General features: G+C 73.5%; 52 protein-coding genes. 25 read left to right on the top strand and 27 right to left on the bottom strand.

Going from position 1 to position 56,546, the window contains the following annotated elements:
- Nucleotides 1–106 precede the first annotated feature (106 nt).
- Entirely contained in the window at nucleotides 107–784 is a 678-nt protein-coding gene (locus ACYVID_RS04310) for a DedA family protein (protein WP_460734763.1), read from the top strand.
- A 43-nt stretch (nucleotides 785–827) separates the two neighbouring features.
- On the opposite strand, the gene ACYVID_RS04305 is transcribed toward ACYVID_RS04310, so the two are convergent.
- Both ACYVID_RS04305 and pyrE read right to left on the bottom strand, forming a co-directional pair.
- Nucleotides 828–1,496: a DedA family protein gene (locus tag ACYVID_RS04305; RefSeq protein ID WP_460734761.1), complete on the bottom strand. Its 669-nt coding sequence runs from the start codon at nucleotides 1,494–1,496 to the stop codon at nucleotides 828–830.
- Entirely contained in the window at nucleotides 1,493–2,050 is a 558-nt protein-coding gene (pyrE, locus tag ACYVID_RS04300; protein WP_460734759.1) for an orotate phosphoribosyltransferase, read from the bottom strand. Before pyrE ends, ACYVID_RS04305 begins: the two co-directional genes overlap by 4 nt.
- A gap of 24 nt (nucleotides 2,051–2,074) precedes the next feature.
- Here pyrE and ACYVID_RS04295 point away from each other — a divergent pair, with 24 nt between their 5' ends.
- Nucleotides 2,075–3,259, top strand: coding sequence for a pyridoxal phosphate-dependent aminotransferase (locus tag ACYVID_RS04295; RefSeq protein WP_460734756.1), 1,185 nt, complete (start codon nucleotides 2,075–2,077; stop codon nucleotides 3,257–3,259).
- A gap of 173 nt (nucleotides 3,260–3,432) precedes the next feature.
- Here ACYVID_RS04295 and ACYVID_RS04290 read toward each other — a convergent pair whose 3' ends face one another.
- Together ACYVID_RS04290 and clpB are read right to left on the bottom strand one after the other, a co-directional pair.
- Nucleotides 3,433–4,647, bottom strand: coding sequence for a hypothetical protein (locus ACYVID_RS04290; protein ID WP_460734754.1), 1,215 nt, complete (start codon nucleotides 4,645–4,647; stop codon nucleotides 3,433–3,435).
- Between the two features lie 186 nt (nucleotides 4,648–4,833).
- Nucleotides 4,834–7,431, bottom strand: coding sequence for an ATP-dependent chaperone ClpB (clpB, locus tag ACYVID_RS04285; protein ID WP_460734752.1), 2,598 nt, complete (start codon nucleotides 7,429–7,431; stop codon nucleotides 4,834–4,836).
- 283 nt (nucleotides 7,432–7,714) lie between these two features.
- On the opposite strand from clpB, the gene ACYVID_RS04280 reads away from it, so the two are divergent.
- From ACYVID_RS04280 to ACYVID_RS04270, 3 genes are all read left to right on the top strand, one after another.
- Nucleotides 7,715–8,410 carry a hypothetical protein gene (locus tag ACYVID_RS04280; protein ID WP_460734750.1) on the top strand — a complete coding sequence of 232 codons (696 nt, stop codon included), beginning with the start codon at nucleotides 7,715–7,717 and terminating at the stop codon, nucleotides 8,408–8,410.
- Between the two features lie 82 nt (nucleotides 8,411–8,492).
- Complete coding sequence (locus ACYVID_RS04275) at nucleotides 8,493–9,215, top strand: hypothetical protein (protein ID WP_460734749.1); 723 nt, start codon at nucleotides 8,493–8,495, stop codon at nucleotides 9,213–9,215.
- A gap of 2 nt (nucleotides 9,216–9,217) precedes the next feature.
- Nucleotides 9,218–10,870 carry an ATP-binding response regulator gene (locus tag ACYVID_RS04270; protein WP_460734747.1) on the top strand — a complete coding sequence of 551 codons (1,653 nt, stop codon included), beginning with the start codon at nucleotides 9,218–9,220 and terminating at the stop codon, nucleotides 10,868–10,870.
- Between the two features lie 103 nt (nucleotides 10,871–10,973).
- Here the strand turns inward: ACYVID_RS04270 and ACYVID_RS04265 are convergent, their stop codons facing one another.
- On the bottom strand, nucleotides 10,974–11,984 hold the full coding sequence (locus ACYVID_RS04265) for an Abi-alpha family protein (protein ID WP_460734745.1): 1,011 nt from the start codon (nucleotides 11,982–11,984) through the stop codon (nucleotides 10,974–10,976).
- Nucleotides 11,981–13,294, bottom strand: coding sequence for a hypothetical protein (locus tag ACYVID_RS04260; protein ID WP_460734743.1), 1,314 nt, complete (start codon nucleotides 13,292–13,294; stop codon nucleotides 11,981–11,983). Before ACYVID_RS04260 ends, ACYVID_RS04265 begins: the two co-directional genes overlap by 4 nt.
- A 228-nt stretch (nucleotides 13,295–13,522) precedes the next feature.
- Between ACYVID_RS04260 and ACYVID_RS04255 the strand changes: the two genes are divergently transcribed.
- Nucleotides 13,523–15,349 (top strand): alpha-amylase family protein, encoded by a 1,827-nt coding sequence (locus tag ACYVID_RS04255; RefSeq protein WP_460735082.1) that lies wholly within the window; start codon nucleotides 13,523–13,525, stop codon nucleotides 15,347–15,349.
- A gap of 132 nt (nucleotides 15,350–15,481) precedes the next feature.
- Here the strand turns inward: ACYVID_RS04255 and ACYVID_RS04250 are convergent, their stop codons facing one another.
- The 4 genes from ACYVID_RS04250 to dnaK form a co-directional block, all read right to left on the bottom strand.
- Nucleotides 15,482–15,925 carry a heat shock protein transcriptional repressor HspR gene (locus ACYVID_RS04250; protein WP_460734741.1) on the bottom strand — a complete coding sequence of 148 codons (444 nt, stop codon included), beginning with the start codon at nucleotides 15,923–15,925 and terminating at the stop codon, nucleotides 15,482–15,484.
- Between the two features lie 16 nt (nucleotides 15,926–15,941).
- Complete coding sequence (locus ACYVID_RS04245) at nucleotides 15,942–17,123, bottom strand: DnaJ C-terminal domain-containing protein (RefSeq protein ID WP_460735080.1); 1,182 nt, start codon at nucleotides 17,121–17,123, stop codon at nucleotides 15,942–15,944.
- Between the two features lie 79 nt (nucleotides 17,124–17,202).
- Nucleotides 17,203–17,886 (bottom strand): nucleotide exchange factor GrpE, encoded by a 684-nt coding sequence (gene grpE, locus ACYVID_RS04240; RefSeq protein ID WP_460734739.1) that lies wholly within the window; start codon nucleotides 17,884–17,886, stop codon nucleotides 17,203–17,205.
- Nucleotides 17,883–19,754, bottom strand: a complete 1,872-nt coding sequence (dnaK, locus tag ACYVID_RS04235; RefSeq protein WP_460734737.1) for a molecular chaperone DnaK — start codon at nucleotides 19,752–19,754, stop codon at nucleotides 17,883–17,885. The genes grpE and dnaK overlap by 4 nt, the downstream gene beginning before the upstream one ends.
- Nucleotides 19,755–19,911: 157 nt before the next feature.
- Between dnaK and ACYVID_RS04230 the strand changes: the two genes are divergently transcribed.
- Nucleotides 19,912–20,445: a GNAT family N-acetyltransferase gene (locus tag ACYVID_RS04230; RefSeq protein ID WP_460734735.1), complete on the top strand. Its 534-nt coding sequence runs from the start codon at nucleotides 19,912–19,914 to the stop codon at nucleotides 20,443–20,445.
- A 146-nt stretch (nucleotides 20,446–20,591) separates the two neighbouring features.
- On the opposite strand, the gene ACYVID_RS04225 is transcribed toward ACYVID_RS04230, so the two are convergent.
- The gene (locus ACYVID_RS04225) at nucleotides 20,592–21,029 is read right to left on the bottom strand and encodes an NUDIX hydrolase (RefSeq protein ID WP_460734733.1); all 438 of its coding nucleotides are present in this window, start codon (nucleotides 21,027–21,029) and stop codon (nucleotides 20,592–20,594) included.
- Nucleotides 21,030–21,108: 79 nt separating this feature from the next.
- On the opposite strand from ACYVID_RS04225, the gene ACYVID_RS04220 reads away from it, so the two are divergent.
- Entirely contained in the window at nucleotides 21,109–21,948 is an 840-nt protein-coding gene (locus tag ACYVID_RS04220; protein WP_460734731.1) for an aldo/keto reductase, read from the top strand.
- Between the two features lie 25 nt (nucleotides 21,949–21,973).
- On the opposite strand, the gene ACYVID_RS04215 is transcribed toward ACYVID_RS04220, so the two are convergent.
- Genes ACYVID_RS04215 through ACYVID_RS04200 form a run of 4 tightly spaced genes read right to left on the bottom strand, consistent with a single transcriptional unit; the run spans nucleotide 21,974 to nucleotide 24,081 of the window.
- Nucleotides 21,974–22,522, bottom strand: coding sequence for a SecDF P1 head subdomain-containing protein (locus tag ACYVID_RS04215; protein ID WP_460734729.1), 549 nt, complete (start codon nucleotides 22,520–22,522; stop codon nucleotides 21,974–21,976).
- A complete protein-coding gene (locus tag ACYVID_RS04210; protein ID WP_460734727.1) occupies nucleotides 22,519–23,094 on the bottom strand; it encodes a hypothetical protein in 576 nt (191 codons plus the stop codon). The genes ACYVID_RS04215 and ACYVID_RS04210 overlap by 4 nt, the downstream gene beginning before the upstream one ends.
- Nucleotides 23,095–23,152: 58 nt before the next feature.
- Nucleotides 23,153–23,650, bottom strand: coding sequence for a nitroreductase/quinone reductase family protein (locus ACYVID_RS04205; RefSeq protein WP_460734725.1), 498 nt, complete (start codon nucleotides 23,648–23,650; stop codon nucleotides 23,153–23,155).
- Nucleotides 23,650–24,081 (bottom strand): nuclear transport factor 2 family protein, encoded by a 432-nt coding sequence (locus tag ACYVID_RS04200; protein ID WP_460734723.1) that lies wholly within the window; start codon nucleotides 24,079–24,081, stop codon nucleotides 23,650–23,652. The genes ACYVID_RS04205 and ACYVID_RS04200 overlap by 1 nt, the downstream gene beginning before the upstream one ends.
- A gap of 47 nt (nucleotides 24,082–24,128) precedes the next feature.
- Here ACYVID_RS04200 and ACYVID_RS04195 point away from each other — a divergent pair, with 47 nt between their 5' ends.
- The 5 genes from ACYVID_RS04195 (at nucleotide 24,129) to ACYVID_RS04175 (ending at nucleotide 28,580) form a co-directional block, all read left to right on the top strand.
- Nucleotides 24,129–25,007 carry a TIGR03619 family F420-dependent LLM class oxidoreductase gene (locus tag ACYVID_RS04195; RefSeq protein WP_460734722.1) on the top strand — a complete coding sequence of 293 codons (879 nt, stop codon included), beginning with the start codon at nucleotides 24,129–24,131 and terminating at the stop codon, nucleotides 25,005–25,007.
- Nucleotides 25,008–25,023: 16 nt separating this feature from the next.
- Nucleotides 25,024–26,244, top strand: a complete 1,221-nt coding sequence (locus tag ACYVID_RS04190) for a hypothetical protein (protein WP_460734720.1) — start codon at nucleotides 25,024–25,026, stop codon at nucleotides 26,242–26,244.
- 66 nt (nucleotides 26,245–26,310) lie between these two features.
- Nucleotides 26,311–26,454, top strand: coding sequence for a hypothetical protein (locus ACYVID_RS04185; RefSeq protein WP_300644581.1), 144 nt, complete (start codon nucleotides 26,311–26,313; stop codon nucleotides 26,452–26,454).
- Between the two features lie 124 nt (nucleotides 26,455–26,578).
- Nucleotides 26,579–27,421, top strand: coding sequence for an SDR family oxidoreductase (locus tag ACYVID_RS04180; protein WP_460734717.1), 843 nt, complete (start codon nucleotides 26,579–26,581; stop codon nucleotides 27,419–27,421).
- A 1-nt stretch (nucleotide 27,422) separates the two neighbouring features.
- Nucleotides 27,423–28,580 (top strand): sulfotransferase family protein, encoded by a 1,158-nt coding sequence (locus tag ACYVID_RS04175; RefSeq protein WP_460734715.1) that lies wholly within the window; start codon nucleotides 27,423–27,425, stop codon nucleotides 28,578–28,580.
- A 41-nt stretch (nucleotides 28,581–28,621) separates the two neighbouring features.
- On the opposite strand, the gene ACYVID_RS04170 is transcribed toward ACYVID_RS04175, so the two are convergent.
- Nucleotides 28,622–29,911 carry an MFS transporter gene (locus ACYVID_RS04170; RefSeq protein WP_460734713.1) on the bottom strand — a complete coding sequence of 430 codons (1,290 nt, stop codon included), beginning with the start codon at nucleotides 29,909–29,911 and terminating at the stop codon, nucleotides 28,622–28,624.
- Nucleotides 29,912–29,988: 77 nt separating this feature from the next.
- Here ACYVID_RS04170 and ACYVID_RS04165 point away from each other — a divergent pair, with 77 nt between their 5' ends.
- Complete coding sequence (locus tag ACYVID_RS04165; protein ID WP_460734711.1) at nucleotides 29,989–31,374, top strand: M1 family metallopeptidase; 1,386 nt, start codon at nucleotides 29,989–29,991, stop codon at nucleotides 31,372–31,374.
- An 82-nt stretch (nucleotides 31,375–31,456) separates the two neighbouring features.
- Here ACYVID_RS04165 and ACYVID_RS04160 read toward each other — a convergent pair whose 3' ends face one another.
- From ACYVID_RS04160 to ACYVID_RS04135, 6 genes are all read right to left on the bottom strand, one after another.
- Nucleotides 31,457–34,429 (bottom strand): ATP-binding protein, encoded by a 2,973-nt coding sequence (locus ACYVID_RS04160; protein WP_460734709.1) that lies wholly within the window; start codon nucleotides 34,427–34,429, stop codon nucleotides 31,457–31,459.
- Nucleotides 34,430–34,440: 11 nt separating this feature from the next.
- Complete coding sequence (locus ACYVID_RS04155; protein WP_460734707.1) at nucleotides 34,441–34,578, bottom strand: hypothetical protein; 138 nt, start codon at nucleotides 34,576–34,578, stop codon at nucleotides 34,441–34,443.
- 158 nt (nucleotides 34,579–34,736) lie between these two features.
- Nucleotides 34,737–35,264 (bottom strand): hypothetical protein, encoded by a 528-nt coding sequence (locus ACYVID_RS04150; protein WP_460734705.1) that lies wholly within the window; start codon nucleotides 35,262–35,264, stop codon nucleotides 34,737–34,739.
- Between the two features lie 100 nt (nucleotides 35,265–35,364).
- Nucleotides 35,365–36,540 carry an imidazolonepropionase gene (gene hutI, locus ACYVID_RS04145; protein WP_460734704.1) on the bottom strand — a complete coding sequence of 392 codons (1,176 nt, stop codon included), beginning with the start codon at nucleotides 36,538–36,540 and terminating at the stop codon, nucleotides 35,365–35,367.
- A gap of 133 nt (nucleotides 36,541–36,673) precedes the next feature.
- Complete coding sequence (locus ACYVID_RS04140; protein WP_460734702.1) at nucleotides 36,674–37,963, bottom strand: formimidoylglutamate deiminase; 1,290 nt, start codon at nucleotides 37,961–37,963, stop codon at nucleotides 36,674–36,676.
- Nucleotides 37,960–39,174, bottom strand: a complete 1,215-nt coding sequence (locus ACYVID_RS04135) for an allantoate amidohydrolase (RefSeq protein ID WP_460734700.1) — start codon at nucleotides 39,172–39,174, stop codon at nucleotides 37,960–37,962. Before ACYVID_RS04135 ends, ACYVID_RS04140 begins: the two co-directional genes overlap by 4 nt.
- 25 nt (nucleotides 39,175–39,199) lie before the next feature.
- Between ACYVID_RS04135 and ACYVID_RS04130 the strand changes: the two genes are divergently transcribed.
- The 9 genes from ACYVID_RS04130 (at nucleotide 39,200) to ACYVID_RS04090 (ending at nucleotide 48,509) form a co-directional block, all read left to right on the top strand.
- On the top strand, nucleotides 39,200–39,868 hold the full coding sequence (locus ACYVID_RS04130; RefSeq protein WP_460734698.1) for a nitroreductase family protein: 669 nt from the start codon (nucleotides 39,200–39,202) through the stop codon (nucleotides 39,866–39,868).
- An 83-nt stretch (nucleotides 39,869–39,951) separates the two neighbouring features.
- Nucleotides 39,952–41,352: a M20/M25/M40 family metallo-hydrolase gene (locus tag ACYVID_RS04125; protein WP_460734696.1), complete on the top strand. Its 1,401-nt coding sequence runs from the start codon at nucleotides 39,952–39,954 to the stop codon at nucleotides 41,350–41,352.
- Complete coding sequence (locus ACYVID_RS04120) at nucleotides 41,349–42,869, top strand: MFS transporter (RefSeq protein WP_460734694.1); 1,521 nt, start codon at nucleotides 41,349–41,351, stop codon at nucleotides 42,867–42,869. Before ACYVID_RS04125 ends, ACYVID_RS04120 begins: the two co-directional genes overlap by 4 nt.
- 88 nt (nucleotides 42,870–42,957) lie before the next feature.
- The gene (locus tag ACYVID_RS04115; protein ID WP_460734692.1) at nucleotides 42,958–43,407 is read left to right on the top strand and encodes a hypothetical protein; all 450 of its coding nucleotides are present in this window, start codon (nucleotides 42,958–42,960) and stop codon (nucleotides 43,405–43,407) included.
- A complete protein-coding gene (locus ACYVID_RS04110) occupies nucleotides 43,404–43,703 on the top strand; it encodes a hypothetical protein (protein ID WP_460734690.1) in 300 nt (99 codons plus the stop codon). Before ACYVID_RS04115 ends, ACYVID_RS04110 begins: the two co-directional genes overlap by 4 nt.
- Before the next feature lie 153 nt (nucleotides 43,704–43,856).
- On the top strand, nucleotides 43,857–44,450 hold the full coding sequence (locus ACYVID_RS04105) for a DnaJ family domain-containing protein (protein ID WP_460734688.1): 594 nt from the start codon (nucleotides 43,857–43,859) through the stop codon (nucleotides 44,448–44,450).
- A gap of 157 nt (nucleotides 44,451–44,607) precedes the next feature.
- Entirely contained in the window at nucleotides 44,608–45,693 is a 1,086-nt protein-coding gene (locus ACYVID_RS04100; protein WP_460734686.1) for an HpcH/HpaI aldolase/citrate lyase family protein, read from the top strand.
- A gap of 1 nt (nucleotide 45,694) precedes the next feature.
- Nucleotides 45,695–46,549, top strand: a complete 855-nt coding sequence (locus tag ACYVID_RS04095) for an HpcH/HpaI aldolase/citrate lyase family protein (RefSeq protein ID WP_460734684.1) — start codon at nucleotides 45,695–45,697, stop codon at nucleotides 46,547–46,549.
- Between the two features lie 331 nt (nucleotides 46,550–46,880).
- Complete coding sequence (locus ACYVID_RS04090) at nucleotides 46,881–48,509, top strand: Ig-like domain repeat protein (RefSeq protein WP_460734682.1); 1,629 nt, start codon at nucleotides 46,881–46,883, stop codon at nucleotides 48,507–48,509.
- Between the two features lie 107 nt (nucleotides 48,510–48,616).
- Here ACYVID_RS04090 and ACYVID_RS04085 read toward each other — a convergent pair whose 3' ends face one another.
- Together ACYVID_RS04085 and ACYVID_RS04080 are read right to left on the bottom strand one after the other, a co-directional pair.
- On the bottom strand, nucleotides 48,617–50,944 hold the full coding sequence (locus ACYVID_RS04085; protein ID WP_460734680.1) for a sodium-translocating pyrophosphatase: 2,328 nt from the start codon (nucleotides 50,942–50,944) through the stop codon (nucleotides 48,617–48,619).
- A 246-nt stretch (nucleotides 50,945–51,190) separates the two neighbouring features.
- Entirely contained in the window at nucleotides 51,191–51,529 is a 339-nt protein-coding gene (locus ACYVID_RS04080) for an STAS domain-containing protein (RefSeq protein ID WP_300643828.1), read from the bottom strand.
- A 264-nt stretch (nucleotides 51,530–51,793) separates the two neighbouring features.
- On the opposite strand from ACYVID_RS04080, the gene ACYVID_RS04075 reads away from it, so the two are divergent.
- Both ACYVID_RS04075 and ACYVID_RS04070 read left to right on the top strand, forming a co-directional pair.
- Complete coding sequence (locus ACYVID_RS04075) at nucleotides 51,794–54,163, top strand: DEAD/DEAH box helicase (protein WP_460734677.1); 2,370 nt, start codon at nucleotides 51,794–51,796, stop codon at nucleotides 54,161–54,163.
- Nucleotides 54,164–54,328: 165 nt separating this feature from the next.
- On the top strand, nucleotides 54,329–54,634 hold the full coding sequence (locus ACYVID_RS04070) for a hypothetical protein (protein WP_460734675.1): 306 nt from the start codon (nucleotides 54,329–54,331) through the stop codon (nucleotides 54,632–54,634).
- 41 nt (nucleotides 54,635–54,675) lie between these two features.
- On the opposite strand, the gene ACYVID_RS04065 is transcribed toward ACYVID_RS04070, so the two are convergent.
- The 3 genes from ACYVID_RS04065 to ACYVID_RS04055 form a co-directional block, all read right to left on the bottom strand.
- Nucleotides 54,676–55,074, bottom strand: coding sequence for an Rv3654c family TadE-like protein (locus tag ACYVID_RS04065; protein ID WP_460734673.1), 399 nt, complete (start codon nucleotides 55,072–55,074; stop codon nucleotides 54,676–54,678).
- 86 nt (nucleotides 55,075–55,160) lie between these two features.
- Nucleotides 55,161–55,538 carry a TadE family type IV pilus minor pilin gene (locus ACYVID_RS04060; protein ID WP_460734671.1) on the bottom strand — a complete coding sequence of 126 codons (378 nt, stop codon included), beginning with the start codon at nucleotides 55,536–55,538 and terminating at the stop codon, nucleotides 55,161–55,163.
- Between the two features lie 7 nt (nucleotides 55,539–55,545).
- Nucleotides 55,546–55,866: a DUF4244 domain-containing protein gene (locus tag ACYVID_RS04055; protein WP_460734669.1), complete on the bottom strand. Its 321-nt coding sequence runs from the start codon at nucleotides 55,864–55,866 to the stop codon at nucleotides 55,546–55,548.
- Between the last annotated feature and the right edge of the window lie 680 nt (nucleotides 55,867–56,546).

The raw sequence follows: 56,546 nt of genomic DNA, 5'->3' as shown, positions 1-56,546 counted from the left end.
GGTCGTACGGCGCTCGCCGGTCCTCGCCGGACGCGCCCGCAGCGTTCGCCTGATCGACACCTGTCACATCCGCACCGTAGTAGGGACCAGTGACTAGGCTGTCGCCGTGTTGGGGATCGAGCCGCTGCTATTCGGCATCGAGTTCCTCGACCTCGAGTGGTGGCTGGGCCACCTCGGGCAGACCCTGTTCTGGGTGGCGCTGGCCGTCGTCTTCGTCGAGTGCGGGCTGCTCTTCCCGTTCCTGCCGGGCGACACGCTGCTCTTCAGCCTCGGGCTCTTCATCGCCACCGGCGAGATCGACCTCTTCCCCGGCAGCGCGGCGGTGGAGCTGGCGATCGCCATGACCCTGCTGGTCGCCGCGGCGTTCCTCGGCAACGTCGCGGGCTACGAGATCGGCCGCAAGGTCGGCCCGCCGCTCTACGAGCGCGACGGCCGGTTCCTGCGGCGCAAGCACTTCGACCGCACGCACGAGTTCTTCGACCAGCACGGTGCGCTGGCGCTCATCCTGGGCCGCTTCGTCGCCTTCGTGCGCACCTTCGTCACCGTGGTCGCCGGCGCCACCCGGATGGACCGCCACGTCTTCCTCGTCTGGAGCTTCGTCGGCGCGGTGCTCTGGGTCCTGTCCATCACGATGCTGGGCTACTTCCTCGGCAACATCGAGTGGCTCGGGGACAACCTCGACTTCGCGCTGCTGGCGATCCTCGCCGTCTTCGCCGTCCCGCTGGTCGTCGAGTGGCGCCGCGAGGTCGCCCGCGACCGGGCCCGCGGCGCCGAGAGCGCCTGACGCGACCCGCGCGGGCGGCCCTCCAGCTGGGACCGGGCCGGGCTCAGGCCTCCGGCGGGACCCGCAGGCTGCGGATCCGGACGAGCACCCACACGCACAGCGCCAGGCCGACCAGCCCCACGACGACGTACTTGTAGGTGCCGATGACGTCCTCGACCCGGAACCACTGCTCGCCCAGCTGGTAGCCCGCGAGCACGAAGGCGGTGTTCCAGATCAGCGAGCCGGCCAGCGTGAGGCCGAGGAACTGCAGCACCGGCATCCGCTCCACCCCGGCCGGCACGGAGATGAGGCTGCGGAAGATCGGCACCATCCGGCCGAAGAAGACCGCCTTGCGGCCGTGCCGGCCGAACCACGCCTCGGTGCGCTCGAGGTCGGAGGTCTTGGTCAGCGGCAGCAGGTCCCAGATGCGGTACATCCGGTCGCGGCCCAGCAGCACGCCCAGCCAGTACAGGACGATCGCACCGACGACCGAACCGGCCGTGGTCCACACGATCGCCTCGGCCAGGCTGAAGGTGCCGCGGCTGGCGGTGAAGCCGGCGAGCGGGAGGATGATCTCGCTGGGCAGCGGCGGGAAGAGGTTCTCCAGCGCGATGGCGATGCCGGCCCCGGGCGGGCCCAGCCGCTCCATCAGGTCGACCGCCCAGCCGGCGACGCCGTCGAGCTCGGCGGGGTCGCCGCTCGTCGACGCGGCCAGGACCGCGGAGGCGATCACGCGTCGGCGCCCTGGCGCGCCGCGGCCGCCGCGTCGAGCTCGGCGCGGGTGAGCACCGGGCGGACCTCCAGCTCGACATCGGCCAACGGGTTCTCCTCAGCTGGGCTCCGGTCGATGGCGCAGACCACCGTGGTGACGACCGCACCGGCCGCGCGCAGCTCGCGCGTGGCGTCGCGCACCGCACCGCCGGTGGTGACGACGTCCTCGATCAGCGTGACCCGACGGCCCGCGACGTCGGGACCCTCGGCCAGCTTGCAGGTGCCGTACTCCTTGGCCTTCTTGCGCACGAAGAGTGCGGGCAGCCCGGTCAGCTGCGCGACCATCGTGGCGATCGGCACGCCGCCGAGCTCCAGGCCGCCGAGCAGCTCGGTGTCCTCGGGCAGCAGCTCGACCATCTGCGTGGCGACCCGGTGCAGCAGCGCGGGGTCGGACTCGAAGAGGTACTTGTCGAAGTAGGTGTCGGCCACCTGGCCCGAGCGCAGCGTGAAGGAGCCGGTCAGCCGGCAGCGGGCGTCGATGTCGGCAGCGAGGGTCTCGTCGTTCACGGCTGCCATTCAACCCTGTCTACGGTGGGAGGCATGGGCACCCCTCCCCCGCTCGCGTCCCGGCTGGACGGGATCGCGCCGACGGTCTTCTCGGAGTTCTCGGCGCTCGCGGTGCGCACCGGGGCGGTCAACCTCGGGCAGGGCTTCCCCGACGTCGACGGCCCGTCCTCCGTGGTCGAGCGTGCGGTCGAGGCGCTGCGCTCGGGTGCCAACCAGTACGCCCCCGGCACCGGCGTCCCCGCGCTGCGGCGAGCGGTCGCCGCGCACCAGCTGCGCCACCACGGCATCGAGCTGGACCCCGACACCGAGGTCTGCGTGACCACCGGCGCCACCGAGGGCATCGCGGCCGCGCTGCTGGCCCTGGTCGAGCCCGGCGACGAGGTGCTCGTGCTGGAGCCGTCGTACGACTCCTACGACGCGATGATCGCGATGGCCGGCGGCGTACGCCGGGCCGTGACCCTGCGCGCACCGGCGTACCGCCTCGACGCCGACGCCCTGCGCGCCGCCGTCGGGCCGCGCACCCGGCTGCTGCTGCTCAACTCCCCCCACAACCCGACCGGCACGGTGCTGACCCGCGCCGAGCTCGCCGCCGTCGCCGCGGTCGCGGTCGAGCACGACCTGCTCGTGGTGACCGACGAGGTCTACGAGCACCTGGTCTTCGACGAGGCGGGCGACGGGCACGTGCCGCTGGCGACGCTGCCGGGGATGCGCGAGCGCGTGCTCAGCCTCTCCAGCGTGGGCAAGTCGTGGTCGTTCACGGGCTGGAAGGTGGGCTGGGCGACCGGCCCGGCGCCGCTGGTCGCCGCGGTGCTGGCCGCCAAGCAGTGGTTGACGTTCACCTCGGGTGCCCCGCTGCAGCCGGCGGTCGCCCACGCCCTGGAGCACGAGGACGCGTGGCCGCTGGAGCTCGCCCGCGACCTCCAGCGCCGCCGCGACCTGCTGCTCGCCGGCCTCCGCGGCCTCGGGCTGGAGCCGCGGACCAGCGAGGGGACCTACTTCACCGTCACCGACGTCGAGCAGCTCGGCTGGGCCGACGGCCGGGCCTTCTGCCTCGGCGTCGCCGAGCGGGCCGGCGTGGTCGCGATCCCGCTCCAGGGCTTCCACGGCCCCGAGTCCCAGGACGCCGGGCGGCACCTGGTGCGCTGGGCGTTCTGCAAGACCCCCGAGGTGATCGAGGAGGGGCTGGACCGGCTGGCCCGGGCGGCGCTCACCCGCTGACCCGGCCGATCCCGCTGGTCGAGCATCGAGCGCCTACCCACCGTTGGTCGAGCAGCGAGCGCCAGCGAGCGTCGTCGAGACCGCGTGAGACGCCCGTGGACGCCGACCACACACAGGTGCGGCGGTCTCGACGACGCCCTCGCCCAGCGGCTCTGGCGGCTCGACCAACAGGCTCAGCGAGCGGCGTACCAGGCCCGCACCTCGGGCCGCAGCAGCAGCGCGAGGGCCCCGGAGGCCATGGCGAGCGGGATGAGCGCGATGAACGCCCCGAGCAGGGAGAGCAGCAGGAACAGCCCCGCAGACAGCCCCGCCGAGACGCAGAGCAGCACCCACGCCCAGGTCCGGCCGGTCCAGGCGAAGGAGGCGACCAGCGCAGCGGCCAGCGCCCACGCCACGAACCCGGCCAGGAACGCGTACACCGCGACCCGCACCTGGTCGACGGTGATCTCGCCGGCGGTGGTGGGGTTCTGGGCGATGGCGCGCTCGATCTCCTCGTCGACCAGCGCCGGGTCGAGGGCGATCGCGACCACGACCAGCACGAGGCCGACCACCACGAGCGCGCAGGTGATCCAGGTGAGGACCAGGCCGGCGCGCAGGGGGTTCGGCTTCGGGCCGCGCTGCGCGGGGACAGGCGGGCCCCAGGCACCGGGCTGACCCGACGGGACCGGCCAGGCACCGGGCTGGCCGGGCTGCTCCGACGTACCGACCGGCTGGTCGACGCCGGCGGGCCGCTGCCCGAACCCGGGGTACGCCGCCGGGCCGGTCGACGCGGGCGCCGGACCGTCGCCGACCGGGCTGCCCGTCGGGGGCGGCCAGGAGGGGGCCTGGCCGCGGTCCTCGGTCGGGGCCGCGGGCGGCGTGGGTGCGAAGGGGTCGGGCCGACCGCCGTCCCTGCCGCGCGCGGCGTCCTGCTCCCGACGCGCGTCACCGGGCGGTCGGAGGAACCGCTCGGGGACGGGGTCGCCGTTGAGCCAGGCGCGCGCGGGCTGGAGCCACAGGATGACCGCGGCGGCGGCCACGAGCGAGGTGGTGAAGCCGCCGGCGACCAGGCCGGCGAGGAACATCGGCACCGCGAGGATGCTCAGTGCCAGCCGGGCCGAGCGGCTGCGCTGCATGACCTGCCAGCCGAGGATGGCGGTCGCCGCAGCGCATGCGCCGGTGACCATCGCCAGGACCCGGATCGCCTCGAGGACCTCGCTGACCTGGAGGTCGAGACCGTCGAGCGGTGGCTGGGCGAGGGTCTCCTCGACACCCCGTCGGGTGTCGAGGGAGTCCAGGGCGCCGATCTGGGCGAAGACCGAGGCGATGACCAGCGCCGATCCGATGATCGTCACCCACCCGGCCATCGTGACCTGGCGGGGACGGGCGTGGGGGTCGGGGGCGGGCACGCCCCCCATTCCAGCAGACCCCCGGTCGGTCCGGGCACGGCCGCCCGGCAGCGACTCCGGTGGCCGAGGTGCGAGCGCAGCCAGCCACGAGACCCTCGCCAGTCACGACAGGGGTCTCGCGGCTCGTCGCTGACGCTCCTCGCACCTCGACCAGCGGGAGCAGCCCTCGACCGGCGAGGGGCCGGCTCAGGCGGGGGTCAGCACCAGCCCCGAGCCGGACTCGTCCACGTCGACGAAGACCGAGCCGCCGTCGGTGACCTCGCCCCCGATCAGCATCCGCGCGAGCGGGTCGCCGATGGCCGACTGGATCAGCCGCCGCAGCGGGCGGGCGCCGTACGCCGGGTCGTACCCGACGTCGGCCAGCCAGGTCTGCGCAGCCTCGCTGACCCGGATGCCGATGCGGCGCACGGCCAGCCGCTTCTCCAGCAGCGCCAGCTGCAGGTCGACGATGTGGGTCAGGTCGTCCTTGGACAGCGCGTCGAAGGTGACGATCTCGTCGAGCCGGTTGAGGAACTCCGGCTTGAAGGACGCGCGCACCGCACCCATCACCTGCTCGCGCCGCAGCCCGGGGTCGAGCAGCGGGTCGACGAGGTACTGCGAGCCCAGGTTGCTGGTGAGGATGAGCAGCGTGTTGCGGAAGTCGACGGTGCGGCCCTGCCCGTCGGTGAGCCGGCCGTCGTCGAGCACCTGCAGCAGGATGTCGAAGACCTCGGGGTGCGCCTTCTCGACCTCGTCGAGCAGGACCACGGAGTACGGCCGGCGACGGACCGCCTCGGTGAGCTGGCCGCCCTCGTCGTACCCGACGTAGCCCGGAGGGGCACCGACGAGCCGCGAGACCGCGTGCTTCTCGGAGTACTCGCTCATGTCGATGCGGACGATCGCCCGCTCGTCGTCGAAGAGGAAGTCCGCGAGGGCCTTGGCCAGCTCGGTCTTGCCCACACCGGTCGGGCCGAGGAAGAGGAACGAGCCGGTCGGGCGGTTCGGGTCGGCGATCCCGGCCCGCGAGCGGCGTACGGCGTCGCTCACCGCGGTGACCGCCTCGCGCTGGCCGATGAGGCGGCCGCCGATGACCGACTCCATCTCCAGCAGCTTGGTCGACTCGCCCTCGAGCAGGCGCCCCGTGGGGATGCCGGTCCAGGCCTCGACGACGTCGGCGATCTGCTCGGGGCCCACCTCCTCGCCGACCAGCGGCTCCAGCTCCTCGTCGCCGGGCGTGGAGGCCGCAGCCTCGATCTGCTTCTCCAGCGCGGGGATCCGGCCGTAGAGGATCTCGCTGGCCTGTCCGAGGTCGCCCTCGCGCTGCAGCCGCTCCGCCTCGATCCGCAGGGCGTCCAGCTGGCGGCGCAGCTCGCCCTCGCCCTCCAGCGAGGACTTCTCCCGCTCCCAGCGGGCCTCGAGACCGCGCAGCTCCTCCTCCTTGTCGGCGAGGTCCTGGCGCAGGGCGGCGAGCCGCTCGACCGAGGCGTCGTCGGACTCCTTGGCCAGCGCGAACTCCTCCATCTTCAGTCGGTCGACCTGACGGCGGAGCTGGTCGACCTCCTCCGGGGAGGACTCGATCTCCATCCGCAGCCGGGAGGCGGCCTCGTCGATCAGGTCGATGGCCTTGTCGGGCAGCTGGCGCCCGGAGATGTAGCGGTCCGACAGGGTCGCGGCCGCGACCAGGGCGGCGTCGGTGATGCGGACACCGTGGTGCGCCTCGTACTTCTCCTGGATGCCACGCAGGATCTGGATGGTGTCCTCGACCGAGGGCTCGCCGACGAAGACCTGCTGGAAGCGGCGCTCCAGCGCCGGGTCCTTCTCGATCCGCTCGCGGTACTCGTCCAGCGTGGTGGCGCCGATCATGTGCAGCTCGCCGCGCGCCAGCATCGGCTTGAGCATGTTGCCGGCGTCCATGGCCGAGTCGCCGCCCGCGCCCGCCCCGACGACGGTGTGCAGCTCGTCGATGAAGGTGATGACGCGCCCCTCGGCGGCCTTGATCTCCTCCAGCACGGCCTTGAGCCGCTCCTCGAACTCGCCGCGGTACTTCGCGCCGGCCACCATCGCGGCCAGGTCGAGCGACAGCACGCGCCGGCCCTTGAGGGAGTCGGGGACGTCGCCGGCGACCACGCGCTGGGCCAGCCCCTCGACGACCGCGGTCTTGCCGACGCCCGGCTCGCCGATGAGCACGGGGTTGTTCTTCGTGCGCCGGCTCAGCACCTGCACGACGCGTCGGATCTCCGCGTCGCGGCCGATGACCGGGTCCAGGCGCCCCTCCTCCGCGGCGGCGGTCAGGTCGACGGAGTACTTCTCCAACGCCTCGTAGGTCGACTCGGCGTCCTGGCTCGTGACCCGGCGCGACCCGCGGACGGCGGTGAGCGACTCGCGCAGCCCGGCCTCGGTGAGGCCGACGTCGGTGAGCACCTTCTGGGCGCTGGACTCGGTGCCGGCCATCGCGATGAGCAGGTGCTCGGTGGCGACGTAGTCGTCCTTGAGCGAGGCGGCGAGGTCGAGGGCTCCGGCCAGCACGCGGGTCAGGGCGGCCGAGGCGGCCGGCTGCTGCACCGTCGCGCCGGTGGCGCGCGGGAGCACCTCGAGCGCGGCCCGTGCCCCGTCGACCAGGGCCGCGGTGTCGACGCCGGCCTTGGTCACCAGGGACCGGGCGACACCGTCCTCCTGCGACAGCAGGGCCACGAGTAGATGAATCGGCTCGGTGGCCGAGTGGCCGGCCTTCGTGGCGGTCAGCTGGGCGGTCTCGATGGCCTCTCTGCTGCGGGTCGTGAACTTGTCGGCGCCGAACTGGCTCATGGGGTCTCCTCCTGCGACCGGGGACGGACCGAGTCTGGCCGTCACCCGCTGCAACGCGCCAGGACTTGAGTCTGTTCCGCTCAAGTTATCTGAATTTGCAGCACATGGCCCGAGTGGTACCCCCGCCGGCATGGCCGATCGGTCAGACCCGCGGGCGCCGCGCAGCAATGTCCCCAATCCCCTGTCCGCCTCGGCGGCACGGGCCTACCGTGGGCTCGGGCCACCTCGCCTGGGGAGACGGGGTGTGGGAGGGAGACCCGTGACTGCCTCGTCGTTGGACAGCGTGAGCCTGCTCGCCCACGGAGTGCACTACGCACTCGTGGCGGTCGGGCTGGTCGGCCTCGCCTGGCTGCTGGCACCGCAAGTGCTGCCCGGCGTCGCCGGCGTGCTGCCGCGCGACGACCACGCCCGCCGGGTCGCCGCGCTGCGCGAGGCCGTCGCGACCGGGCGGCTGCTCACCGTCGGCCCCACGACCGCCTGCGCCCGACCTCCGGTGACGCTGTCCCTGCACCTGCCGCTGGCGGTGGTGGCGAGTGCCGCCGCGGCCGGCGTGCACGCGGCGATGGGTCCGGCCCACCTCCGGACCCTCCCGGTCCTCGGCGTCTTCTTCGTCGCGGCCACCGTGGTGCAGCTGGCCTGGGCGTCCGCGGTGCTCCGGCGCCCGAGCCGGGCCCTGCTGCACGCCGGGATCGTGCTCAACCTCGGCCTCGTGGGGCTCTGGCTCCTGACCCGCACCTGGGGCCTGCCCCTGGGGCTGATGCCCGAGCCCGAGGCGGTGGGTCCCTGGGACCTGGCGGCCGCGGCCTGGGAGCTGGTGGTGGTCGCCGCCTGCGCGGCACTGCTGCGGGCCGTCCCACCCACGGCGTACGCCGGCCTCCGGCTGCCGCCGTGGGTCGACTGGCACCGCGGCGCGACCGCCGTGGCCGTGCTCTCGCCACTCCTGCTGCTGGGGCTGACCCTCGGCGGGGGGCACGGGTGAGGCCGCCGGCGGGGGCCGCCGACGACCGGCACGACGACCGGCACAGCACTGACGACAGCACCAGGGAAGGGAGGTGACCGGCATGGAGTCCTGGGTCATCGGGATGATCAGCAACGGGATCATCGCCGTCGCCTACCTGCTCATCTGCATGGCGATCGTGGTGCCGCTGGCGCGCAGCGGCCAGCTGCGCACCAACCCGCTCGGAGCCGCCACCGCCTCGATCTTCTTCTCCTGCGCGGTGCACCACGGGATCCACGCGATCCACATGCTGCTGCCGTCCCTCGACATCGACACCGAGCGCGGGCTGGCGATGCGTGCGGCGTGGCACTGGCCGCTGTCGATCTGGGACGTCGTCGGGGCGGTCGTGGCGCTCTACTACTGGAGCCTGCGGCGCAACTACTCCTCGCTCATGGAGGGCGCCCAGCTCTTCCAGGACCTGCGCCAGCGCGAGCAGCAGGCCCTCGAGCTCAACGACACCGTCCTGCAGGGACTGGTCGTGGCCAAGATGGCCCTCGACCTCGACGACACCAAGCGCGCCCACGAGTCGCTGAGCGTGTCCATCGACTCCGCGAGCCGGATCATCACCGACCTGCTCGGCAGCAGCGCCAGCCTCGACCTGGTCCGCAGCACGCCTGCCGCGCTGGCGGTCCAGGACGCGGCCGGCCGCTCGGGCGGCACCGCCACCGCGACCGTCGTGGACGCCGCGACCGCTGGCGCCGCGACCACCGAGCCCGCCGGACCGGTCACCGCACCGGCCGAGGACCCGCACCCGCACAGCCACACGAAGGACGCCGAGAGGTCATGACCATGAGCGCCGCACCCCGAGTCCGTCCGCTCCGGACGGTCATCATCGACGACACCGCCGACCTCCGCGACCTGCTGCGCCTCGCACTGGACCGCGGCGGCTTCGACGTCGTCGGCGAGGCCGGCGACGGCAAGGCCGGCATCGACGTCGTGCGCGCCGAGCGCCCCGACGTGGTGCTGCTCGACCTGTCGATGCCCGTGATGGACGGCCTGGAGGCGCTCCCGGCCATCCGGCGTACCTGCCCGAGCGCCAAGATCATCGTGCTGTCCGGGTTCGGGGCGACCCAGATGTCGGAGCGGGCGATGGCCCAGGGCGCCGACGGCTACGTGCAGAAGGGCGCCTCACTCGACTCCATCCTCGACTACGTCCGCGACATGACCGCGGGGGCGCCGCCGCGCACGCCGCGCTCGCTCTCGGTCGTCCCCCCGCTGGAGGCGCCGGAGAGCCTGGCCCCGACGCCGCCGGCCTTCCCCCGGCCCGACCCCGCCGCGCCCGCCGGGACCTCGCCGCAGCCGGCCGACCCGGCGCGACCGCAGGCCGCCGCGTCCACCGTCGCCCCGGCGACGGTCGTGTCGCACGTCCCGGCGCCGCCGAGCCTGGACGCGCCGGTCACGCCCGGCGGGGTGAGCGCCTCCCCCATCTCGTGGTGGCAGGCGATGAGCATGGCGCCGGTCGGGATCCTGGAGCTGGCCGACGAGCCGCTCTTCCGCATCGTCTACGCCAACACCACCGCCCAGCGGGTCATCGGCGGCAAGACCAGCCCCGGCACCCCGCTGGGCTTCGCGGCCCCGACCCTGGCCTCGCTCGTGGCCTACCACCGCCTGGACGCCGACGCCTCCTTCGAGGTCGAGCTCGACGGCGGCACGTGCCGGGCCACCATCCGGCGTACCGGCTGGTCGCTGCTGGTCTACCTCGACTCCACCTCCGACGACGTGGCCCTGCTGCGCCGCGCCATCGCCACCACCGCCCACGAGATCCGCGGCCCGGTCGCGGTCATCTGCGGCATCGCCGAGGCCAGCGGCTGGGACGGCGACGCCCAGCTCGACCCGGAGATGCAGCGCCGGCTGATGTCGTCGGTCGCCCGTCAGGCGCGGATGCTCGACAGCATCACCGCCGACCTGCTGACCGCCGCCCAGATCCAGCGCGGCACCCTGCGCATCGACCTCGCCCCCGTCTGCGCCCGCAGCGTGGTGGAGTCGGTCGCCGGCGACCGCTACGGCCTCGACGTCGAGATCGTGGTCGAGGACGACCGGCTCGTCCGCGCCGACGCCCTGCGCCTGGAGCAGATGGTGAGCAACCTGCTGGGCAACGCGATCAAGTACGGCGAGGCGCCCTACACGATCCGGATCCGCCCGGACTCCGCCCGACCCGACCACGTCGCCATCGACGTCGTCGACCGCGGCGCCGGCGTGCCCGAGGAGTTCCGCGACCAGCTGTTCAAGGAGTTCTCCCGCGCCACCGGCACGGTCGCCACCGGCACCGGGCTGGGCCTGCACGTCGTGCGGACCCTCGCCGAGGCGCAGAACGGCCGCGTCACCTACCGACCGGGCCAGTACGGCGGCTCGGTCTTCACGATCTCCCTGATGGCGGTCACCGAACCGCCGCTCTCCGAGCCGCCCGTGGAGGGAGCGGGCGGACCGACCGACCGGTCGTAGCCGGCTGGTCGATCCGCAGGATCAGGGAGTGCCGACCCCTGGCCACCCCCCGGGCGGGGGCGTGGTCAGGGGTCCGGCCTGATGTCCCGGGGGCGGCGTCGCGTCAGGAGCCGCCGCGGTCCGAGCCCGGCTCGCCGCTCTGGGCCTCCGGGGGCGCCTGGTGCTCGGGGAAGGACCGCTCGGCGGTGACCTCGTCGACCAGCACGGTGCGGCAGAAGTCCTCGCCGAACGGCGTGAGGTGGATGCTGCGGCGCACGACCTTGGCGAACTTCACCGAGTGCATCGCGGCGAGCACGTCGGGCTGGGCCTCGACGACCTGGTACTCCAGCGGGTCCTTCAGGGGCTCCCGGGAGAACCAGACGAGGCCGAGCCGGTGGAGGTTGTTGAGGTAGGCCGGCACCTGCTCGACGTAGCGCACGCCGGAGCGGGCGCCGATCATCGTCAGGCCCGGGGCGATCAGCTGGCTGCTCACCATCCCGATCGGTCCGCCGGTGCGCACGTCGACGCTCGGCTGGGGGCCCTTCTCGAGCAGCAGCACGAGGATGCGCGCCTCGTCGGGGGCCAGCTCGCTGAGGATCCGGTCGTACGCCGGGTGGCCGTCCTCGCTGGACCAGACGTCGCGGGAGCGCTCGAGCAGCTCGGCGCCCTTGTCGCGCAGCGAGCGGGCACGGGGCTCCTCGGGACCGACCGTGCCGGGGACGACCGACGGGACCGTTCCGTTGACGGGTTCGCGGATGGCGCCCAGGGACTCGGCCGCGCGCAGCAGCGCGGTGCCGACCGGGGTGCCGCCGGAGACGGCGCGGGCCAGGTCGGAGACGACCTGCGCGGCCTCGGTGGCGTCGTGGGCCAGGCGGGCGGCCTCGTCGCGGTTGGTCGCGGCCCGGGCGAGCCGGCGGGCCGAGCGCACGTAGCTCTTCACGCCCCACTCGGTGGTGTGGAGGGCGGCGTACCCCGCGACCCGCGCGAGGCCGGGGAGGGCCTCGACGGCGGGGACCACCTGGGCCTGCCCGGGCAGGGCGCGCGGGGCCGACCGGCCGTCGGCGCGGCCGTCGAGGCGGGTCTCGACACGGGGCCCGACCGGATCGGGGTGGGGCTCGCGGGGCGGCTGGCTCACTTGGCGACCCCGAAGATCCACAGGTGCAGGAAGCCACCGGCGAGGCCCATGATCGCGCCGTGGGCGTAGAGCATCCACTCGTCCTCCTTGATCGCCGAGCGCATCATCTCGACGAAGTCGCGCGGCGGGAGCTCCTTGGTGCGGGTCGCGATGAGGGTGCGGATCTTCTCCGACTGCCGCTTGCTGAACTCCGGGTCCTTGAACGGCACGAGCGTGCGCCCGACCGCCTCCTGGGCCACCGAGTCGCGGATGGTGTCGAAGCGAGCGGGACCCATGGCCACGCGCACCGCGGCCTTCGCCGGGCCGGCTGCCTGCTCGATCGCCGGGCGCAGCGCCGTGGCGAGCATCTGCCGGGTGCGGTCGCCGCTGGGGCCGTCGAGGATGAAGTCGCCGATCCGCTCCAGGGTGATGACGTCCTCGGCGATGATCCGGGCGTAGACCTCGGCGGCCTCGTCCTGTCGGCGCAGGAAGAGCCCGTGCACGCGGATGCCGAGGATCCGCTTGGGCTCCGGCGGCTCGAAGATCAGCCACATGCCCAGGGCGTTGGTGACCCAGCCGACGGCGACGCCGAGCACCGGCAGCAGCCACCAGAGCTTGAAGATGCTGTCGACGAAGGCGACCGGGATGCCGAGCAGGAACCCGAAGATGAAGCCGAAGGCCACCATGAGGTTGAGCTCGCGCTGACCGAAGTCGCGGAAGATCTTGACGACCAGGGCGGGGTTCTCGCGGAAGTGGTCGATGACCATGATCTTCGGGTCGAGGATCTGGTCGATGTGCACGCCGATCTCGTGGGTCACGTTGCCGACGACGCTGGGCAGCTGTGCCTGCACCCGGTCGATGACGGCGGCGCGCACCGGACGCGGCAGGTCGCGCCACAACCGCGGGTGCTCGCGGCGCATGACCTCGTCGACCAGGCCCGGGATCTCGGGGCGGAAGGTCGTGACGATGTGCTCGGCGATCTTGTCCGGCTCCAGCTGCTGGTAGAACTCCGAGGGCGTGCCGAGCTTGGCGATCGCCTTGTCGACCGCGATCGAGCCCATCTTGGCCGCGCGGGCGGGCACGATGCCCTGCCAGCCGATGCCGCCCTGGAGGACACCGGGGACCTCCTGCGCCTTGCGCGGCAGCACGGACGCGAGCTCGCGCATGCCGGGGATCCGCACGCCCTTGAAGTGCACGGGCGAGAAGAGCATCCACAGGCCCGACCAGTTGATCAGCCAGCCGATGACGCCGGTGAAGACCGGGATCGTCAGGAAGTGGACCCAGCCCACGTCCGCGGCCCAGTCGCGTGCCCAGTCCAGCAACCAGTCCACGTCAGGTCTCCTCGGTCAGCCCCATCGTCTGAGACGATCCACCAGAGGGTAGTGGCGACCACCACAGCCGCACCAGGTGTCCCTGACCACCCCTCTCCCACCCTCGGCGCCCGCTACGGTCTGCCTGTGGCCCAGCACACGTCCCCCTCGCAGCCCGGGGGCCGGCCCGCGGTCGCCGAGGCCCTTGCCGACCTGCCCGCCCACCTCGTGCGCACCTTCGAGCGCCGGATGGAGCGGTGGCTGCCGGACCTGCGCGCCGGCGTCGAGCCGTTGTACGACGACGCCGACGCGGTCGTGGACCGGCTGCTCGCCGTGGCGGCCCGCCGCTTCGCCGCACGCCCCGCGGACCTGCACGACCTCGACGAGCGCCGCGTCCTGGCGCCGGACTGGTTCCAGCAGCCGGGGGTGCTGGGCTACGCGGCGTACGTCGACCGCTACGCGGGGACCCTCCAGGGCGTCGCCGGGAAGCTCGACCACCTGCAGGAGCTCGGCGTCACGTACCTCCACCTGCTGCCGCTGCTGCAGCCGCGGCCGGCGCCCCACGACGGCGGGTACGCCGTCGCCGACTACCGCGCCGTGCGCGCCGACCTGGGCACGATGGACGACCTGCGCGACCTGGCCGGCTCGCTGCGCGAGCGCGGGATGAGCCTGTGCCTGGACCTGGTGCTCAACCACGTGGCTCGTGAGCACGAGTGGGCGGCCCGCGCACGGGCCGGCGAGGCGGCGTACCGCGACTTCTTCCTCACCTACCCCGACCGCACCGAGCCGGACCGCTGGGAGGAGACGCTGCCGGAGATCTTCCCTGACTTCGCACCCGGCAACTTCAGCTGGGACGAGGAGCTCGGCGGCTGGGTCTGGACGACCTTCAACGCCTGGCAGTGGGACCTGAACTGGGCCAACCCCGCGGTGTTGGAGGAGTTCGCCGACATCATCTGCGACCTCGCCAACACCGGCTGCGAGGTCTTCCGGCTCGACGCCATCGCCTTCGTGTGGAAGCGGCTCGGCACCAACTGCCAGAACCAGCCCGAGGTGCACGCGCTCACCCAGGCGCTGCGCACGGTGGCGCGGATCGCCTGCCCGGCGGTGGTCTTCCTGGCCGAGGCGATCGTGGGTCCGCGCGACCTGCTGGCCTACCTCGGCGAGGGCGAGCGGCACGGCAAGGTCAGTGACCTCGCCTACCACAACGCGTTGATGGTGCACCTGTGGTCGATGCTCGCCAGCGGCGACACCCGGCTCTCCTCCAAGGCGATGGCCGCGCTCCCCCCGCCGCCGTCGACGACGGGCTGGATCACCTACGCCCGCTGCCACGACGACATCGGCTGGGCGATCACCGACGAGGACGCCGAGGCGGTCGGGCTCTGGGGCTCGGCGCACCGCCGCTTCCTGGCCGACTGGTACGACGGGTCCTTCGACGGCTCCTGGGCACGCGGGCTGGTCTTCCAGTTCAACCCCGTCACCGGTGACAAGCGCACCTCCGGGTCGCTGGCCTCCCTGGCCGGGCTCGAGGCCGGGGACCCGCTCTCCCTGGAGCGGATCCTGCTGCTGCATGCCGCGATCCTCGGCTTCGGCGGTGTCCCGGTGATCTGGATGGGCGACGAGGTGGGCCTGCTCAACGACCCCGACTGGGACTCCGAGCCCGAGCACGCCGACGACAACCGCTGGGTCCACCGCCCCCGCATGCCCTGGGTCGAGGGCACCCACCGCCCGCCCGACCCGCACGGGCTGCTGCCACGGCTCCAGCACCTCGTCGACGTACGCCGCTCGCTGCCGCACCTGCACGCCGCGACCCCCGCCACCGTGCTGGAGATCGCCCCCGACGGGGTCTTCGCGGTGCTGCGCCGCCACCCCCACGGACCGTTCCTCGCCCTGCACAACATGACCCCGACCCCGCGCCGGGTGCCGTGGTGGGTGCTGGAGCACGTCGGGCTGGGCCGCTCCGGCACGGCCGTCACCGACCACCTCGGCGGCCTGTCCGGCCCCACCGCCCTGCACGCCACCGACACCGGCGGCTCGGTCGACCTCGCGCCGTACCAGGTGCGCTGGCTCACCGCCTGACCGCTGACCCGCCCCATCCTCGTGGCTGACCCGCCCCATCCTCGTGGCCGACCCGCCCCATCCTCGTGGCCGACCCGCCCCGTCCTCGGGCGCGACGAGGATGCGACGGGTCACCGCCGAACACGCGACGGGTCAGCGGGGGCGGCGCCAGACCACGAGGGAGGAGCCGGGGTCGGGCGAGCGGAGGACGGGCAGCCGCTCGGGGGCCCGACCGGTGGCGCGGCGACGGTCGAGCGCCTGGCGCAGGGCCTCGCGGGTGGCCTCGAGCTCGACCTGGAGCTCCTCGTTGCGGGAGGCCAGGGCGGCGACGCGGTTCTCGAGGTCGAGGATCCGGCGCACGCCCTCGATGCCGATGCCGGCGGAGGTGAGCTCGGAGATCTCGCGCAGCCGCTCGAGGTCGCGCTGGGAGTAGCGGCGCCCACCGCCGCCGGTGCGGCCGGGGGTGATCAGGCCGAGCCGCTCGTAGGTCCGCAGGGTCTGCGGGTGCAGCCCGGTGAGCTCGGCGGCCACCGAGATGACGAAGACCGCGGCGTCGGGATCAGCCCCGAAGGGCCCGAGGGAGCTGCGTCCGGACATCACCTGCCCACCTCCTCTAGGAGCCGGCCTGGTCGAAGAGGTTGGAGCGCAACGGCTTGCCGGCCGTGGCGATGCGGTAGGCCTCGACGGCGGCGCGCGCGTCGACGTCAAGCACCGCGGGCACCTGGACCTCGACGGTCGCGAGCAGGTCGCCCTTGGTGCCGTCGGGCTTGGTCGCGCCCTTGCCACGCACCCGGAAGGTGCGTCCGTTGGGCGTACCGGCCGGGATCTTGAGGGTGACCGGCGACCCACCGAGGGTGGGGATGCGGACCTCCGAGCCCAGCGCCAGCTCGTCGAAGGAGACCGGCACGTCGAGGGTGAGGTTGTCGCCGGAGCGGCCGAAGACCCGGTGCGGGGAGACCTTCACGGTGACGAAGAGGTCGCCCGCGGGTCCGCCGTTCTCCCCCGGACCGCCCTTGCCGCGGACCCGGATGCGCTGGCCGTCCTTGACGCCCGCGGGGATGCGGGCCTGGATGGTGCGCGAGGACGAGCCGCGGCCGCTGCCGTGGCAGGTCGGGCACGCCTCGTCGTACAGCAGCTGGCGCCCGCGGCACGCGGGGCAGGTCTCGTTGAGGTTGAAGCCGCCGCCCATCGAACCGGTGACGAAGCCACTGCCCTCGCACTCGGCGCAGACCCGCGGCTTGGTGCCGGGCTTGCCGCCGGTGCCGGAGCAGGTGGCGCAGGCCCCCTCGGAGGTGAGCCGCAGCGAGATCGTGACGCCCTCGAGGGCGTCGGTGAAGGAGATCGTCGCGGTGCTCTCGACGTCGGCGCCCTTGGTGGCGCGCGGTCGGCTCGTACGCCGGCCGCCGAAACCGCCCCCGAAGAGGTCGCCGAACATGTCGCCGAAGCCGCCGCCGCCCCCGGGGCCGCCCCGGTCGCGCAGCAGGTCCTCGAGGTTGATGCCCTGGTCGGCCCCGCCGCGGGAGTACCCGCCGCCTCCGAAGCCGCCCCGGAACCCGCCGGAGGAGACCATCCGGCGCAGCTCGTCGTACTTCGGCCGCTTCTCGGGGTCGCCCACGACGTCGTAGGCCTCGGCGACCTGCTTGAAGCGATCGTGCTTCGCGGTGTCGCCGGGGTTGGAGTCGGGGTGATTCTCCCGGGCGAGCCGCCGGTAGGCCTTCTTGATGTCGTCGGCGCTCGCGTCCTTCTTCACGCCGAGCACGGCGTAGAAGTCCTTCTCCGCCCAGTCCGGGCGCATGCCGTCGGTGTCCTTGCCCGCCACGGGAGTCCCTCCCCTCGTCCTTCTCTGCTGACTGTCTCGTGCGTGTGCTGCCGGGTCAGGACCCGGCCGGGTCCACCACCAGGACCTGCGCGGCCCGCACCACCCGGTCACCGATGCGGTAGCCGGCCTTGGCGATCACCTTGCAGGTCGTCACCTCCACGTCGGGATCCTCCCCGATGTGGGAGAGCGCCTCGTGCAGGCTCGGGTCGAACGCGTCGCCCGGCGTGCCGAAGCGGACCAGCCCGGCCTGCGCGACGGTGCGCTCGAGCTGCTCGACGACGCTCTTGAAGCCGCCGGTGAGCTCCTCGTGCTCGCGCGCCCGGTCGATGGTGTCCAGCACCTCGGTGATCGGCGAGAGCGCGGCGTACGTCGCGTTCTCCTTGACCAGGTCGCGGTCACGGTCCACGCGCCGCTTGTAGTTGAGGAACTCCGCCTGCAGGCGCTGGAGGTCCAGCGTGCGCTCGCCGAGCTCGGCCTTGAGGACGGCCACCTCGTCGTGCGCCGCCTGCAGCGGGTCGACGTCGAGCGCCTCGCTCGCGTGCTCCCCGCCCTCGGCAGGGCGGTCCTGCTGCTCGGCCGGCGTGCTCGCCGCGGCGGGGTCGCCGCCCTCGGCGCCGGCCTCGACCTCGGTGTTCTCGGTCATCTCTGCTGCCTCCTCACCGAAGGAGCCCCCGGGGCCGGGGGCCGCGTGCTGCGGCCCCCGGTCCTCGGTGGCGTTCCCGTCGTCGGGCTGGGTCACTTGTCCTGGCCCTCGGCACCGTCGGCGTCGGCGCCGTCGGTCTCGTCCACGACCTCGGCGTCGACGATGTCGTCGTCGGCCTCCCCGGTCGCGCCGGTGGTGCCACCCGCGGCGGCCTGGTCGGCCTCCGCGGCGGCGTACATCGCGGCGCCCATCTTCTGGGAGGACTCGCCCAGCTTGGTGACGCCCGCCTGGATCTCCTCGGCGTCGGCCTCGGCGTTCTCCAGGGTGGCCTTGAGCGCGTCGACGTCGGCCTGGACCTCGGTCTTGACGTCCTCGGGCAGCTTGTCGGCGTTGTCACCGAGGAACTTCTCGGTCGTGTAGACCAGCTGCTCGGCCTGGTTGCGGGTCTCGACGGCCGCGCGACGCTTGGCGTCCTCCTCGGCGTACTGCTCGGCCTCCTTGACCATCCGGTCGATGTCGTCCTTCGACAGCGCGGAGCCGCCGGAGATCGTCATCGACTGCTCCTTGCCGGAGGCCTGGTCCTTCGCGGTGACGTGGACGATGCCGTTGGCGTCGATGTCGAAGGTGACCTCGATCTTCGGCACGCCGCGCGGCGCGGGCGGCAGGCCGGTGAGCTCGAAGTTGCCCAGGGGCTGGTTCTGGCTCCACATCTGGCGCTCGCCCTGGGCGACCTTGATCTCCACCGAGGGCTGGTTGTCGTCGGCGGTGGTGAAGATCTCCGAGCGCTTGGTCGGGATCGTCGTGTTGCGCTCGATCAGGGTGGTCATGACGCCGCCCTTGGTCTCGATGCCCAGCGACAGCGGGGTGACGTCGAGGAGCAGGACGTCCTTGACCTCGCCCTTGAGCACGCCGGCCTGCAGGGCCGCGCCGTTGGCGACGACCTCGTCGGGGTTGACGCCCTTGTTGGGCTCCTTGCCGCCGAGCAGCTCCTTGACCACGTCGGTCACGGCCGGCATGCGGGTCGAGCCACCGACCAGGACCACGTGGTCGATCGCGGAGATCGCGACGCCGGCGTCCTTGAGCACGGCCTGGAACGGGGCCTTGGTGCGCTCGAGCAGGTCGGCGGTCAGCCGCTGGAACTCACCGCGGGTCAGCCGCTCCTCGAAGTGCAGCGGGCCGGACTCGCCGTGGGTGATGTAGGGCAGGTGGATGGTGGTCTCGCTGGAGGAGGACAGCTCGATCTTGGCCTTCTCCGCGGCCTCCTGCAGGCGCTGCTTGGCGATCTTGTCCGCAGCCAGGTCGACACCGTTGTTGTCCTTGAACTTCTTGACCATCCAGTCCACGACGCGGGCGTCCCAGTCGTCGCCACCGAGGTGGTTGTCGCCCGAGGTCGCCTTGACCTCCACGACGCCCTCGCCGACCTCGAGCAGGGAGACGTCGAAGGTGCCGCCACCGAGGTCGAAGACCAGGATCATCTGGTCCTCGCCCTTGTCCAGGCCGTAGGCCAGGGCGGCCGCGGTCGGCTCGTTGACGATGCGCGAGACGTTGAGGCCCGCGATCTCGCCGGCCTCCTTGGTGGCCTGGCGCTGGGCGTCGGAGAAGTACGCCGGCACGGTGATGACCGCGTCGGTGACCGTCTCGCCGAGGTAGGCCTCGGCGTCGCGCTTGAGCTTCTGCAGGACGAACGCGCTGATCTGCTGCGGCGTGAAGTCCTTGTCGTCGATCTTCTGCTTCCAGTCGGTGCCCATGTGGCGCTTGACCGAGCGGATGGTGCGGTCGACGTTGGTGACGGCCTGCCGCTTGGCGACCTCACCGACGAGGACCTCGCCGTTCTTGGCGAAGGCGACGACGGACGGGGTCGTCCGAGCACCCTCGGCGTTGGCGATGACGGTGGGCTCGCCACCCTCCAGGACGGACACGACGGAGTTCGTGGTGCCCAGGTCGATACCGACGGCTCGCGCCATGGTGCTACCTCCAGCTTGAGTTCGAGAGTTCGGGGGATCGCGGCAAGTCTGCGTCGCTCCGATACGTCAGGCAAGTTACCTGAGTCCGATGCGCTCAACTTTGCTCACTGGGCTCAATGCAGTCGCGTCCCGATCCATTCCCTGGTCTGCTGGATTCATGACCGGCCCGCTGATCCTGCGCCCCTTCCACCTCGACGACGAGGCCGAGGCCCGGGCCGCCCACCATGAGCTGGCCGCCGACGGATTCGGCTTTCTGCTCTTTCGCGACGAAGCGGGCACTTGGGCCGAGTACCTCGCCTGGCTTGAGGAAGTGCGGCACGGCCGGTCGCTGCGCGGACGCATGGTGTGCTCCTCGCTCCTTGTCGCCGAGGTCGACGGGGCGCTGGTCGGCCGCGTCTCCATCCGTCACGAGCTCAACGAATTCCTCGCCACCTGGGGCGGTCACGTCGGGTACGGCGTCCGCCCGGCGTACCGGCGCCGGGGCTACGCCACCGCCATCCTCCGCGGCTCCCTCGAGGTCCTGGCCGACCTCGGTGTCGAGGAGGCCCTGGTCACCTGCGACCTCGACAACGCCGCCTCCGAGGCCACCATCCGTGCCTGCGGCGGCTTCCCCGACCCCGAGCTCCCCCTCGTCGGCGCCGGCCCCACCGTGTCGGCCAAGAAGCGCTTCCTGGTCCCCACCTCGGACTGAGCCCAGAGCGCAACCAGGGGCGCCCCACGGTCGGGGACCGCGAGGTCAAGACGCTGCCGGATGACGACTGATCCTCCTGCCGGCCCGGCCCTGGGTCGAGGGATGAGGCAGCCGAACACCAGACCCGAGGCCCCGGACGCAGGGCCTCAGCGCAGGCCCGCCATCCCCAGCGCGATGTCGACGACCGAGACCCGGTCCAGCGAGGACACCTCCGCCAGCGGGAACCACGCCGCCTCGTCGGTGCTGCCGTCCTCCTCGTGGGTCAGCTCGCCCCCGACGACGTGGGCGCGGTAGATGACCCGGAAGGCCTTCATCGGCCGGCGGGTGTCGAGCGAGCGTCGCTCGGAGGGCAGGACGTAGGAGTCGACGCCCAGCAGGGCGTCGACCTCGACGTCGTACCCCGTCTCCTCGAGGACCTCGCGGACGACCCCCTCCTCGGCTCGCTCGTGCAGCTCCAGGCCGCCACCCGGCAGGGTCCACTGCCGCCGCGCGCCCTCGTTCCACAGCGCGAGCAGCACCCGGCCCTCGTCGTCGGTGACGACGGCGTAGGCCGCGAGGCGGGTGTCGTACTCGGTGTAGTGCACCCGGTCATTGTGGCGTGAGGGTCCTCACGATCCCCGGCGGGTGGTGAATACCGGTCCACCGGCTGGTGTTGTGGAGGGCATGACCGTTCCCACGATCACCCTGAACGACCAGACGCAGATCCCGCAGCTCGGATTCGGCGTGTTCCAGGTGCCGCCCGAGGAGACGGCTGCCACGGTCAGCACCGCCCTCGAGGTGGGCTACCGCCACATCGACACCGCGCAGATGTACCAGAACGAGGCAGGCGTGGGTCGCGCGATCGCCGACTCCGGCATCGCCCGCGACGAGCTCTACGTGACCTCCAAGCTCAACAACGGCTTCCACCGCCCCGACGACGCCCGCCGCGCGTTCGACCGCACCCTCACCGAGCTGGGCCTGGACCGGGTGGACCTGTTCCTCATCCACTGGCCGCTCCCGACGCTGTACGGCGGCGACTTCGTCTCGACGTGGCGCACGCTGACCGAGTTCGTGGCCGAGGGGCGCGCGACGTCGGTGGGCGTGTCCAACTTCCAGCCCGCGCACCTCGACCGGATCGTGGAGGAGACCGGCGTGGTGCCGGCGGTCAACCAGATCGAGGTGCACCCCTACTTCCCGAACGAGGAGGCCAGGGCCGCCTCGATCCGCCACGGCGTCGAGGTCGAGGCGTGGAGCCCGATCGCGCAGGGGGACGTCCTGGACGACGAGGTGATCGGCAAGATCGCCGCGGCGCACGGGCGGACCGCCTCCCAGGTGACCCTGCGCTGGCACGTCGAGCGCGGCGACATCGTCTTCCCGAAGACGACTAAGCGTGAGCGGATGGAGGAGAACTTCGCGATCTTCGACTTCGAGCTGAGCCCGGAGGAGGTCGCGCAGATCAGCGCCCTGGACCGCGGGCCCTCGGGTCGTCGCGGACCCGACCCCTTCGACTACGTGCCGGAGTGAGCTCCTGGCGCTCCGGGCCCGGGGGCTACGGCGCGATCCGCGCGCGGTAGTCCTCGGCCTGGGCGCCGGTCCAGCTCCCGACGAGCTGGAGCGTGCCGCCGATCGTCCCGCCGACGGTGGGTGCGTTGAGCACCAGCCCGTCGACGACGAGGGCGATCTGGCTGTCGGACGAGGCGGCGTCCTCGGCGAGCCCCGCCACGGCGTCCGTGGCCTCGGGATCGAGGGTCACCTGGATCCGCCAGGCCTCGCCCGTGCGGTAGAGCTCGGCGGCCTCCACGCCCTCTTGCCCCGCGACCGCGGGGCCGAGGCGGTAGCCGATGCCGTCGAGGTCGCACAGTGCGGCCTCCTCGTCGGCCGGCGCGTTGCCGGGCGCTTCCGGCTCGCCGTCGACGTCGCACCCCAGCTCGGCGAGCTGCCCGAGCACGGGCCGGACCTGCAGCCCAGCGACCGTGTCGCCGGCGTCGGCGGCGGGCGCGCCGTCGACGGTCGGCATCTCCACGGGGTCGTCGCCACCGCAGGCGGCGAGGACGAGGGCGAGCAGCAGCACCGCCGCGGCGGGCAGCGCCCGACTCATCCCACCGTCACCTTGATCTCGTTGGAGGCGATGCCGGTCTCGCTGTCGACGACCCGGAAGCGGTTGACGCCCTGGGAGCTCGTCTGGACGTACGTCGCGAAGGTCTCGTTGCTGACCACGGCCGTGACCGGGAAGTCCTGCCAGCCGCCGCTGAACTTCTGCACCTGCAGCACCGCACCCTCGCCACCGGGGTAGACCCCGGTGAGGTCGATGTTCTGCATGACGCCGACCGTGGTCTGCCCCGCCGAGAGGGTGATCTCGCCCTCGGCGTCCTCGATCTCCTCGGTCTCCTCCGGCTCGGGCCGGGTCGACGCGGACTCCGAGGCGCCACCTTCCTCGGGAGCCAGGGTGATGAGCGGGCCCGACGGGCCGTCGGTCGGGGACGGCTTGGGGAGGAAGAAGTCGACGTCGTCGCTGGCGGTGGCCGAGGTGTCCTCGCCGCCGACACCGAGCACGCGGGTCGCGCCGAGCGCGACACCCCCGAGCACGAGTCCGACGACCAGCCCGACCGCCACGAGGGCGACCAGGCCCGTCAGCACGGGGTGGTCCTCGTCGCGCAGCCGGTCGATCACCGGTCCATCATCGCGTCCGGGGCGGGTCGAGCCAAGCCGGGTCCGCGCTCGGCCGGGCTCAGCGGGGGCTCAGGACGACGACCGGGATGTCCCGGTCGGTCCACTCGGCGTACTTCGCGAAGTCGGCGTACAGGTCGACGAGGCGGGGCCACAGCGCGGCCTTCTCCTCGGGCGAGGCCTGGCGGGCATGCACGGGGACCCGGCGACGGCCGGGCAGGCTCACGGCGCAGCCGGGGCCGGCCACCACGTTGTGGAACCACTGGGGGTTCTTGGGCAGCCCGCCCTGCGAGGCGACGACCACCAGGTCGGCGCCGGGTCCGTCGCCGTCGCGCAGGTAGAGCAGGGGGGTGGTGAACTCGGTGCCGGACCTGCGGCCGACGTGGTGCAGGAGCAGCGTCGGGACCGGCTTCCTCCAGCCGGCGCCGATGCGCCAGTTGCGCCCGATCCGGCCGTTGGTGGCGCGGAAGACCGCGACCTGCGCCTTGGCGCCGTACTTGATGATCCGCGCGGTCATCGGGGAGTCCAGGCCGGGCGGGCGCTCCTCGGGGAGGCCCACTACAACCCTCGCTTCCAGACGACCTGCTCGACCAGCTTGCGCGAGCGCCAGCCGTCGGCGGTCCGGACCATCGTGTGGTGGTAGATCCCACCGACCTCGACGATCTTGGTGCCGCCCTGGCCGTCGTCCATCGGCATCGGGTTGTCGAAGTAGGCGCAGACCTCGAGCTCGTCGGCGCCCGGGGTCCACGGCACGTCGACCTGCCCGATCGTGTGCATGCGGTGCGGGAAGAAGGCGGGCAGCATCTCGGCCAGCCACGGCTTCACGACGGCGTAGGTGTCGTGGATGCCGCCGGACTGCACGTAGTCGATGTCGGCGTCGGGCGTGAAGACGGTGTCCAGCTTGTCCCAGTCACCGGTGTCGATGGCCCGGGTGTAGCGGGTGACGACGTCGGCGATCTCCAGCCGGTCGCTGATCTCTGCGAGGTCCACGAGCGGGACTCTGGCACAAATGTAGAACAGGTTCTACTGTTCGGGTCATGCGGTTCACCTACGCCGAGGCGATGACCCAGGCCAGCTACTACGCCCCCCTCGCGCAGGCCGCCGAGGCCGCCGGCTACACGTCGATGACGGTCGCGGACTCCTTGATCTACCCCGAGCACTCGAACTCCACGTACCCCTACACCGACACCGGTGACCGGGAGTTCCTCGAGGGCAAGGAGTTCATCGAGACGATGATCCTGTGCGCGCACCTCTTCGCGCACACCACGACGCTGCGCCTCACGCCCTTCGTGCTGAAGCTGCCCGTCCGCCCGCCGGTGCTGGTCGCCAAGCAGGCCTCGTCGCTGGCGCACCTCTCCGGCGGCCGGCTCGGCCTGGGCGTCGGGCTCTCGCCGTGGCCCGAGGACTTCGAGGCCCTCGGCGTGCCGTGGGAGAAGCGCGGCAAGCGGATGGACGAGTGCATGGACATCCTCAAGGGGCTGACCACGGGCGAGTACTTCTCCTACTCCGGGGAGTTCTACGAGATCGAGTCGCTCAAGCAGTGCCCGGCCGCCCCGGCACCGATCCCGCTGCTCGTCGGCGGCCACGTCGACGCCGCGCTGCGCCGGGCCGTGCGCAAGGGCAACGGCTGGATGCACGCCGGCGGCGACGGCGAGGAGCTGGACCGCCTGCTCGTGCGGCTGAAGGAGATCCGCGAGGAGGAGGGCGACACCCGCGACGACTTCGAGGTGCACGTCATCTCCTTCGACGCCTACTCCGTCGACGGGATCAAGCGCCTGGAGGACAAGGGCGTCACCGACTGCATCGTCGGCTTCCGGGTCCCCTACATCAAGGGTCCCGACACCGAGCCGCTGGAGACCAAGATCCGCAACCTCGAGCAGTACGCCGAGAACGTCATCGCCAAGGTCAACGGCTGAGCCCGGGAGCGCTGTCATGACGCACGCCCCCCACGGCACCGAGCCCGCGGCCAACCCCGACGTCCCCGGCACCGACGGCTCCTGGGACCTCACCGCCCCCCTGCGCGAGGCCATCGCCGAGGGCGAGCGGCTGGTCGCGGCCGCGCCGTTCATCCGCTCCGAGGCCGACCTGCTCGAGGGCTACGACTACCTGTCCGGGCGGATCCGGATGGCGATGCAGACCGCCTTCGACTACGACCTCGACCGGCCGCTCTTCGTCCAGCCGACCCACCAGTTCTCCCGCCAGGGCCTGGACAACCCCGACGCTATCTACTTCAACGCCTACCTCCGCGAGGGCGTGGAGTACGTCGTCCGCGGCCGTCGCGGCACCTCCGCCGACCTGTCGTTCCAGGTCATGGGCGGGGCCTACACCGCCGACTCCGCGGCCACCTCGCTCATGGCCTTCGACGACCGCGAGCTCGAGCGGGACGCCGACGGGTCCTTCGAGTTCACCTACGTCGCCGAGCCGGGCGCCAAGACGATGATCGTGCGCGAGGTGTTCTGCGACTGGGAGATTGAGGAGCCCGGCTGGATCACCATCGAGCGCACCGACACGCTCGGGCAGCCGGCCAGGCCGCTCACCCGCGAGCTGCTGACCAAGAAGTACGAGGTGGCCGCCCGCTCGATCACCTCCTCGATCCGCACGTGGTTCGCCTTCCCCCACTGGTTCCAGTACGCCGAGCCGGTCAACACCCTCACCGCGCCGCAGTCCACCCCGGGCGGGCTCTCCTCGCAGCGCTCCTCGATCGGCCACTACGCACTGGCCGAGGACGAGGCGATGATCGTGTCGGTCCCGCGGTGCGACGAGGCCGCCTACCAGGCGATCCAGGTGGGCTCGGACTGGTACGCCTCGACCGACTACGAGACCCACCAGACCTCGCTGACCAAGGCGCAGTCGGCCTGCGACCCCGACGGCGTGATGCGGTTCGTCGTCTCCGAGCACCCGCCCTCGGGCGACCCGGCAGCGCCGTACCTCGCGAACTGGCTGGAGACCACCGGCCACCGCACCGGCTCGATGATGCTGCGCTGGCAGCGTCTCGAGCGCGACCTCGGCCCCGAGGACGGGCCGAGCGTCGAGGTGGTGAAGCTGACCGACGTGCCCTCGCGACTGCCGCACCTGGCGCCGCTCACCGCCGAGGAGTACGCCGCGCGGATCGCCGCCCGGCAGCGCGGGGTGGCCCGCCGGATGATCAGCTGACCAGCACCGAGCGGTCGTCGGGGCGCACCCCTCGTCACGACCCCCACAGCGGCGTACCGTCGCTGCATGACGACCCCTCGCGACTTCACCGCCCTGCCCGAGCCGGTGCGGCTCGAGGACACCTCGACCAGCCACGACCCCGGTCCGGTCCCCGATCCGCAGGCCGGGCTCAACGTCGCGATGAAGGACGCCCTGACCGACGCCGGCTGAGCCACGCCCAGGTGCGCGGCTCCCCGCGAGACACTGGGCCGGTGGGTCTGGGGCAGCCAGGCTGCTCCCGACCTGCCCCCACAGACCTCTCGACCAAACCTAGAACACGTTCTAGTATCGCCGGGTGACTGAGACCCTGGGCTACGCCGACGCGCACGACACCTCCATCGAGGAGCGCTACTCCCCCGTCCCGCTGCTCGCGGGGAAGGTGGTCGTGATCTCCGGGATCGGGCCCGGCCTGGGCCGGTCGCTGGCGGTCGAGGCGGCGAAGATGGGCGCGAAGCTGGTGATCGCCAGCCGCACGGCCGCCCGGCTCGACGAGGTGGCGGCCGAGGTCCGCGCGCTCGGTGCCGAGGTGGCCAGCGTCGTCACGGACGTCACCGACGAGGACTCCCGCGCCAACCTGGTGGCGAAGAGCCTGGAGGCCTTCGGCCGGGTCGACTGCGTCATCAACAACGCCTTCGCGATCCCGCCGATGGACCCGATCACCCAGATCGACCCCCGCAAGCTGGCCAAGGTCAACGAGACCAACGTCTTCGCCCCGCTGCGGCTCTCCGCGCTCTTCGCCGACGCCCTGGCGGAGTCGAAGGGCTCGATCATCATGCTCAACTCCTGCGTGGCCTTCTCCAGCCAGCCGGAGTACGCCGGGTACAAGCTCTCCAAGGGGGCGCTGGAGCACCTCGCGTCGTCGCTGGCGACCGAGCTCGGGCCGCGCGGGATCCGGGTCAACAGCGTCGCGCCGTCGTACATCTACGAGGACGTCAACCGCGGCTACTTCGACTTCCTCGCGGCCGTGGAGAACAAGACGCACGAGGAGGTGTACGCCGAGAAGGCGGCGCCGACCGACCTCAAGCGGCTCGCGTCCTCGGAGGAGGTCGCCCGCGCGACGCTGTTCCTCGCCAGCGACCTGGCCTCGGCGGTGACCGGGCAGATGCTGACCGTCGACTGCGGCGAGTTCCACGACTGACATGTCGGACAACGTGATGACCCGCGAGCGGGCCGACGTCGGGAGCTACGAGGACATCGTGGCCGCGGCGGTGCGGACCGTCGGGATGGACGACTTCGGCGGCACCGCGCACGAGGAGGGGCTGCGGGTCCTCGTCGAAGACCTCAACTCCCCCGAGGCCGGGTTGACCGGGCGCGGCAACTACTTCCAGCGCTCGGAGGTGAAGTCGGCGCTGGTCGGCCGGCTGCTGACCCAGGCGCAGTTCAACGCGCTGCCGCAACACGCCGACGTACCGATTGAGCGGCCGATCTTCGTCATGGGCCTGCCGCGCACCGGCACCACCGCACTGCACCGGCTGCTGGCCGCGGACCCCGCGCACCAGGGGCTGGAGATGTGGCTGACGCAGTACCCCCAGCCGCGGCCCCCGCGCGAGACCTGGGACGCGGACCCGATCTTCGCCGCGATGCAGCAGGCCTTCGCCGCGCACCACGTCGAGGACCCCGACTTCATGGGGATCCACTACATGGACGCGACCTCGGAGGAGGAGTGCTGGCGGCTGCTGCGCCAGACCGGCAAGTCCAACTCCTACGAGTCGCTGGCCAACCTGCCGCGCTACACCGACTGGCTCAAGGGCCAGGACTGGACCGACGCCTACCAGCGGCACAGGGCCAACCTGCAGCTGATCGGGCTCAACGACCCCGAGAAGCGCTGGGTGCTGAAGAACCCCTCGCACATGACCGCGCTCGACGCGCTCATGACGGTCTACCCCGACGCGCTCGTCGTCTACACGCGCCGTGACCCGGTCGTCTGCATCGCCTCGTCGTGCTCCCTGTCGGCCGCCACCACCGCCGGCCACAGCGACACCTACGTCGGCGGCGTCATCGGCCACACGCAGCTCGACCTGTGGTCGCGGGCCTACCACGCCTTCCACGACGCTCGGCCGCGCTACGACTCCGCCCAGTTCGTCGACGTCGACTTCGCCGACCTGCAGGCCGACCCGATGGGCACGGTGCGCGGTGTGTACGACGCGTTCGGGCTGACCCTGACGGCCGAGGCCGAGGCGGTCGTGAAGGCGATCGACGAGGAGGCGCGCACCGGCCACGCCAAGCCGTCGCACCGCTACTCGCTGAAGGACTACGGACTGTCGGAGACCCAGGTGCGGGCGGCGTTCGACCGGTAGCCCGGGCGGCGCCGGCGCGGCCGGAGGGATCCCCGGACGCCTCACACCTCCCCCGCCGCTGCCCGAGCCTCCCGCTCGGCGACGGCGTGCGGATCGCAGCGGGCGTCGTAGCCCCAGAAGTCGCGCAGCCACACGGCGGTGAGCGTCACGCCCGCCACGCACGCAATGCCACCGGAGGTGATCGCGCCGCGCACCGACCAGAGGTCGGCGGTGACGCCGGCGCGCACCTGGCCACCGAGCGGGCCGAGGGAGTAGGACAGCATCTCGATGCCGGCCAGCCGGCCCCGCATCGCCTCGGGGATGGTCTGGCTCCACACGGTCGAGCGGAAGACGCCGCTGATCATGTCGGCGGCGCCCGCGAACGCCAGGGCCACGGCCACCAGCCAGAACGACGGCATCACGCCGGCGAGGGCGATGAACCCGCCGTACGCCGCCGCGGCGAGCACGATCGCCCGGCCGTGGTGGTGCACGCGCGCGGTCCAGCCGGACAGCGCGGTCGCGACGAGGGCGCCGACGGTCTCGGCGGAGTAGAGCAGCCCGAGCAGCTCGGGTCGCGCGAACACCTCCGAGACCAGCGCGGGGAAGAGGACGACGGGGAAGGCCAGCACCATCGCGGCGATGTCGACGAGGTAGGTGCCGAGCAGGTCGCGGCGACCGATCGCGTAGCGCATGCCCTCGGCGACGCCGGAGAGCGACGGCGGCGTGGTCTCGGCGCGGTGCGGGTAGGGCCGCATGGCGGCGTACATCAGGGTGGCCAGCAGCAGGCCGACGATGTCGACGACGAAGCACCAGCCGAGGCCGACGTAGGCGATCAGCAGGCCGCCGATGGCCGGGCCGAGGAGCACCCCGACCTGCATCCCCAGGCTGAACAGCGCGTTGGCGGCGACCAGCTCGTCGTGGCGGACCGTGCGCGGCATCAGCGCCTCGCGCGAGGGCCGTTGCATCGCGGACGTCGAGACGAGGACGACGGCCACCACGAAGACCAGCGGCACGCTGGGCTCGCCGAAGGCACCGAAGGCGTTGGCCGCGAGCCCGGCCGTCGCCGCGGCCTGGGCCAGCCCGGTCCACACCAGGAGGCGGCGGCGGTCCACGTGGTCGGCCAGCGCACCGCCGTACAGGCCGAAGACGACGAGGGGGACGAGCTCGGCGATGCCGATCGCACCGACCAGGAAGTTGGAGCCGGTGAGCGTGTAGACCTGGTAGGGGATGGCGACGTAGGTGACCATCGCGCCGAGGTAGAACACCGTGCCCGCCACCAGCAGCAGCCGGAAGTCACGCGAGGTGCGCAGCGGGGTCACGTCGACGCGCAGGGCACGCAGCCGGGCGATCACTGTGTCACCACCGGGTCATCACGAGGGGGAATGCTGACACCGCCACGCGGTGGCGCGCGAGCGCATATCGTCCTCGGGTGACCTCCACCCCGCGACGGACGACGTCGGCGCTCGCTGCCGGCCTCGCAGGGTCGCTCCTCGTCGGGCTGCTGGGCGCCTCCTCGGTGGCGGCGCCGCGGGAGTCGCTCTTCCCCGGGCAGGGCAACGCGGGCTACCAGGTGCGGGCCTACGACGTCGGCATCGACTACCAGCCGACGACGAACCGGGCGATCGCCACGGTGCGGATCCGCGCGGTGGCGCGCACCGCGATGCGCAGCTTCCACCTCGACTTCGACGGCCCCCGGGTCACCTCCGTCCTGGTGGACGGACAGCCGGCGCGGTGGACCCGCGAGGGCACCGAGCTGGTCGTGACGCCGTCGGCGGTGGTCGATGCCGGTCGCTTCACGGTGACGGTCTCCTACGACGGGCGGCCCCCGGAGGTCGTGGACGCCGACGGCAGCACCGAGGGCTGGGTGCGCACCAGTGACGGCGCGATCGCGATCAACGAACCGGTCGGCGCGATGAGCTGGCTGCCCTCCAACAACACCCCCGGCGACAAGGCCCGCTTCACCTACCGTCTCTCGGCACCGGCGGGGTACTCCGCGGTCGCCAACGGCGAGCTCGTGGAGACCGCCCCGCACGGCACCGGCACCACGTGGACCTGGCGCCAGGAGGAGCCGATGTCGACGTTCCTGGCGATGGTCGGCTTCGGGCGCTACGACGTCGTGGAGTCCTCGGTGACCTCCGTCGACGGGCGGCGGCTGCCGCTGTGGTTCTTCGAGGACTCCCTGGTGGGTGGGTCCGAGCGGGCGCGCGAGGTGCTGCCCGAGGTGATCGCGTTCTGCGAGGAGCTCTTCGGTCCCTACCCGTTCTCCTCCGGTGGGCACGTCGTGGACGACGCGTACGTCGGCTACGCCCTCGAGACCCAGGGTCGGCCGTTCTACCCGCCCGACGGCGCGGACACCTCGACGGTGGTCCACGAGACCGCGCACCAGTGGTTCGGGAACTCCGTGACCCTCACCGACTGGCACGACATCTGGCTGGCCGAGGGGTGGGCGACCTACACCGAGTGGATGTGGTCGGGAGCGCGCGGCGGCCGCACCCCGCAGGAGCACTTCGACGCGCTCTACTCCCGCGACGCCGACGACGACCTGTGGAGCCCGGCTCCCGTGAAGTTCACCGACCCCGCCGACCTCTTCGGCGAGCCCGTCTACGCCCGCGGTGCCATGACCCTGCACGCCCTGCGCCGCGAGATCGGCACCCGCGACTTCCTCGACCTCGCCCGCCGCTGGGCGGCCGACTTCGCCTACGACAACGTCCGCACCCGCGACCTCGAGCGCCTGGCCGAGAAGGTCTCCGGGGAGCAGCTGGACGAGCTCTTCGACGACTGGCTGCGCCGCGACGGGAAGCCCCGGGGCTACTGACCCGCTGACCCGGCGCTGGTTCGACGCTGACTCGGCGCTGGTTCGACGCTCACTCGAACGGGTGCCGAGTGAGCGGGTCCGGTCAGGGGAGCAGGCCGCGGCGGCGGGCGATGGCGGCGGCCTCGGTGCGGCCGGCGGCACCGAGCTTGGCCAGGATGTTGGACACGTGGACCGAGACGGTCTTGGTGCTGATGAACAGCTGCTTGCCGATCTCGCCGTTGGAGCGACCCTGGGCCACGAGGACCAGGATCTCGCGCTCGCGCGGGGTCAGGTCCGCGGCCGGCTCGGACCCGCCGGGCGGGGTCCGCGCGGGGGTCGAGCCGAGGGCGCGCAGCTGTTCCAGCATCGGCGCGAGACCGAGCCGCTGGGCGGTGGCGCGGGCGAGATCGGCCGACTCGCGGGAACCCGCGGTGTCGCCCGCCGCCCTGAGCACGGTCGCCAGCACGACCCGGCACCGGGCGGTCTCCAGGACGTGCCCGAGGCCGTCGTACGCCGACACGGCGGCCCGCCACGACGCCACCAGCGTCTCCTGGTCGACGTCGGCCCCGAGCAGCCACCGCGCGCGCATCGCCTCGGCCTCCAGCCGCGTCGCCCAGGCGCGGCCCTCCGGGCCCCAGTCGTCCTGGTGCTCCAGCACCCGGTGGCCGTCGGCGAGCAGCCGCCCCACGGCCGCGAGCACCTCCTCGCGCCGGCCCGCCTCGAGGCTGTCGGCCCGGTCGGCCAGCGCCCCGATCGTGGTCGCCGCGAGCCGCACCCGCGCGCTGAACAGCGGGTGCCACAGGCGGGACAGCACGGCCACCGCGGCGTCGTGGACCACCAGCGGCTCCGCGCTCGCCAGGATCTCCACGCCGGCCGAGCCGATGGCGACCGCGCCCTCGAGCGGCCACGAGCGCCGCAGCTCGCGCAGCGGCCGCGCGACGTCCTCACCACGCGCGTGCGCCATCGCGACGGCGATGCTGCCGAGCATCGCCGCGGACAGCGGCGGCGGCAGCTCGCCAGTGGTGTCGGTGAGCCGGCCGGCGGTCTCCCAGTCGCCGCGCACCATCTCGATCCAGGACCACTGCCAGCGCGCCTCGAAGCCGTACGGCGCCCACGGCACCCGCCCCGCCCGGGCCCGGTCCACGGCGCTGCGCAGCCAGGTGACGGCCTCGTCCCACTCGCCGGCGTCCTGGAAGGACCGGGCCAGCAGGAACCGCCCCCGCAGCTCGGCATTGAGCGCGCCGACCGCCTCGGCCTGCGCGACGGCGTCGGCGAGCGCGGCCCGGACCCGGTCGACGGGGGCGTTCTTCAGCCCCGCGACGGTGGTGGTCGCCTCGGACGCGAGCGCCTGCAGGTCCAGCCGCTCGGCGAGGGCCAGCGCCTCCAGCCCGGCGGCCCGCGCCTCGTCGTACCTCTCGCAGCCGGCGAGGATCCGCGCGTGCGCGGCGAGCACGCGCGCCCGCAGGCCGCCGGCGTCCTCCGGCAGCAGGTCCACGGCCTGCTGGGACAGCGCGAGGATGTCCTCCTCGGTGTCGACGACGTAGAGGTAGGACGCCCGCGCCGAGAGCAGCCGCGCACGGACGGCCGCAGGCGCGTCGGGCCCCAGCCGGTCGAGCTGCTCGCCGACCAGTGCGGCGGCCCGGGCCGGGTGCCCGGCGGCGTTGAGCGCGTCGCCGGCCTCGACGGCCAGCTTGGACACGTCGAGCCCGTCCGGGTCGGCACGGCGGCTTGGATCGGCCAGCAGCTCGAGCGCCTGCTGGAGGTGCTGGGCGGCCTCGTCGGGCCCGCCGACGAGGGCGGCCTCCCGACCGGCGCGCACCGAGGCCTGCAGGGCCGTGTCGAGGTCCATCGCGGCGCGGGCGTGGCGGGCCAGCTCGGCCGCGGTGCCGGGGGCGGAGCCCGCGCTCAGGGCGGCGGCGTACGCCGCGTGCAACCGCACCCGCTCGCCGGGCAGCAGGTCGTCGTAGACCGCCTCGGCGAGCAGGGCGTGGCGGAAGGCGTAGGCGCCCCGGTCGGCGACGAGGACGTTGAGGTCGACCGCGCCGCGCAGGCCCGCGTCGAGCGCGGCGTCGTCGAGACCGGCGGTCGCGCGGAGCATGTCGTGGCCGACCCGGCGACCCGCGGCGCTGGCGGCGCGGACGACGTGACGCGCGGTGTCGTCGAGGCGGTCGAGGCGGACGAGCAGGACGTCGGCCAGGTCGACGGGCAGGTCGGTGGTGCCGCCGCAGGACGTCGCGGCCCCCACGAGCTCCTCCACGAAGAAGGCGTTGCCCTCGGCGCGGGCCACGACATCGGCGGTCACCGCCCGCAGCCGGTCCTCGGGGAGCTCGGGGGCGAGCTCGGCGACCAGGTCCCGCACGGCGCGCTCGGGCAGCGGGCCGAGCTGGACCCTCCCGACGTCGCGCAGCCGCGCCCACTCCGCGACCTGGCGGCGCAGCGGGTGCCGGCGGTGCAGGTCGTCGGCGCGGTAGGACACGACCAGCGCCACACGCTCGAGCGGGCGGCTGAACAGGAAGGACAGGACGTCGCGGGTCGAGCGGTCGGCCCAGTGGGCGTCCTCGACGACGACGAGCAGCGGCGCGGTGCGGGAGACTGCGGTCAGCAGGGCGTGCAGCGCCTCGAACAGCTCGGTGCGGTCCAGCGCGCCGCTCGCCGGCTCGCCGGTCAGCTCGCCGCCGAGCACCCGCCGGCCGGGCTGGAGCCGCGCCAGCGCGGGGTGCGCGGCGCTGACCTCGGCGACGGCGTCGGGGTGGTCGGTGGCCAGCCGGCCGAGGATCTCGGTGAACGGCAGGTAGGGCAGGGCCGAGTCGCCGAAGTCGAGGCAGTGCCCCGCGACGACCTGCCAGCCCTCGGTGAACGCCAGGTCGCGCAGCTCGGTGAGCAGCCGGGTCTTCCCGACCCCGGCGTCGCCCCCGAGCAGGACCGCCGACGTCGTACGCCGCTGGCCGGACGCACGGACGCCCAGCAGGGAGCAGAGCTCGGCCAGCTCCGCGTCTCGGCCGACCAGGACTCGGCTGGTGGGGGTCACCACGGGGTCCATGATCGCGGGTGCGGCGGTGCCGTTGCCGGAAGCCACGGCGGGACCGGTCAGCGGATGCTGTCGGAGGGGCGGCGCGCCAGCGGGACCCGGACGTGTCGGCGGCGCCCGCCACGGGTGCTCGCCGCGATCCGCGCGGCGCGGTAGTCGAGCTCGGCCTTGAGGTAGCCGGTGCTGTCGTAGGTCATGTCGTGCTCCTCGTCGTCGTCGGCCGGTGACTCCGGCTGACATCGACGAGGTTCGTCGTCTGAGGTGGCGCCCCACATCGGACGACCTCCCTATCCGCGGGCCGCGCCTACCTCAGACCGGCGCCCGGAGGTACCTCAGTCGGGTCCGACGCCCGGCCCTAGAGGTCCGGTGGGACGCAGACGTCGAGGTCCAAGGTCTTGGTGCGCAGGTCCTCGGAGGTCAGCGGCTCCCTCTCGGTCCCCACCTGCGATGTCGTCATGCCCGACCCGTCGGCCGACCGCTCCGCCTCCGCGACGACGAGGTCGCCGTCCAGGGCGCGGGTCAGGCAGTAGCCCGCCGTCCCCTCCGCGTGGACCGAGAGGCGCGACAGCTCGAACAGGTCGTCCGGACGTGCCGCGTCGATCGCCGCGTTGAGCTCCTCCTGCAGCGACGCGAGGTCCTCGGCGGTCAGGTCGTCCCAGCTGATGTGGTCCGCGAGGAACAGCCAGGTCGACACCTCGTCGTTGAGCCGGGCCAGCGTCCCCTCCGACCGGATCCGCAACGGCTCCTCGACGTCGTCGAGGGTGACGACCACGGCGTCCCCGTCCACGAAGGGCTCCGCCGGGTCCTCGTCGTCGGTCGAGCACCCGAGCACCACCACCCCGACGAGGACGACACCTGCAGCGGCCAGGACCCGAGAAGTCATGGGGCGATCATGCCTCGGTCTATCGCGCTCGCGTCGCGGCACGCTCGCCGGGGCCGGGGCCGGGGCCGGGGCCGGGTCCGGGGGACGGCGACGTCCGCCCTCAGACGACCGGGCGGCCCTGCTGCCAGACACCTGCGACGAGGGGGACGCCGGGGCGGTAGGCCAGGTGGACGTGGCTCGGTGCGTCGAGCACCACGAGGTCGGCGCGGCGGCCGGGCACGATCCGCCCGACGCCGCGGGGACCGTCCTCGTCGAGCGCGGCCGCGGCGGTCGCGGTGACCGCGTGGACCGCCTCGGCGGGGGTCATGCCCATCTCGCGCACGGCGAGCGCGACGCAGAACGGGATCGAGGAGGTGAAGCACGAGCCCGGGTTGCAGTCGCTGGCCAGCGCGACCCGCACGCCCGCGTCGAGGAGGGCCCGGGCGTCGGGGTAGGGCTGGCGGGTGGAGAACTCGACCCCCGGCAGCAGGGTCGCGATCGTCCCGGAGGCGCGCAGGGCGACGACGTCCTCGGGCTCGAGGTAGGTGCAGTGGTCCACGGCGAGCAGCCCGAGCTCGCAGGCGAGCCGTACGCCGGGGCCCGGCCCGAGCTGGCCCGCGTGCAGCCGGCCGCGCAGGCCCGCGGCCTCGCCGGCGACCAGGACTGCCCGGGCCTGGTCGACGTCGAAGGCACCGGTCTCGCAGAACACGTCGATCCAGCGTGCGTGCGGCGCGCAGGCCTCGAGCATCGGCCCGGTGACGAGCTCGACGTAGCCGGCCGGGTCGTCGGCGTGCTCCTGGGGCACGACGTGCGCGCCCAGGAAGGTCGTGTGCTCGGTCAGCTGGCGGGCGACAGCGAGCGAGCGCGCCTCGTCGCGGGTGGTGAGGCCGTAGCCGGACTTGATCTCCACCGTCGTCGTGCCCTGGCGCAGCATCTCCTGCACCAGTCGGGCGGCACGCGCCAGCAGCTCCTCGTCGGTGGCGGCGCGGGTCGCCGCGACGGAGGTGCGGATCCCTCCAGCGGCGTACGGCGTGCCGCTCATGCGCGCGGCGAACTCCTGCGCCCGGTCGCCGGCGAAGACCAGGTGGCTGTGGCTGTCGACGAACCCGGGCAGCACCGCGCGCCCCCCGGCGTCGACCGCGGCGTCGGCGGCCGGCGCCCCCGCGGCCGGGCCGACCCACGCGACCCGGTCGCCCTCGACGACGACCGCCGCGTCGCTGACGATCCCGAGCAGCCCGTCCCGTTCAGGGTCGTTGGTGACCAGCTCGCCGATCCCCGTGATCACCGTCGCCGTCACGCGCTGCTCCTCCCCGCCGAGCCGTCACTTCCGAACCCTCGAGCCGTCACTCTGGCACCTGCCACGGTCCGCGATCGACGGCTCGGCGGGGCACAACTGCCGGGTCGGGGGTTCGGAGCTGCCGGCTCGGCGGTCATGAGCGGACCCGCGCGATCGCCTCGGCGAGCAGGAGGCCCACCTCGGGCTCGTCGCCGCGGCGGTGCACGACCCGGCCGTCGACCAGGACGTGGGTGACGTCGGCGGCGGTGGCGGCGAAGACGGCTGTGTGCTCGTCGGCCGGACCGTCGAGCCCGGTGCCCGCCGTGCGGGGGGAGGCGGTGTCGAGGGTGACCAGGTCGGCGCGCGCGCCGACCTCGATCCGGCCGGCGTCGGTCACCCCGAGGACGTCGTGGGCGGTGCCGATGTCGAGCAGCTCGGCGGCCGTGAAGTGCCCACGCTCCCCCGTGGCGAGCCGTTCGTGCATCTCCAGCCCCCGCAGCTCCTCGAACGGGTCGACGACCGCGTGGCTGTCGCTGCCGATGCTCAGCCGACAACCCGCGTCGGCCAGCCGCCGCCCCGGTCCGATGCCGTCGGCGAGGTCGCGCTCGGTGGTGGGGGTCAGGCAGACGTGGGTGCGCGTGCTGCCGAGCAGCGCGATGTCGTCGTCGGTGAGGTGGGTGGCGTGGACGACGGTCGTGCCGGGGCCGAGCAGGCCCTCGGCGTGCAGCAGCCCCGTCGGGGTCAGCCCGTACGCCGCCAGGCACGCCTCGTTCTCCGCGGGCTGCTCCGAGAGGTGGACGTGCAGGGGGTCGCGGCCGCGGAAGACGCCGAGCTCGGCGCGGGGCACGGCCCGCACCGAGTGGATCGCGGCGGGACCGTCACCGGCGCGGGCCGACCAGGCTGCCGCCGTACCGTCGGAGAAGCGGCGCTGGACCCCCTCGGCCGGGGCGCCGAAGCCGCTGGAGAGGTAGGCCGTGTCGAGGAGCACCAGCCGGATCCCGGCGGTGGCGGCAGCCTCGACGAGGGCCTCGCGCATGGCCAGCGGCGCGTCGTGCGGCGAGCCGTCCGCCCGGTGGTGCAGGTAGTGGAACTCCCCGACCGACGTGTAGCCCGCGGCCGCCATCTCGCGGAAGGCCGCGGTCGCCAGTGCCCGGTAGAGATCGGGCGTGAGGCGCCCGGCGACGGCGTACATCTGCTCGCGCCAGGTCCAGAACGTCCCGCGGTCGCGTTGCACGTGCCCCCGCAGGGCGCGGTGGAACGCGTGGCTGTGGGCGTTGGCGAGGCCGGGGAGGGTCAGGCCGGGCAGACGGGTGGCAGCAGGGTCGCCACCACCCACCTCGACCCGCGTGAACCGCCCGCCCTCGACCTCGACGAGCACGTCGTCGTGCACCCGCCCGCCGCCGGGCGAGGGCAGCCACGCCCGCTCCAGGAGGTACGCCGTCACGTGCTCAGCCTCGTGAGCGACTCGGCCAGGGCGTCGACGCCGGCCAGGCAGTCGGGGACCTCGGCGTGCTCGGCAGGGCTGTGCGAGATCCCCGTGAGGTTGCGCACGAAGAGCATCGCCGTCGCGATGCCGGCCCCGGACAGCACGCCCGCGTCGTGGCCGGCCTGGGTCGGCAGCACGGGCCAGTCGCCGCCGGCGTGACCGGTGGCCAGGGCGCCCGCGAGGTCGGGGTCGAACGAGACCGACCCCGACACCGACTCCGCGGTCACGGTGAGGGTGGTGCCGTCGCGCTCGGCCCGCTCGCGGGCCTGGGTCGTGACCCGCTCGACCAGCGCCTCCAGCGCGCCGGCGGAGGACGCGCGGGCGTCCAGCCAGCCGGTCACCCGCGACGGCACCGCGTTGGTGCCGTTGGGCAGCACCTCGACCCGGCCGAACGTCGCGCGGTCCCCCGACAGCCGGGCGGCCTTGTTGGCCGCCAGGACCGTCATCGCGTAGGTCAGCATCGGGTCGCGGCGGTCCTCCATCCGCGTGGTGCCGGCGTGGTCGGCGACGCCCTCGACGTCGAAGCGGTAGCGCCCGTGCGGCCAGATGCCGCTCGCGACCCCGACGGCGTGGCCGAGGTCGACCAGCGCCCGGCCCTGCTCGACGTGCAGCTCGACGAAGGTCGTGACCCCGGCGAGCAGGTCCGGGTCGGCCGCGCGCGGGCCCGGCAGGCCGGCCGCCTCCAAGGCGTCGGCCAGGAACACCCCGTCGCGGTCACGCAGCTCCCGGGCGGTCTCCCACGTCGTCGCGCCGGTCAGCAGCCGCGAGCCCAGGCAGGCCAGCCCGAAGCGCGAACCCTCCTCCTCCACGAACACCCCGACGCCCACCGGTCGCCGCGGCACGACCCCGAGCGCGCGCATCCGGTCGACCGCCGCCAGCCCCGAGACCACACCGAGCGGACCGTCGTACGCACCTCCCTCGAGCACGCTGTCGAGGTGCGAGCCGGTCAGCAGCCGGTCCTCCGGTGAGCACCCGACCGGCTCCCACCAGCCGACGACGTTGCCCAGCCCGTCGGACTCCACGCGCAGCCCGCGCGCCTCGCACGCCCCGACGAACCAGGCGCGCAGCTCACCCTCCGCGCTGGTCCACGGCTGGCGCAGGTAGCCCCCGGTCGCGGCCGAGCGGCCGAGCGGCGCGATCTCACGCCACATCGCCTCGAAGTCAGTCATCCCGGGCCGTCCTATCGTCACGCGCATGGAGTTCCGCGAGGTCGTGCGCCGGCGCCGGATGGTCCGCAACTACGCCGACGCCCCGGTCGACCCCGCCGTGGTCGAGCGGATGCTCGACCACGCCACGCGGGCCCCGAGCGCGGGCTTCAGCCAGGGCTGGGCCTTCGTCGTGCTCGACACCCCCGACGACGTACGCCGCTTCTGGACCGCCACCGCCGACAGCGTCGAGGAGCCGGACCCGTGGCTCGCGGGGATGATGCGCGCACCGGTCGTGATCGTCCCGTGCAGCAGCCGCACGGCCTACCTCGAGCGCTACTCCGCCCCCGACAAGGCCGCCACCCGACGCCGCAACGGCGCCCCGGCGGGCGACCCGTGGAACGTGCCGTACTGGCACATGGACGCCGCCATGGCCTCGCTGCTCATCCTGCAGACGGCCGTCGACGAGGGGCTCGGTGCCTGCTTCTTCGGGCTGCCGCCGCACCGCGAGCTCGACCTGCGCGAGGAGCTGTGGCTGCCCGACGACGTCGACCCGGTCGGCGCGATCACCGTCGGCCACCGCGCCGCGGACGCCGGCACCCGCGGCTCGGCGCGCACGCGCCGCCGCCGGCCGACCGAGGAGGTCGTGCACCGGGGCCGCTGGGGCTCTCACGGCGGCAGTGGCGGGGGCGGGCACCTCACCAGTCCACTGACCTAGCGGCGCGGGGTCAACGAGCCCCGCCGCCGGAGCGTCTCGGATCCCAGACGACCCGCTCCGGCGGGCCGGGTTACTGTCCCGCCATGAGCTCTGGGGAGGGCGGGCTGGACCCTGCGACTAGCCGCGCGGTGGAGGCCTTGCAGGCACTGGTGCGGATCCCGACGGTCAGCCACCCCGACGAGCTCGACCCCACCACGTTCGACGCCCTGCTGGTCGAGCTGGAGCAGCGCTTCCCGCTGGTTCACGAGCGGCTCGAGGTCACCCGGGTCCACACCCACGGCCTGCTGCTGCGCTGGGCCGGTCGGTCCGGTGCCCGGCCGGTCGTGCTGATGGCCCACCTGGACGTCGTACCCGTCGAGGACCCCGCCCGCTGGACCCACCCGCCCTTCTCCGGCGCGGTCGTCGACGGCAGCATCTGGGGCCGCGGCACGCTCGACGACAAGGGCTGCGTGGTGGCGATCTGCACGGCGGTCGAGGAGCTGCTCGAGGCCGGCCACGTGCCGGCGCAGGACGTGTGGCTCTCCTTCGGCTGCGACGAGGAGGTCTTCGGGCAGGCCGCCCCCGAGGCGGTGCGGGTCCTCCGGGAGCGCGGCGTGCAGCCGTGGTTCGTGCTCGACGAGGGCGGCGCGGTGGCGGGCGGCGCCTTCCCCGGCGTACGCCGTCCCGTGGCCGTCGTGGGCGTGACCGAGAAGGGCGTCACGTCCCTGCTGCTGCGGGCCGAGGGGCGCGGCGGCCACGCCTCCACGCCCGCTCGCAACGGGCCGACCGCTCGGATCGCCCGCGCGATCACCGCGCTGGAGCACAGCCCGATGCCGGCGAGCGTGCCGCCCCCGACGGTCGAGCTCTTCCGCCGGATCGCCCCGCACGCCGGGCTCCCGCTGGGCCCGGTGCTCGCTGGCGCGGCGCGGGTGCCCGCACTGCTGGTGCGCGCGCTGCTGGCCGCCGGCCCGGAGACCGCGGCGATGACCCGCACGACGTTCGCGGTCACGACGCTGCAGGGCTCACCGGCGCTTAACGTCATCGCCGGCGCCGCCACTGCTGGGGTCAACATCCGGGTCATGCTCGGCGACACCGTCGAGGACGTGCTCGCGCACGTGCGCCGCGCGGTCGGGAAGGACGTCGAGATCGAGGTGGTCGAGGAGGGCGCGGCGAGCCCGCTGTCGCCGTACTCCACCTCCGGCGCCGCGGACGGTGAGCACCGCGACGAGGCCTTCGACCTGCTCGAGCGCACGATCGAGCAGGTCTTCCCCGAGGCCGTGCCGGCGCCGTACGTGATGATGGCCGCCACCGACTCGCGGCACTTCACCGCGATCTGCGACCGGGTCTACCGGTTCGCGCCGTTCCGGATGTCGAAGGCCCAGCGCGAGTCGATCCACTCCCACGACGAGCACCTCGGCGTGCAGGACCTGCTGGACGGGGTCGCGTGGTACCGCCGGCTCCTGGAGGAGCTTCCCGAGGGAAGCCCGGAGAGGAGCCCGGCATGAGCGGCACGACCGGCGGGGCGACCCGCACCTCGCCGTACCTCGGACCCGCCCAGGGCCTGGCCGCGATCGTCGGGCTGCTCGTCGCGGTCGAGGTGGCCAGCGGGGTGCTGCAGGGCTACTACACGCCGATCTTCAGCGACATCGCCGACCACCTCGGCATCCAGGACGCCGACGTCAACTGGTTCGAAGCGGCACAGCTCATCGTCTCCGCACTGTGCGTGCCGCCGCTCGCGCGGCTGGGAGACCTCGTCGGCCACAAGAAGGTGCTGCTGCTGTCGACCGCGGTCACGGCGGTGGCCTCGTGGGGCGTCGCGCTGGCGCCCTCGTTCACGACTTTCCTGGTCGCGTGGGCCCTGCAGGGGGCGTACGTCGTGTGGCTGCCGCTCGAGGTGGCCATCATCCACCGGCGCACGGCCGCCGCCGGGCCCGCCCGCCAGCAGCTGCTCACCCGTCGCTCGGCCGCGGTGCTGGTCGGGGCGCTGGAGCTCTCGGTGATCATCGGCGCGCTCACCTCCGGCGCGCTGGTCGAGGCGACCTCGATGACCTTCCTGCTCGCCCTGCCGGCGGTCGTGGTCACGGTCGTGCTGGTCGTGGTGTGGGTCGGCCTGGAGGATGTGCCCGGGCAGCTGGCCACGCCGACCGGGTCCCGCGGCGCGCTGCTGGGCGCCTTCGACCTGCGCGGCCTCGGGCTGGTCACCCTCGCCCTCGGCCTGGTGATGGGCGGGCTGATCGCGGTGCGGCTCATGGGCCCGGCGAGCGTGCTGCCGTGGCTGCTGGTCGCGGCCGGTCTGGCCGTGCTGGTGCCGTTCGTGCGGCTCGAGCGCTCGCTGGCCGAGCCGATGGTCGACGTGCGCGTGCTGGCGCACCGGGCGCAGTGGCCGGTGCAGCTGACGGCCTTCCTCTTCGGGATGTCCGTGCTCGGTGCGCAGATCCCGCTGTCGACCTTCGCGCGCACCGACCCCGAGGTCGCGGGCTACGGCCTGGGCGCGGACGCGGCCTTCGTCTCGACCCTCGTCGGGGTGTACGTCGTGTTCCTCGCGGTCGGCGCCTTCACGCTGCCGCTGAGCGCGCGGCTGCTGGGGGCGCGCGGCGCGCTGGTCGCCTCGGCGCTGCTGGTGTCGCTGGGGTACGGGCTCTTCCTGCCCTTCCACGACACCACCCAGCAGACCCTGGTCAACATGGCGATCGCGGGCCTCGGCTCCGGTGCCCTGGTCGCCGCGCTGCCCGCCGCGGCCGCCGCGGCGGCGCCCCCGCACCGCACCGGCTTCGCGACCGGCATGACCAACGCGACCAAGACCGTCGGTGGCGCGATCGCGTCGTCGGTCTTCGCGATCGCGCTCGCCGCCACCGGGTCGCTCGAGGGGCCCGACGAGGGCGTGGCCCCGATGTCGGGCTACCTCACGGTCTGGGCGGTCTGCGCGGCCGCCGCACTCGTGGCCGCCCTCTGCCTTCTCCTCGCCCCCCGGGTGCCCGAGGAGACGGACCCCCTCGACGCCGCCCCGGTCGTGGTGCCGTGACCGGCGGGTCCCCCACCGCCGCCACGACCGGCACTGCCGGAATGCCGGTTCTGCTCCCAGCCGGCCTCGGACCTGTCACGCTCGGCGCGTGACGACCCTGCGCCGCACCGTCCTCGGCCTCGACGTCCTCGCCCTGGTCGGGTGCGTCGTGCTCGCCGGCTGGTCGATGACCGACACCAGCTCCTCGACCTCCTCGCTCGGGGTGGTGGTCGCGGTCTTCCTCGCGGTGCCCTTCCTGCTGGCTGCCGTGCTCGCCCTCGTCGCGGGGCGGCTGGGAGAGAGCGGCAGCACCGTCCTGACGGCACTGGCCACGCTGATCACCGTGACGTCCTGGGGCTGCTCGGGTTCCAGCTGGCGCTCGGCTCGTAGCCGGCCGGGTCCGGCGCGCCCGGGGTCGCGTCCGGAGGTCGCGTCGGGGGTCGCGTCGGGGGTCGCGTCCGCGTACGGGGTGGGTGGGGCCGCGGCGACACCGCAGCCGCAGGTCGAGTACCACTACTCACGCGCCGGGACCTCCCTCCGCACGACCCTGGAGGCATGACCACCTTCCGCACCCTCGCCCTCGGCAGCCTCGTCCTCTCGCTCGTCGGCCTCGCCGGTGGGCTCGCCTGGGCGGTCGGCGCCTTCCTGAGCGACGGGGAGCAGAGCGGCGTCGGCGTGGTCCTGGGCGTCCTCGTCGCGCTGCCGTGCTCCGTCCTGGCCGTGCTCGCAGGGCTGGCGCTCGCACTGCACCGCAGCCGACCCGGGACGGCGTCCACCCTGCTGGCCGTCGCCGGCGCCGGGGTGCTCGTCATCGGCCTCGGCCTGCTCTCGCTGTTCGCGCCGTCGCTCGCCTGATCCCCGCCCGAGCGCACGACCGACCACCCGGCCTGCGCCCTGCCACCTGCCACCCGGCTGGCGCAGCCGCAGCCGCAGCCGCAGCCGTCGTACGCCGTGGGGCGGCTGGGCCCGCTGCGTACCCTGGGGCCATCCGGGACGAGGGGATGTGCCGTGGTCGACCAGCCGCAGGGCCAGCCGAGCGAGGTGCAGCGCGCCCGCGACGAGCAGGAGCGGCGCAAGCGCTCCAAGGAGTCGGCGGCCGCGGCGCGGATCGCCTTCCAGCACCAGTGGGTCGACCAGCAGATCCGGATCGCGCACGCGCGCGGGGACTTCGACGACCTGCCCGGCGCGGGCAAGCCGATCGAGGGGCTCGGCGAGCAGCACGACCCCGACTGGTGGCTGAAGAAGCTGATCGAGCGCGAGCAGGTCACCGGTGTGCTGCCGCCGGCGCTGCAGCTGCGCAAGGACGACGCCCTCCTCGACGAGAAGCTGGACTCCTTCACGGTCGAGACCGACGTACGCCGCGAGGTCGAGGACTTCAACGCCCGGGTCATCCGCGCTCGCTACACCCCCGTCGACGGACCGCCGCTGATCACCATGCCCCGCGACGTCGAGGAGACCGTGGCCGCGTGGGCCGAGCGCCGCGCGGCCCGGATCGCTGCCGCCCGCGCCGAGAACGCCGCGCGGCTCGCCGCCGAGCCTGCGCGGGCCCGGCGCCGCTGGTCCTGGCGGTCCCGGCGGCGCGGCGCGGACGGTGACGTGTGAGGTTCAGCGGCGCCCCGATGAACCTCACACCGCCCCGACGCACCTGCAGACGGTCACCGTCAGGTTCAGCGGCGCCCCGATGAACCTCACAGCCGCACCCGTCCGCTGTCAGATCGGTCATACCGACGGGTAACCGCCCGCTGCTACGTTCGCGCCCATGCCGAGCAAGAGCGCCAAGGACTTCTTCCGCCCCCTCGCCGTGGGGGCACCGACCCCGCCGACGGAGATCCCGGCCCGCCCCAGCCGGGCGATCCACTTCTTCGACCCCAGCAACGAGAAGATGGCGGCGAAGATCCCGCAGATGGTCGGCACCGTCGACGTGCTGCTGGGCAACCTCGAGGACGCCGTCAAGGCCGACAACAAGCTGGCCGCGCGTGAGGGCCTGGTGAGGATCGCCCAGGACACCGAGGGCCTCGGCGGCCCGGACGCCCAGACCCAGCTCTGGACCCGGATCAACTCCCTCGACAGCCCCTGGGTGCTCGACGACCTGACCACGCTCATCCCGGCCATCGGCCACAAGCTCGACGTCGTCATGGTGCCGAAGGTGCAGGGCGCCGAGGACATCCACTACGTCGACCGCATCCTGGCCCAGCTCGAGGCCAAGGCCGGCCTGGACCGCCCGATCCTCGTGCACGCGATCCTCGAGACAGCCCGCGGCGTGGCCAACGTCGAGGAGATCTGCGGCGCTTCCCCGCGCATGCAGGGCCTCTCGCTCGGCCCGGCCGACCTGGCCGCGGACCGCCGGATGAAGACCACCCGCGTCGGCGGCGGCCACCCCGGCTACCTTGTGCGCCAGGACCCCGAGAACGGCGAGATCGACGCCCCGCGCGCGACCTTCCAGCAGGACCTGTGGCACTACACGATCGCCCGCATGGTCGACGCCTGCGCCATGCACGGCATCTACCCCTACTACGGTCCCTTCGGCGACATCGCCGACGTGGTGGCCTGCGAGGACCAGTTCCGCAACGCCTTCCTGCTCGGCTGCGTCGGCACCTGGAGCCTGCACCCCAAGCAGATCGCGATCGCCAACAAGGTCTTCTCCCCCAGCGTCGAGGACATCGCCCACGCCCGCCGGGTCGTCGCGGCCATGGGCGACGGCACCGGCGCGGTGATGCTCGACGGCAAGATGGAGGACGACGCCTCCCTCAAGCAGTGCCTGGTCATGGTCGAGCTGGCCGAGCAGCTGGCCGCGATCGACCCCGAGCTGAAGAAGCAGTACGACGCGATCTCCCTGGAGGCCTGAGATGACCACCGTCCTCCGCTCCGTCCTCTACATGCCCGGCGCCAACGACCGGGCGCTGGAGAAGGCCAAGACGATCCCCTGCGACGGCCTGATCCTCGACCTCGAGGACTCCGTCGCCCCCGAGGCCAAGCCCGCTGCCCGCGACGCCGTGTGCGCGGCCGCGTCGAGCGGTGAGTACGGCCGGCGCACCGTCACCATCCGGGTCAACAGCCTGGGCACGGAGTGGCACGACGCCGACCTGGCCGCGGCCGCCCAGGCGGGCCCGGCCGGCATCGTCGTACCCAAGGTCAACAGCGCCGAGGAGGTCCGCGGCCTGGTCGCGGCGATGGAGAAGGCGGGCGCCCCCGACCACACGCGCCTGTGGGCGATGGTCGAGACGCCCGAGGCCATCTTCAACGCCCGTGAGATCGCGGCCGCCTCCGACCGGCTCGCCGTCATCGTCATGGGCACCAACGACCTGGTGAAGGAGCTGTACGCCGAGCACGTCCCGGGCCGCGCTCCCCTCCTCACGTCGCTGTCGCTGGCGCTGCTCGCGGCGCGCGCGGCCGGCGTGCAGATCCTCGACGGCGTCTACAACGACGTGAAGGACACCGAGGGCTTCCTCGCCGAGTGCGTGCAGGGCCGCCAGATGGGCTTCGACGGCAAGACCCTCATCCACCCCGGCCAGGTCGAGGCCGCCAACGAGCAGTTCGCGCCCAGCGCCGAGGCGATCGAGGACGCGCGCGGGCTGATCGAGGCGTTCGAGAGCGCCGGCTCCGGCGTCGCGACGTACAAGAACAAGATGATCGAGAACCTCCACGTCGAGTCCGCCCGCCGCACCCTCACCATCCATGAGGCGATCACGGCGCTGGGCTGAGCCCCCCGCGGTCCGAGCGACCGCCCCGACGTACGACGGCAGCGGCCGGGTCCCCGAGGGACCCGGCCGCTGTCGCGTCTGCCCGCACCTCACCCCGGCGGGGCGCGCGGCCACGCCCGGGGCGGACCCGCCCGATCGGCCAGGCGGCATGGCCCGACCGGGCCAGTCCGGTCGGGCCACTCGTGAGAGGCGTCTCAGGTCCATCGGGCAGGAACCGATGGGACCCCTGTCGTAGGACCTCTGCACGGTCCTACGGTCGATCGACGACTGGTCGCGCCTGGGAGGGTCCGCACCGGTCGGGTCATGGGAATCCACCGGAGGGAACCACCTGATGCTGTCCCGTCGCGCGCTCGCGCCCGCGCTCTCGCTCGTCCTCACCGCCGGCGGGGTGACGCTGGCCGCCGCGCCGGCGACCGCCGCCCCCGCCGCGGCCACGCCGGCTGCGTCCACGGTCCGGCTGTCCGACGCCGCCGTGTCGGGCGCCCGGCAGCTGCCGCTGATCGGGGGCCTGCTCGAGGCCGTCGTCGGCCCGCTGCTCACCGGGGTGGGGGCCGTCGGCGAGACCATCTCGCTCACCCCGCCGGAGTGGAACCTGCTCGGCGTCACGAACTCCGTCCAGTGGCTGGCCGACGGCCAACCGATCCCGGGTGCCACCGGTCTGAGCTTCGTCACGACGCTGGAGCAGGCGGGCAAGAGCCTCCAGGCCAAGGTCACCGGCTCGCTGCTCGGCCTGCTGCCGCTGGAGACGTTCACCAACGTCATCCCGATCCCGCTGCCCGGCGGCGGTGGCACCGGTGGAGGTGACGGCGGCGGCACCGGCGGCGGCGACGGCGGCACGGGCGAGAACCCGCTGCTGGAGGCACTCAGCGACCCCGCGCTCACCGGCATCCCCGGCGTCGGCTCGCTGCTGCAGGTCCTCAACCCGGTCTGGAGCCTGCCCGGCGTCTCGACGACATACCAGTGGTTCGCCGACAACGTGCCGGTCCCCGGCGCCACCGGCCCGACGTTCGTCCCCGACCTGGAGGACGCGGGCAAGCAGGTCTACGCCCGGGTCACCGGCACCCTCGCCGGGTTGCCCGTCGTTAACGTCCTCACGGGCAGCTTCCTGATCCCGGCCGCCCCGGAGCAGCCGCTGGCCGCGGCCTCGGCCGCGACGCTCGCCGGGACCCCGAAGGTCGGCAAGCCCCTCACCGTCCAGGACCCGACCTGGAACGAGGAGGGCGTCACCCACACCTACCAGTGGCTGCGCGACGGCGCCCCGATCGCCGGCGCCACGGGCAAGACCTACACGCTGGCGCCCGAGGACCTGGGCCGCCAGGTGGTCGTCAAGGTCACCGGCTCCAAGGAGGGCTGGACCGACAGCACCGTCGACAGCAACGCCGTCGTCCCGCAGGTCGGCGACGCCCCGACGTTCACGACCCAGCCGTCGGTCTCCGGGGCGTACCGCCTCGGCCAGACCCTGACGGCCAACCCGGGCGCCTGGGGCACCGGCTCCACGCCGACCTTCACCTACCAGTGGCGCCGCGGCGGCCAGCCGATCACCGGAGCCACGTCCTCGACGTACGCCGTCACGGCCGCCGACCTGGGCTCGACCCTGTCGGTGACGGTCACCGCGACCCGCGCGGCGTACGCCCCGGGCGTCTTCACGACCTCGGCGCTCCCGGTCGCCAAGCTGCCCTCGACCACCACGATCGCGGGCAAGAGGAAGGTGCGCGCGGGCAAGCCGGTCCGTGTCGTGCTCGGCGTGGTCGTGGACGGGTTCGCCCCCGACGGCACGGTCACCGTGCTGGACGGCACCCGCACCCTCAAGACCGTCCCGATCGCCTCCGGCAGCCGGACGCTCAAGGTCAAGGGCCTCAAGCCGGGCAAGCACAAGCTCTCCGCGGTCTACTCCGGCTCCGGCGCGACCGAGGAGTCCCGGTCGAAGGTGCTCAAGCTGACGGTGCTGAAGCGCCGCTGAGCGGCGCCGCCGCACCGGCACCGGGACCGCCTGCAACGCGACGGCGCCCCTTCCCGCTCGGGAGGGGGCGCCGCTGCGTGGTGCTGGGTGGTGCGGGTGCCGCTGCGTCAGACGACGGAGGCGGGTGCCTCGTCGGAGATGACCGCCGAGCGGCGCTTGGAGACGTAGACCGCCGCCGCGATGCCCACCGAGGCGACCACGGCGATGACGATCGAGACCGGGCGGTTGGCGTCCTCGCCGACCGTGAGGCTGATGACCGCGCCCACGATGAGCAGCGAGACCAGGTTCATCACCTTCAGCAGCGGGTTGATCGCCGGACCGGCGGTGTCCTTGAACGGGTCACCGACGGTGTCACCGATGACGGTCGCCTCGTGGGCGGGTGAGCCCTTGCCGCCGTGGTGGCCGTCCTCGACCAGCTTCTTGGCGTTGTCCCAGGCCCCACCGGCGTTGGCGAGGAAGACCGCCATCAGCGTGCCGGCACCGATCGCACCGGCCAGGAAGCCGGCGAGCGCGCCGACGCCCAGGCCGAAGCCCACCGCGATCGGCGAGAGGATCGCCAGGATGCCGGGCGTGGCCAGCTCCCGCAGGGAGTCGCGGGTGACGATGTCGACGACCTTGCCGTACTCCGGCCGGCCGGTGCCCTTCATGATCCCGGGGATGTCGCGGAACTGGCGGCGTACCTCCATCACGACCGCACCGGCCGCGCGGCCGACGGCGTTGATCGCCAGGCCGGAGAAGAGGAAGACCACCGCGACACCGATCAGCAGGCCGACGAGCACGTCCGGGCTGAAGACGAAGAAGCTGGTGACGAAGTCGACCCCGTCCTGGTCGGTGACGTTGTCCAGGTCGCGGACCCGCTCGATGGCGGTGCCGATGTAGGAGCCGAAGAGGGCCGAGGCGGCCAGCACGGCCGTCGCGATCGCGATGCCCTTGGTGATGGCCTTGGTCGTGTTGCCCACCGCGTCGAGCTCGGTGAGGATCTGCGCGCCCTCGGGGCTGACGTCGCCGGACATCTCCGCGATGCCCTGGGCGTTGTCGGAGACCGGGCCGAAGGTGTCCATCGCGACGATGACGCCGACGGTGGTCAGCAGGCCGCAGCCGGCCAGGGCGACGGCGAAGAGCGCGATCGACAGCGAGCCGGCACCGAGCAGGAAGGCTCCGAAGACGGCCGCGCCGATGACGAGCGTGGTGTAGACCGCGGACTCGAAGCCGACCGAGAGGCCGGAGAGGATCACGGTCGCCGCACCGGTCTGCGAGGTGGCGCCGACGTCCTTGACGGGGCGGTACTCGGTGCCGGTGAAGTAGCCGGTCAGGGCCAGGATCGCCGCCGCCAGGACGATGCCGATGAGCACCGCCACCGCGGCGATGAGGGCCGGGTTGCCGCTGGCGGCCTCGAAGCCGAAGGCGGTGTCGAGCGGGCTGCCGCCGGGCTCCAGGCCCTCGAGCTCGGAGAAATCGCTCGGGAGGTAGACGAAGGCCAGCACGACGCTGGCGACCGCACCGATGCCGGCGGAGAGGTAGAAGGCCCGGTTGATGGTGGTGAGGCCGTTCTCGCCCGCACGCGGCTGGCAGAGGTAGACACCCGCGACCGCGGTGAGCGCACCGATGGCCGGGATCAGCAGCGGGAAGACCAGACCGGCGTCGCCGAAGGCCTGGGAGCCCAGGATCAGCGCGGCCACGAGGGTCACGGCGTAGGACTCGAAGAGGTCCGCGGCCATGCCGGCACAGTCGCCCACGTTGTCACCGACGTTGTCGGCGATGGTGGCGGCGTTGCGCGGGTCGTCCTCGGGGATGTTGTTCTCGACCTTGCCGACCAGGTCGGCGCCCACGTCGGCGGCCTTGGTGAAGATGCCGCCACCGACGCGCATGAACATCGCGAGCAGCGCGGCTCCGAAGCCGAAGCCCTCGAGCACGACCGGGGCGTCGTCCTGGAAGGCGAGGACCACGACGCTGGCGCCGAGCAGGCCCAGGCCGACGGTGAGCATGCCGACGTGCGCGCCGGTGCGGAAGCCGATGTGCATGGCCGGGTCCCGGCCCTGGGTCTGGGCCGCCGAGGCGACGCGCAGGTTGGCCTGCACCGCCAGGGACATGCCGAGGTAGCCCACGGCCGCGGAGAAGCCGGCGCCGAAGAGGAAGGCCACGGAGCGGAAGATCCGCACGGTCGCGTCGTCGGCGGGCAGCGCCAGCAGCGCGAAGAACGCGATGCCGGCGAAGACGGCCAGGGTGCGGAACTGCCGCTGGAGGTAGGCGTTGGCCCCCTCCTGCACGGCCTGGGCGATGGACTTCATGTTGTCGGTGCCCTCGGCGGCGGACATGACCTCGCGTCGGAACATCGCGGCCATCGCCAGCGCACCGAGTGCGATGAGGGCGACGACGACGACGAGCACGAGGTTGCCACCGGAGACTTCAACGACGGCGGGAAGGGTCCCCGTCATGCGCTTCCTCCTGGTGTGGGAGCTTCAGCTCGGATGGACGCACACACACGGATGTGAGGCACGTCTCACTGGATCGAGCCGGAGTCTACGCACGGCGGACCGGCGCGCAGCAGCACAGTGTGACCGGGGCCACACGCGTGTCACTCGGTCGGGGCAGGCCGCGGCGGCCGCGGCACGGCGTACGACGGCAGGCGCGCCGCGCCGAGGGCGGGCGTCGCGCGGTGGGGATGCGGAGGTGGCGCGCCGTCAGGAGGCGGCGAGCGCGGCCTCGGCGCTCTCGTGGATCACGAAGACCTTGGCCAGGCCGGTGATCCGGAAGATCTTGAGCAGGCGGTCCTGGGTGCAGACCAGCTGCAGCGAGCCGTCGTGGGCGCGGACCTTCTTCAGGCCGCCGACCAGCACGCCGAGACCGGTGGAGTCGAGGAACTCCACGGCCTCCATGTCGATCACGAGGTCGTAGACACCCGCGGCGACCAGCTCGGTGATCTTGTCGCGCAGCTTCGGCGCTGTGTAGACATCGATCTCACCGCCGACGGCGACCACGGTCGTCCCATCGACGTCGCGCGTGGCGAGGGTGAGGTCCACGTGTAACTCCCTGTCAGCCTGCGGGTGTGTCGAACGGTTCTGGTGGCCTGGACGCGGGGAGGCCCCCTGTCCCGTCGATCGACCAAAGGATATGAAACCACGACGCCCCGAGGCGCGCGAACGAAGGTAAATGCACCGGCCACCGGTCGGCACACCCGGACGGGCATCCGTGGGCGTCCGCGGGTGTGACCCGGACCGGTGGCGAGCCGGTGGCGGACCGGTGGCGGGCGCGACGCTGTCGGCGGCGCCTGGGACGATCGGAGCATGTCCAGCGTGCAGTCCCCGACCGCCCCCCGGGCGTCGGGGTCCGCCGGCTCCGGGCCGGCCGGCTCCCGGGGCATCCTTGAGCGCCTCGCCACCGCGGGCGTCCGCGCCGAGCGGCTGCGGCACGTCGAGGAGCTCGCGCCGCGCGAGGGCGTCCACGCCCCGTGGCCGGGCTGGGTCCCCGAGCAGGTGCGCTCGGCGTACGCCGCCCGCGGGATCGCCCAGCCGTGGGCCCACCAGGTGGCGGCCGCCGACGCGGCGTGGTCGGGGCGGCACGTGGTGGTCTCGACCGGCACCGCGTCGGGCAAGTCGCTGGCCTTCCAGGTGCCGGCGCTCGCGCGGGTGCTGCAGCGGCGCGGGTCGCGGGGGCAGCGGGGCGCCTCGGTGCTCTACCTCGCCCCGACCAAGGCGCTGGCCCAGGACCAGATGGCCGGGCTGGTCGGCCTCGGGCTCGACGTGCGCGTGGCGACCCACGACGGCGACAGCAGCCGGGAGCAGCGGGAGTGGACCCGCGACCACGGCGAGTACGTCCTGACCAACCCCGACATGCTGCACCGCAGCCTGCTGCCCGGCCACGAGCGGTGGACCGGCTTCTGGCGCTCCCTGGACCTCGTCGTCGTCGACGAGTGCCACCACTACCGCGGGGTCTTCGGGGCGCACGTCGCGCACGTGCTGCGGCGGCTGCGGAGGGTGGCTGCGACGTACGGCGCGGAGCCGACCTTCGTCCTCGCCTCCGCGACCGTGGCCGACCCGTCCGCCGCGGCCGGGCTGCTCACCGGCCTGGACGTGCTGGCCGTCGACGAGGACGCCTCACCGCGCGGTCGGGTCACCGTCGGCATGTGGGAGCCCCCGCTGACCGAGCACGTCGGGGAGAACGGGGCGCCCGTGCGCCGCGCCGCCTCCTCCGAGACCGCCGACCTGCTCACCGACCTGGTCGTCGGCGGGGTGCGCACGCTGGCGTTCGTCCGGTCCCGGCGCGGGGCCGAGCAGGTCGCGATGACCGCCGCCTCGCTCCTGGAGGAGGTCGACCCCTCGCTCGCCCACCGGGTCGCGGCCTACCGCGGCGGCTACCTCCCCGAGGAGCGCCGCGAGATCGAGCAGCGGCTGCGCTCCGGCGAGCTCGTGGGGCTGGCCGCGACCAACGCCCTGGAGCTCGGCATCGACGTGAGCGGGCTGGACGCCGTGCTGGTCGCCGGCTTCCCGGGCACCCGCGCCGCCTTCTGGCAGCAGGTCGGGCGCGCCGGGCGCGGGGCGCAGGACGCCGCCGCGCTGCTCGTGGCCCGCGACGACCCGCTCGACACCTACCTCGTGCACCACCCCGGCTCGCTGTTCGGGCGGCCGGTCGAGGCGACGGTGTTCGACCCGACCAACCCCTACGTCCTGGGCCCCCACCTCGCCGCGGCCGCGCAGGAGCGGCCCCTCACGCGCGCCGACCTGGCGGCGTACTGGCCGGGCGCGGAGCCGGTCCTGGCCGACCTCGTCGCGCGGGGGCTGCTGCGGCGGCGTCCGCACGGCTGGTTCTGGACCGACACCTCGCGGGCGGCCGACCTGGCCGACATCCGCTCCGCCGGGGGCCAGCAGGTGCAGCTGGTCGAGGCCGGCACCGGTCGGGTCGTGGGCACCGTCGACGGCGGGCGTGCCCACTCCTCGGCGCACCCCGGCGCGGTCTACCTCCACCGTGGCGAGACCTACCTCGTGCAGGACCTCGACCTCGAGGAGCACGTCGCGGTGCTCGAGCGGGCCGACCCCGACTACTCCACCTCCGCGCGCGAGCTGACCGACATCAGCATCGTCGCCGAGGTCGCGTCCCAGCGGTGGGGCCCGTGCCGGCTGGCGCTCGGCCAGGTCGACGTCTCCCAGCAGGTGGTCTCGTTCCTGCGGCGCCGCCAGCCCAGCGGCGAGGTGCTCGGCGAGGAGCCGCTCGACCTGCCCGAGCGCACCTTGCGCACCAGTGCCGTGTGGTGGACCGTGCCGCCGGCCGAGCTGGAGGCCAGCGGGATCGACCCCGCCGACCTGCCCGGCGCCGCGCACGCCGCGGAGCACTGCTCGATCGGCCTGCTGCCCCTCTTCGCCACCTGCGACCGCTGGGACATCGGCGGCGTCTCCACCGCCCTGCACCCCGACACCGGCACCCTCACCGTCTTCGTCCACGACGGGCACCCGGGCGGGGCCGGCTTCGCCGAGCGGGGGTACGACCTCGCGCCCGCCTGGCTGCGCGCCACCCGCGAGACCATCGCCTCCTGCGAGTGCGTCGAGGGCTGCCCCTCCTGCATCCAGTCGCCCAAGTGCGGCAACCAGAACAACCCGCTCGACAAGGCCGGTGCCCTGCGGCTGCTCGACGTGCTGCTCGCCCACGCGCCGCTCGGCTGAGCGCCCCGCCACTACGCCACGTGCGCGGGTCGGTGGTGCCGTGGCCCGCTGGCTCGGACTGCCGACCCTCGGACGTCATACGGACCGCACCAGGGGACGTCCCGTCCGCATGACGTCCCACGCGGGAGGGTGTCGCCGCGGCTGCGGCGGCCCTACGCTGCGGCCATGGTCGTCCTGGGTCTGCTCGTCCTCGCTGCCGGTGTCGTCCTCCTGCTCGCGGGGCTGTTCACCACGGAGACCACCGCGAGCGGGCTGGAGATCCTGCGGATCGAGGTCTCGCCCGTGACCCTCTTCGCTCTGGGCCTCGTCGCTGCCGCGGCAGTGCTGATGGGCATCTCGATCACCCGCTTCGGCGCCCGCCGCGCCCTCAAGGCCCGCCGTGAGCACAAGCAGCTTTCCGAGCTCTCGGAAAAGCTCGACCGGGTCGAGGCCCGCGAGAGGCTCGAGAACCAGGACGACCAGCCGCACTGAGACCCCCCGGCCGACCGGCACTGCCTCCTCGTGGGCCGGCCTCAGCCGGGGCCAGCCACGGCCGTGCCGGTGAGCTCGTGCGCAGGCCCGAGCCGCGTCGGGGCGTCGATGCCCACGACCACGCGGACGGTGCGGCCTTCGACGGCGCACGAGAGCAGCCGCGCGCCGTTGCTGCCCGCCACCGCCTCGGCCCGCCCGCAGGGGTCGGCGGTCACCGCACCCGCACCGGCCAGGGCCGCGAGGTCCGCGGCGGCCCGGACCTGACGGTGGGCGGCGAACCACGCCCCCACCTCGCCCAGCGCCAGCCCGACCAGCAGGAGCAGACCCAGGCAGGCAACGGCGGCGACCGTCGCACCGCCGCGGTCACCGGCGACGCCCCGGGTCGACGGACGCCGCGGGGGTCCGACGGGAGTGGGGGACGGGCGGTGGGACCGGCGCACGCCTCGCCCAGCCTCCCCGACCGTCCCACCGGTGTCCCGCTCCCGGAGGACGGCGGCCCTGAGGGCACCCACGCGTCGCCGGCCGCTCACGGCGCCGCCACGGCCGCAGGCTCGAGGGCGGCGGTGGCGCTCGCCTCGAGGTCCGCGCCGGGCAGGGCGGCGAGCAGCCCGCCCGGCCCCTCGAGCCCAGCGCTGACGGTCACGGTCACCAGACCCGAGGCCTGCTCGACCGACACGCGGCTCCCGGAGGGGCCGATCCGCGCAGCCAGGGCGCTCGCCGCGCCGGGGTCCTCCCCGCGCGCCAGCGCGCGGGCGGCCTCCCGGGCAGCGTCCGTCACCCGCATCTGGCCGAGCCCCACGACGAGCAGCCAGAGCAGGCCGGCCGTGACGGCGAGGAGCATCGGCAGCACCATAGCGAGCTCGGCGGTGGCCGCTCCCCGCTCGCCACGACCGGACTGCCTCACGGGCGGTTCACCCCACGCCCAGCAGGCCGAGCACGTGGTCGAAGAGCGTCGTGAGCAGCTGGTCGCCGAAACCGCCGCTCAGCATCGTGTAGAGCAGGCCGGCGAGACCGGCGCCGGCGGCCGTCCCGACGGCGTACTCCGCGGTCGTGATGCCGGCCTCCCGCGCGGGCACGGCGCGCAGATGCCGACCCGTCGCGTCGGCCCGACCACGGGCCGCCGCCTCGGCGCAGTCGCAGACCGGCTGCCCGCCGGGCAGGTCCTCGACCACCCCGGGGGCGGAGCGGCGGCTCCGCAGCCGGGACAGGGGCTGGGTGATGGATCGGTGCATGATGCCTCCTCGGCTGGCCGCGGGGTGCGGCCTCGACCCCGAATCTGGTCGAGCAGGGACTCCCGCGGGGGCTCGTGCCGGGCGGCTGTGGGCACCTCGGCCCCTGCGCGTCCTGTGGACGGTCGGGGGCCCGCACTGACAGGTCGCTGCGCCAGGCAGGTGCCTGTGACGGGCAGCTGCCGGCGCCCTGTCCCGGCCGGGCCGCGCGGGTCGAGCTGCCCGGCCGGGACGGTGGCCGCGCCGACACCCAAGCGACCGATGGCCGCCCCCGCCCACGGCGGACGTCGGCCCGAGGCGTCCAGCCCGTTGTGTGGTGCTCCGGTTCAACCTGGTTGAACGGGAGCACCACACAAGCCGTTCCGCGAAGCCGGAGCGGCGGGCGCTGCGGGCCGCCGGGCCGCGCGAGGGCTGTGGCCGCGCCGCGGGGGGCCGGGCCGCTTGAGGACGCGGCCGGCCGAGGACTGGGCCGGCCGAGGACCGGGCCGCTCGAGCACCGAGCCGGCCGAACACCGAGCCGCTCGAACACCGAGCCGCTCGAACACCGAGCCGGCCGAACACCGAGCCGGCCGAACACCGAGCCGGCCGAACACCGAGCCGGCCGAACACCGAGCCGGCCGAACACCGAGCCGGCCGAACACCGAGCCGGCCGAACACCGAGCCGGCCGAACACCGAGCCGGCC

It is taken from the genome of Nocardioides ginkgobilobae (assembly GCF_054781275.1).
This window is presented reverse-complemented; position numbering and strand designations above follow the sequence as displayed.

Excerpts from the sequence above, each read along its gene's own strand:
- pyrE (WP_460734759.1), bottom strand. The coding sequence starts at position 2,050 with ATGGCAGCCGTGAACGACGAGACCCTCGCTGCCGACATCGACGCCCGC.
- ACYVID_RS04295 (WP_460734756.1), top strand. The coding sequence starts at position 2,075 with ATGGGCACCCCTCCCCCGCTCGCGTCCCGGCTGGACGGGATCGCGCCG.
- clpB (WP_460734752.1), bottom strand. The coding sequence starts at position 7,431 with ATGAGCCAGTTCGGCGCCGACAAGTTCACGACCCGCAGCAGAGAGGCC.
- ACYVID_RS04275 (WP_460734749.1), top strand. The coding sequence starts at position 8,493 with ATGGAGTCCTGGGTCATCGGGATGATCAGCAACGGGATCATCGCCGTC.
- ACYVID_RS04270 (WP_460734747.1), top strand. The coding sequence starts at position 9,218 with ATGAGCGCCGCACCCCGAGTCCGTCCGCTCCGGACGGTCATCATCGAC.
- ACYVID_RS04255 (WP_460735082.1), top strand. The coding sequence starts at position 13,523 with ATGGAGCGGTGGCTGCCGGACCTGCGCGCCGGCGTCGAGCCGTTGTAC.
- ACYVID_RS04250 (WP_460734741.1), bottom strand. The coding sequence starts at position 15,925 with ATGTCCGGACGCAGCTCCCTCGGGCCCTTCGGGGCTGATCCCGACGCC.
- ACYVID_RS04245 (WP_460735080.1), bottom strand. The coding sequence starts at position 17,123 with ATGCGCCCGGACTGGGCGGAGAAGGACTTCTACGCCGTGCTCGGCGTG.
- dnaK (WP_460734737.1), bottom strand. The coding sequence starts at position 19,754 with ATGGCGCGAGCCGTCGGTATCGACCTGGGCACCACGAACTCCGTCGTG.
- ACYVID_RS04230 (WP_460734735.1), top strand. The coding sequence starts at position 19,912 with ATGACCGGCCCGCTGATCCTGCGCCCCTTCCACCTCGACGACGAGGCC.
- ACYVID_RS04220 (WP_460734731.1), top strand. The coding sequence starts at position 21,109 with ATGACCGTTCCCACGATCACCCTGAACGACCAGACGCAGATCCCGCAG.
- ACYVID_RS04215 (WP_460734729.1), bottom strand. The coding sequence starts at position 22,522 with ATGAGTCGGGCGCTGCCCGCCGCGGCGGTGCTGCTGCTCGCCCTCGTC.
- ACYVID_RS04195 (WP_460734722.1), top strand. The coding sequence starts at position 24,129 with ATGCGGTTCACCTACGCCGAGGCGATGACCCAGGCCAGCTACTACGCC.
- ACYVID_RS04190 (WP_460734720.1), top strand. The coding sequence starts at position 25,024 with ATGACGCACGCCCCCCACGGCACCGAGCCCGCGGCCAACCCCGACGTC.
- ACYVID_RS04185 (WP_300644581.1), top strand. The coding sequence starts at position 26,311 with ATGACGACCCCTCGCGACTTCACCGCCCTGCCCGAGCCGGTGCGGCTC.
- ACYVID_RS04175 (WP_460734715.1), top strand. The coding sequence starts at position 27,423 with ATGTCGGACAACGTGATGACCCGCGAGCGGGCCGACGTCGGGAGCTAC.
- ACYVID_RS04155 (WP_460734707.1), bottom strand. The coding sequence starts at position 34,578 with ATGACCTACGACAGCACCGGCTACCTCAAGGCCGAGCTCGACTACCGC.
- ACYVID_RS04150 (WP_460734705.1), bottom strand. The coding sequence starts at position 35,264 with ATGACTTCTCGGGTCCTGGCCGCTGCAGGTGTCGTCCTCGTCGGGGTG.
- ACYVID_RS04135 (WP_460734700.1), bottom strand. The coding sequence starts at position 39,174 with ATGACTGACTTCGAGGCGATGTGGCGTGAGATCGCGCCGCTCGGCCGC.
- ACYVID_RS04130 (WP_460734698.1), top strand. The coding sequence starts at position 39,200 with ATGGAGTTCCGCGAGGTCGTGCGCCGGCGCCGGATGGTCCGCAACTAC.
- ACYVID_RS04125 (WP_460734696.1), top strand. The coding sequence starts at position 39,952 with ATGAGCTCTGGGGAGGGCGGGCTGGACCCTGCGACTAGCCGCGCGGTG.
- ACYVID_RS04120 (WP_460734694.1), top strand. The coding sequence starts at position 41,349 with ATGAGCGGCACGACCGGCGGGGCGACCCGCACCTCGCCGTACCTCGGA.
- ACYVID_RS04110 (WP_460734690.1), top strand. The coding sequence starts at position 43,404 with ATGACCACCTTCCGCACCCTCGCCCTCGGCAGCCTCGTCCTCTCGCTC.
- ACYVID_RS04100 (WP_460734686.1), top strand. The coding sequence starts at position 44,608 with ATGCCGAGCAAGAGCGCCAAGGACTTCTTCCGCCCCCTCGCCGTGGGG.
- ACYVID_RS04095 (WP_460734684.1), top strand. The coding sequence starts at position 45,695 with ATGACCACCGTCCTCCGCTCCGTCCTCTACATGCCCGGCGCCAACGAC.
- ACYVID_RS04090 (WP_460734682.1), top strand. The coding sequence starts at position 46,881 with ATGCTGTCCCGTCGCGCGCTCGCGCCCGCGCTCTCGCTCGTCCTCACC.
- ACYVID_RS04085 (WP_460734680.1), bottom strand. The coding sequence starts at position 50,944 with ATGACGGGGACCCTTCCCGCCGTCGTTGAAGTCTCCGGTGGCAACCTC.
- ACYVID_RS04075 (WP_460734677.1), top strand. The coding sequence starts at position 51,794 with ATGTCCAGCGTGCAGTCCCCGACCGCCCCCCGGGCGTCGGGGTCCGCC.
- ACYVID_RS04070 (WP_460734675.1), top strand. The coding sequence starts at position 54,329 with ATGGTCGTCCTGGGTCTGCTCGTCCTCGCTGCCGGTGTCGTCCTCCTG.
- ACYVID_RS04055 (WP_460734669.1), bottom strand. The coding sequence starts at position 55,866 with ATGCACCGATCCATCACCCAGCCCCTGTCCCGGCTGCGGAGCCGCCGC.